Here is a 57671-nt window from a genome sequence, read left to right on the forward strand (position 1 = left end):
GGGCTCGGGGATGGCGGGGCGGTCAAGGTAGGGCCGCGGCGTGATCGTTGGGTCGAGCGAGCGCCAGACGACCTCGGTGGGCGGCGGCACCGTGGCGCGCTTGCGTGCGGATGTGGGACGGGACGTGGATCGACGCATGGCAAAGCCCTCCTTGACGAGCAGGCCCCGCCGCCGGGTGGCGACGGGATGTCGGGAGGTTAGAAACCGCAGAGAGCCGGCGGGCGTATTTCCCCGAAGGGTGTTGTATTAGCCGCCCTCCCGACGCAGGCATCGCGTCGGTTGCACCCACAGAATCTGCAGGCACAAAAAACCCACCGGTTTGACGGAGGTGGGTACCGCTCTCTGAGGAGTTTCTACGCTCCTTGTGGTAGAGATTGCTGCGGGTTTGTTGGGATGTCAACTGGTTGGGGTAGCAAGCGTCGATCAAAAAAATCCAACACGGCTGTCGCCGTTTCAGATGGGGCATGAAAATGACTCTGACCCCTTATCCGCTTTTCACGACCCCGTTTTTCCCGCGCCGCAAAGCGGCGTCTGCTTAGACGAATCGTCAAGCATCAATCTGCCAGCCTTCCACTATAGTTCGTTCTGTTAGCGTAACGAATGCCGCTGCCGCACCGATCAAATTTTCCATCTCTCGTATAGGTACGCGCTCTTTTGTGGCCAGCTCATGCGCATATAAATGCCTTAATTTGAAGAGCCTTTCGAGGTGAGCCATGTCTTTATCAAATACTTGGCCAATTGGGTCTTGGTTCCACTTGCTTAGCGGCTGAGCTAAATAATGCTTCAGGTAATCGATGTCGAGCAGGGCAGAAAGGTGGGAGTTGATATCGGAGACCCCGTTGACCGGAAGTAGATGCGCTATGAAGTTTCCGAGACTGACCTGCTTCTTATGTATGGCGACTACAGACTCAGGCGTAAACCTAATGTCCTTCAGATTGGTAATGCGGGAAACGTACGGTTCCCCTGTGTCGATGATGGCCGCGATCAGTAGCCGGAAATATCCTTCGACGCAGGCGATATATCCGATAGCCCCATACTTTAGCCACTCCGCTCGATAGGTCGTTTCTGCGGGAGCGGCTAATATCGCTCTAAAACCCTTTACAAGAGGGTGTACGCGGCGGCGAAAGAGATCTACGCGCGTTCCTCGCCTATGAAGTCGGGACTGCTTAGAAATGATCTCTTCAATGAGGTTACGCTTGGACATTGATGTCTGACTACTGTTGGACCGCCTAAGTGTGGCATAACGTGATCCTGGCCGACTCCCTTGCCTCGGTCAATCGCTACGAAATTTTGAAGCAAACCGCTTTTCAGTTATGCACCTGCCCTAACGCTAGGTGTCAGGCCGCACCCTTGCTGGCTCATCGTGTTGCTTCGAGTCACTTTCGGCATAACGTCCGAGACCTAACGTAGCTTGTTTTTCTTGCGTGGACTAGCGACTGAATTCGTCTATGCGCACTAACACCTGAATTAAGCCGCTCAGCGAAGCGGCGTCGGCTTGAATGAATTGTTAGGGGGCACGCATGCTTTCTAGGGCATTTGCCATGCCAAGGTTGTTCATGACGTGCAAGTAGCAATTTTTCATGCGCTCGAAAAGTGTTGCATCAAAGTGCATGATGTCATTTGGGAAGCCACGAGCAGCTACAAACGATCTCTGGCTTGCACTCCACTCAGCGTGGATATAAGCGTTTTGGATGTATTTAATCGCTAGATAGTCTTGGAATGCTTCGGAGTCAACTGGCAGTCCCCGAAACTTAAATGCGTTCTCTAGCCTTTCAAGTCGTTTGTCATTCGATCCATCTTGGAAGTACGCATAGATGTCCGAAAGGCTCGGACGGCTCGCTGTCCATTCTTTGATCATGCACTCCACGCCACCCACCATCATCACCGCCCATAAGCGTGAAAACGAAGAGTATTTGATGCTGTCGGGGACACTCGCTTCGATAGGGTGTGCGTTCACCAAGCCCTCAAGCATGTTCAGATAAATCTGATCGTCAGAGTACGCGTCTATAAACTCGCTGGTCACTTTAATTCCCCCTAGCGCTTGAGTTAAGCCGGACCGCTTTGCCGCCTTGGGCAAGTGAAATTAGCAGAGCTTGCACGAGGCCGCGAAGCGGTCTCGGTTTGAACGGGTTGTTAGCCTGCGGTCGGCGCGGGGACATGCTTCACCCACTGCTTCGAGATGTCATAGAGATCCCCTGCTCGCGAAGCCACTGTGGAATACTCGGCGAAATCAATGCATGCACGATCCGGTGCCAACCACTTAAGAAGGCCCGTAGGATCAGAGATTGCGCCGCTTTTGGAATAGATGCCCCCTTCTTGGCGCCTAGATGCAAGATCAGCTGCGAAGGAACCTTGCCGCGAAGGCGTATGGTGGCGAAGTGTTCACCAAGAAAAAAGCTAGATGCGTTCCATTTCATTTCTTCACCAATACCGACTGCGACGCCGAGAATGACTACACGCAGTTGTTGTACCTCGGACTGCAGAGGCTTGGCAAGGTTATTGATGTAGTCCGGGACTGAAAACTTGGTAGCTAGCGTGCGAGTTGCCATGAGAAATCCTGGACGAGCTAACCTCTGAATTAAGTCGGCCCGCGAAGCGGGTTCGGCTTGAATGAATTGTTATAGCCCCACCTTTGCTACTTTTTCTTACTCGGTCGCTGCGTCAACGCTGAACCAGCTGAAGTTTTTGATGACTTGCTTGTTGATGAGTCTCTAAGCGTCTTTGACGCTGCAGACGCTGCAGATGAGGAAGTGACTTTGTTGCTACGAGACTGAGATAGAGCAGAGCCAGCTGCTGATTTTGAAGACTTGCTGCCACTACCGTCACTTAGGACCTTAGATGCTGCTAATGCTGCGCGACGGGAAGTCTTTTCACTTGCCATTGGGTGACTCCTGCAGTTGGCGGATCAAGGCAACGGGCGATGGATCTTTAAGAACGATAACAGCCAGAATGACAAGAACCACTGAGAAAATAAGAGTGCTTAGGAGCCCGGCGGCAACGTTAGCGCCAAATTGCGGCCAAAATCTGTTATGTGACCGAATCTCTCGGATAAGAGTGCTTTGTTGTATCTCCTGACGGTAGTCCTCCTCCAGCGTCGAAGCAACTTCCTGTGCGTAAAGTTGCAAAGCGCTTTCAGCTGTACCGCTTGCTCTCAATAGTACGCCGCTCGGCTGCTGCAGGTACCAGTCGTGGACTAACTGATCTGAGGGCAGTGCGCCATTTTGAGTTTCGTAATGTCGCATCCACTCGATGCGCTGCTCTTCGATCGTTGCAAATGCTAATAGACCCAGCAGCCAGCTCTTTTCGGACTGTTCAACCAACTGTCTGTATGTGTCTTCCGGCCCATTCAAGTTAATCATGCTGTCTCCGTATGGGCGCTAAAGCTTGGGTTAATCCGCGTCGCGACGTGGCATCGGCTTAAATGAACTGTTAGATATTGGCTAGCTGACGCTACGATGGATCGGCACAAAGGTACTTGCGGCCTGAGAAATTGCATGCGCCTTCTTGACAAACTCGTTGTCCAATTTTTCCCAATTGCATCGCTCCACTGGATCCTCCTGTGGAGATATATCCAACTCATATTCCTCTGAAAAGAGCGGGAACGCTGGACCTCCTGTTACGACGGAAGATTTAATTTTAATTACAGAAGCAGCCGTGGGAAAAAATTGGTTCTTATGTGTAATGAGAACTGTGTGCTTAACAAGCATGTCGTTGGACTCAGAAATAGGCGCCTCGTAGATATAACAGGCTCGCCTTGTAAGTCCAGCTTGATGCTCTTTTAGCCATAGCTTTGGATCAGAGGAAAGAAATGCCGAAAGAATTTCATCGCCCTTTACGACTTGTGCCATAGTTGTCTCCAAGCTCTAACTCCAGAGTTAAGCCTCGCCACGAAGCGGTGTCGGCTTGGACGAATTATTGGCCCGCGCTCTTCTCTTTAAAAATCCTAGACAGCTGCTCTGAAAAATTCTTGGCAACTCGTGCGGAAATTCTCTCACGTTCAATCTCTACCGTCGTCTGACCCTTTTCTAGGATGAAATTTCTCTCGGTCTTTGCAAGCTCTCCGACAACCTGAGTGCGCACTTCGAGATTATCATCACGGAGTGTAACCTGCAGCGCTAAATTTATTGCTTCTATGTTTGTCAGTTCGTTCTGAAAGTACTTAATTTCACTCAAACTCTGCTTATAAAGCCGCAAGAAGAAATAGGCGAACACTTCAATCAGCAAAACTAGGGAAACGCGAGGAATAAAATAAGATAAGAGTTTAGTGACAGATTCGGTCGAGGGTGGGGTAAACACGGCATATCCCAAAATGCCAAGACCAAATACGGTAGTTAGGATGCCCAAAATTAAATTTAGATTTCCTCTCTTCGCAAGATCTTGGACTTCTTGACCAAGCCGGCGTCGAGTCTGTTGGAACCTCTCATCAAATGTTTCCTCGCGGACTCGCGCAAGGGCGATGTCCTTGATTCCGGCTACATAGCCTTGTAGCGCGTCTGACTCAAGTTTTGCCTGAATGCCTGCAAGAATGGCTGTTTTATCCTGCTCCGAGAAATCTAGTGCTTCTCTATTGCCGTGCTTTGATTTATTGAGTGCTCGCTCAATTTCATAGTCTATGTAGGCTCTGGTATTAAACGACCTGATTTCATCGATATTGGGTTCTCGGACCACTTGGCTCGGGCGCAGGTAGAAGAGCGCCAGGCCTGCGAAAACGCCGCCTAGCGCAATGACCAAGGTAATCTTGAGCGAGTCATTTGCGCCGCCGGCAAGGGTGTAAACCGTTGCCCCTAGCGTGGTGATAGCTAGGATGAGTGCAACCATCATTCGACTCCTATCACGCGAGCGTCGAACTGAAGCCTCTCGAAATTTTGCATACTCCAGGTCGCGCAGCTGACGTTGAAGCTCCTCATGCAGGTAATCGGTTTCGTCTATATCGGACATTGAGCTTCCTGATGGGCTAACGCCTGAATTAAGCCGACCCGCGAAGCGGGTTCGGCTTGACTGAATTGTTAGGCGCGCGACCTAGGTCTTCGGGTATTCGGTGGGGATGCCGAGTTTGCATGCAAAATCTGTAGCATCGTTTTCAGAAAGAATGATGCAGTTTTTCCCTAGTTTTATAGTTTTTCTCGCTTGGACAATCACCTTCTCGTCTTGTGGGATTGACCATGTTGCAAGCGGGCGATGTGCATCAGGACTCCCATAAAGCTGGAAGGACCACATGCGCTGCGGCGCGGGCGTTGTTGGGATTTCAAGGACTTCGCCCGTTAAGTGCATCGAGCTATTAATTTGCAGCCTTTCTTGCCCATTGCTAGTGGTGCTCATGTTCGCGTCTCCTGTCGGTTTCGGAGGATCTCGTGGTTGTTGACCAAGCGCGCCTAACGCCTGAATTAAGCCGCGCCGCGAAGCGGCGTCGGCTTGAATGAATTGTTAGGCTGCGAGGCGCCACTCCCCGCGCCTTGAAACCTCAGCTGCTTGAACAATTTTGCGCTCCCGTAAGCGGGTGCATGCCCAACGCATATCGTACTGCCACGTAAAGAAGAGCTCGCCAGATGCGCGGAGCGCCTTCTCATGGTGTGTCCAGATGTGTTCAGCAACCTGTACAATGCTGGCCGAGCCAGCATGAGCTTTCAGCGCCGCAACAACCAAGTCTTGTAGGTCTTCGCGCTTTGCCATCAGTCCCCCTGATTTTGATTTGCAGCCTAACTACTATTGGACCGCCTAAGCGCGGCATAATACGATCCTCGCCGCCCCCCTGATCGCGGTCAATCGCTATAAGCATTTGAGGCCCATGGCCCTTTCGCTATGTCCCTGACTCTGCCGCCAGTTGGTAGGCAGCGTCTTTACGGGCCAATCCTGTTACGCCGGCTTCCTTGCGGCCTAACGACCATATTTAGGAAATCCAACACTTGAGCTTGTTGCCTAATTTCACGGCACAGCCAGCATGTTGTTGCGTTGAGTCACCTCAGCAACCTCGCTTCCCGTCACCAGACGCAACCGCGCGCGCCTCCCCACGCTACCACTCGGCAAAGCCAACCGCACAACCGCCGTCCTAGGCGTCAAATCGCGTGGTGCCGCGAGTGCCGGAAACCCCGCCCGCGCCAACTCCTTGCCACGCGCATCCTCCAGCACCACAACCCCGGCCGGTGCATCGGCGTGGCCCAGGCTGTGCACGGTGACCTCGATGGCATCGGCAGTCACGCGTACATCGCCGTGGCCGATGCCCAGGTCCGGGCGTAGTTCGACCGGGGTGGTGGCTGCAATGCGCTCGAGCTGCAGGACGGTGGTGCGGCCTGCGGGGAAGTTGATGTCAATGGCCGCGCTTTTTTCGAAAGCGAACTCTTGCGTCTTGGCGTTGCTGTCGAGCTTGCCGTCGTTGTCTTTGCTTACGCCCTGGGTGATACGCCATTGGCCCGGGGCGACGTTCCAGCCGGTCATGCTGGCGCGCTGCGCTTTATTGGAGGTGTTGTAGGCGATGACGGTGAAGCGGTCTTGCTGGGGTGCGGGGATGGCGATGGCCACTTGGGTGGCGGCCTCTGGATCGGCAAAGCGCCAGCTCACAATGTGGCCGGGGTAGGTTTGATTGCGCTTGAGGGCCACGCCGCCCAGGCGGGCGCGTTGCAGGTTGACCGTGGGGGATTCCACGCGGTCGCTCCACCAGTGGCCTTCGGTGTTCATGTAGAAGTTCTGCAGTTTCTCGCGTGCCTCGCTGCGGTAAATGGCGGCGAGATACTCGAGGTTGCCGGTTTGCTCCCAGGCCACATGGTGCGGGAAGTCCGGGGCGCTGCCGTCGTCCTTGTTGGCTGCATCGATGAGCTTGCCGCTCCAGTCGTTGCGCTTGCCCATGACATCGAGGAAGTTTTCGTTGAGCAGCGAGAGGCCGTTGGGGCCGCTGTTGGCGACGCGGTAGTCAATCGGCTTGAGATAGCGCTGCTCGCCGGTGAAGCGGTAGGCGGCCCAGAAGGTGTGCAAGGTGTCGGCGCCGCCGCTGCCTTCGAACAGTTCGCCGCCGCGGGTTTTGCCGGTTTGCCAGTTGATCTCGTTGGGCAGGGCCCAGTTGCCCTTGGCGTTGGTGTAGGCGTGGGCGAGGTAGCCGTCTGCCAGGCCGGTGACGATGCGGCGGCTGTTGGGGTCGGCGTTATAGCCGCCCAGCAGGATGGCCGGGTGCACGATGGGGAAGGAGTACGGCTTTTGCCATTGCCAGTTGGGCTCGCGGTAGACGGTGCGGCCGCCGAACCAGTTGCTGGCGAACAGCAGGTGGCCTTGCGGGTTGACCTGGATGATGGTGTCGAAGGCCTTGACGGTTTCCATCAGGCGCTCGATGGTGCGCGGGTCGCCCCAGTTGAGGTACAGCAGGGCGCTGTTGAGGTTGATGCCCTCCTCGTAGGAATGCAGCTCGTCGGTTTCGATGGTGGACAGGCCGTTGGTGAACATGCCGTTGCGGTAGTTGGCATCGGACAGCGCCAGCATGGAGGCGTTGAGCATGTCCGGGTCCACGCCCATCAGCGCGACGCCGGGCCATTGCTGCACCAGGTCCGAGTCGTCGGAGATGCCGCCGCCGAAATCGCCGTAGGCCACCTGGCGCTGCTCGATCCACCAGCGGATGTAGCGGCGGGTGGCGCTGAGGTCTTGCAGCTGCCAGAACGCCCAGGCGGGCACGCCCTTGGGCACGCTGGGCAGTTCGACAGGCAACGCGCCCTGGTTGGCGTAGCTGATGTCGTTCCAGTATTCGCGCCCAAGCGCGTGGTCCGGGTCGACGCGCAGCAGGTCGGTGATGTCGGCGTCCAGGCGCTTGTAGAGCAACTGGCGCTTGGAGGTGGTGTGCTCTTCGACCAGGAAGCCCCAGTTGTCCTTGACCTGGTTGAAGCGGTCGGCGACGTGCTCTTTGATGGCCTCGGCGCGCGGCTTGAACACCAGTTGCAGCTGGGTGCCGTCGAGTGCGTTGGCATCGAAGCCGGGCGCGGCGGCGGCGATGCTGAGCATCAGGCTGTCGTTGCTGAGGATGCGGTCGCGCAGGTCCAGCCACAGCGTGCGGGCCTGGCCGGGGGCGACCGCGACCGAGACGTCGATCATGTCGCGCGCGGGCCAGATGGGGTCCTTGATGCGGATATTGAGCGGGATGCTGCCGTTGTGGGTGGCCGGCAGGGTGAGCGCCGGCAGGGTGATGGCGATGCCGTCCAGGCCGTCGTGCATGTTCTCCCAGCCGTAGGACCAGCTGCGCATCAGCGCCTGGTCCGGCGGCGGGTTGCCCAGGCTGGACGGCACCAGGATGTGCACGATGGGTTGCTGCGCGCTTGCTGCGGCCTTGTCGCTGGGGCGCTTGCGCGCGGGTGCCTTGGTGGGCAGCGCGATGACGGTCTGGCGCTCGCCCGGCGGGTAGCGGCCGGCGATGACATCGCGCAAGGGGGCGAGGTTGTCGTAGTCGGGCTGGATGTCGCTGCGCACGGTGTAGCTGAGTTGCGCGCTGCCTTTGGGCACGGCGCCCGGCTGCACGTTGTAGGCCCAGATTTCCTGGATGGGGGTTTCCTGCGCGGTATTGGCAAAGCGCAGGGTGCCGCCGCGGCGCTCGGGGAACTGGTCCACGCTGCGCACCACGCCTTGTGCGCGTGCGAACAGCGGTTGCGCCTGCGCAGTGGCGGCACCGGCGGCAGCGGGCGCGGTGTAGCTGGCCTGGCCGTAGGCGGCGCCGCGCAGCTCGATGCGGTTGACCGGCTCGTCCGGCAGGGTGAGGTCCAGCGCCTTGCCGCCTTCGACGTAGGTGTTCCAGTCCGGCAGCTGGAAGTAGTCATTGCGGCCGGGCAGGCGCGAGCGGTTGTAGACGCCGGGCCAGGTGGTTTCGGCGATGCCGTCGGTGGCCTTCCACATCCATTGCTTGAGGTCGCGCGCATCGGCGAACTCCACCTTGCGGATGCGGGTGACCGGTGCGGTGAGTGCAGGCGGTACGTGGCCGTTGTCCCAGCCGTAGCGGTGCAGGAAGGCGGCGTGCTGCGCGTCGCCGGTGGGTGCTTCCGCGGTGGTGGGCTCCTGCAGGCGGGCGAGTGCGGCGGCGCCGCTGGCGTCGAGCATGCGGTCGTAGATGCGGAGTTCGTCGAAATCGCTGCCGCGCAAGAAGTTGTAGCGGCTCTGCACCTGGTGCGGCGACATCACGCGGCCGGCCAGGCCGAACTGGTCGAGCGCGGCGTCGAAGTCGAGCGCGCCGCCGTTGGCGCAGGATGCACCGCAGTCCACGCGTGCGGCTTCCTTGCCGTCCACATACAGGCGCACGCCGCGGGTTTCGTCCCAGGCAAAGGCGATATGGGTCCAGTCGCTGGCAGTGGGGTTCTTGTCGAGCTTGAAGGAGACGCGGGTGCGCGCGAGGTTGGCGTCGGTGACGAAGGCATCGAAGCCGTGGCCATTCCAGTCGATGCGCAGCCAGGCCATGTCCCAGCTGGTGTGGTCGGCGTAGCCGACACGGAAGATCACGAATGGCGCCTCGCCCACTGGGTAGCGCGCGCGCCAGAAGAAGCCGAGCGTGCCGCGCTGGGTGTAGAGGTTGCCGGGGGCATTCCACGACAGCACGCCGTCGTCGGCCCACTCGATGGCGTTGCCGCGCTTGCCGGTGGGCACCAGCGTGATCTTGTCGCGGAAGTTGGGCACGCCGTCGCCGCGGGCGACATCGGCCTGCAGGTCGCGGTCGGCCGAGACCCGGAACAGCAACTCCGGGGCCGTGGGGGTGGCCGCACTTGCCGGCAGCGCGATCAGACACAACAAACCCATCCAAACCTTCAGCACACGCACCTCGTCTGGTTCAAAACCACTTTTCAAAACCACTGCTTCAAAACCACTGCCGCACCGCACGGGCGACAGACACTGCAACGCGCCACCGCAACGCGGCACGCGGCGCACGCTTGGCGGCGGGCACGCGGGCCGGCACGTACGAGCGTACATGCCGTGCCTGCGTGCTGCGCGCGCCAGCATGCGCCGCGTGCGGTGGTGCGATGGCTGCGTCCACTACAGACCGTTGGCGGTACGCCACTTGGGAATGTCGTCCTTCAACAGCTTGTCCGGCCAGGTGCCGTGCCAGGCATACCCGACGCGGCGCTCGTTGGGCACCTGCATGTACTCGGTCAAGGCCTTGCCCTCGCGGTTGGCATACAGCGGGCGTTGATTCTGCAGGTCGTAGAAGCGCGCCCATAGTGACGCACCCGGTTGCGCGATGAGGATCACGTCCTGGCCGGTTTCCTGGGTGGAGTCGTCGATCTTCTTGGTGGCCAGGTCGCGCATGCGGTGGGTGTCGAACCAGCGCGCAGCGGCCTCGACCGCGGTCTTGATCTGCGCGGACGGGGTGGGCTGGCGCATCAGAAAGCGCACGATGCTGACCGACTCGCTGGAGGCCAGCGAGGCCAGCTCATACGCGCGCGCCTTGGCCGGCTTGAGCGTGACCTCGTCGTACTGCGCGCCCCAGATGGTGAGCGTGCCGCCGATCTTGACCTGGGTGGCGAGCACGCATTCCAGGCCCTTGGTCACTGCCTGGCGGGCGCGTGCACCGTGGCTGGCACGCAGCAGCGCGCCAGTGTCGCCCTTGCCCTCGCTGATGTCCTGCAGCAGGTTGAGCACGCGCACCATCGCATCGTCGTTGTAGGTGATCTGGTGATGGTAGGACGACAGGTCCGGATAGAACTGCGGCCAGCCGCCGTTGGCGTATTGCGCAGTGAGCAGGTAATCCACGCCGCGCTTGGCGGCGGCCACGTACTTGGCGTTCTTCTCGGTCTTGTAAATGGTGGAGAGGTAGCCGACCTCGTAGGTGGTGGCCTTGTTGTCGATGGTGGCGTCGTCCTTGCGCCCGGGTTGCTGCAGCTCGGCGATTTCCGCAGCGCTGAAGGTGCGGGTGTAGTCCACGGCCACGCCCTTGTACTGCTTGGACCAGCCGCCGGAGGCAGTCTGCAGCAACAGCATGTTGTCGGCGATCTTGTCGGCCATGGCCGACAGCGGGGCCAGCAGCAAGGCGCCGGCGAAGGCGAGCGTGTGGAAACGGAGCAGGTGCGAACGGATCATCAGAACGGCCTCCAGGTGCCGAGGATGGTGTTGCGATCCAGCGCGGCAGCCTGCGCGGCGCTGAGCTGACGCGACCACTTCACGCGGCGCGACGGGTTGGCGCCGGCGCCGCTGCTCTGGTATTCGCTATAGCGGGCGGTGGCCTCGTTGGCGGTGTTGCCCCAGTTGTTCCAGCCCTCGGGCACGATGTGCGCGCCGAGCTGGCTGCTGATGAAGCTCACGCTGGCGTAAGGCCGCCACGGCCGGCCCAGGAACACGCGCGACACGCCGCTGGCAGCGGTGACGCGTGCATTGCGGAATACGAAGCCGTGTGCGCTCTCCTGCGGGGTGGAGGCGGCAGTGAGATAGCCATCGCCCAGCGAGTGCAGCTGCACGTTTTCGAACAGCGCGGTGCCGGCGCCGAACACGAAGTCGACGGTGCCTTCGACATAGCAGTCGAGAAAGTAGGACAGCTTGGCGCCACGCAAATACAGCGTGTCCTGGTAACCGAGAAAGCGCACGTTGCGGAACGCGGCGCGGTCGCCATCCACGCGCACTGCCACCGCCTGCCCCACCGGGCCTGCGTGATTGCCGAAGGCGAGTTTTTCCGCGGTGAAGTCGTTGCCGGCGATGATGACGCTGGACGAGCCGGAGGTGCCGTATTCGGTGCCGGTGGCCGGATTGATGCGCGAGGCGTAGTTGTCGTAGGTGATGATGGTCTGGGTGGCGCCGGCGCCGGTGAGCCTGAGTGCCGGGGCGTTGGCCGGCACCACGATCAGTTCCTGGTAAGTGCCGGCGCCGATGTTGATCTGCGCGCGCTTGCCGCCCTGCACGGCGGCATCGATGGCGGCCTGCACGGTGCGGTAGCCGGCGCTGCCCTGCTTGGCCACGGTGTAGACCGGGTCGGCGGCGATGGCAGCGGTGCTGCCGAGCGACAGCCCGGCCAGCAAGGCGGTGGCGGCGAGAGTACGTAACACGATCCTGCGATGCAGTTGCATGCGTTGCTCCTGTCAGAACTTGTAGCGCGCGCCGATGTAGTACTGGCGCCCGGTGACGGTGTACTTGTCGGGCAGCTCCAGCATGGAATCGACGTAGCGGCGGTCGGGGGTGTCGAGCAGGTTGATGGCCTCAAACGTCAGCGACAGCTGGTCGTTGAGCTTGTAGGACATGTTGAAATCCACGTTTTCCACGCTGTATTTGCCGGTCACGTCGGCGGTGACCAGGCGCTTGCCATCCAGGTCGTAGACGTCTTCCTGGGCCAGGATGTTGTTGATGTAGCCATCGCGATAACTGGTGGACACGCGCGCACTGAAGCGGCCGTCGTCGTAGTAGACGGTGGCGTTGTAGGACTGCGGCGAGAGGTTGAGCAGGTCGCGCTCGGTGGCGGTGGTGGTGATGCTGGTATTGCTGCTGCCGGCGGTACTGAACAGGTAATTGATCTTGGAATCGACCTGGGTGTAGTTGAGCTGGACGCCGAAGTTGCGCCAGAAGCCGGGCAAGAAGTCGAAGGCCTGCTGGTAGGTCAGCTCGAAGCCCTTGAGCGGGCCGCCGGGCGTGTTGAAGTAGCTCTGCACGTTGAAGATGGTGTCCGGCGTGAAGCCTGCGGGGAGCAGGTCCAGCGAGTAGCCCATCGCCTCCCAGGTGCTGAGCACGCGGGTGCGCTGCACGTAGCTGTCGATGTCCTTGTAGAACACCGCCGCCGAGAGCAGCGAGCCTTCGCGGAAATACCACTCGGCGCTGAGGTCGTAGTTGGTGGAGCGGAACGGGTCGAGCTTGGGGTTGCCCAGGTTGATCGAGAAGAAGCGCCCGTCGTCGAAATACTGGGTGGGGCCGCCGCTGACGCTGGGCGACAGATACGCCAGCGTGGGGCGCGCCATGGTCTTGGCCGCGCCGAAGCGCAGCACCACCTCGTCGCTGACATCCCAGGACAGGTTCAACGAGGGCAGGATGTCGCGGTAGTTGTGGTTGACGGTGGTGGGCACCAGCAGGCGCTCGCCGGCCGCGGCGGTGGCGCTGGCCACGCCGAAGAACGACTGGCAGTTGGGCGAAATCGCACCGGCCACGGTGGCCGTGCACGGCGCATAGCCGCTGGCGGCGATCTGCGTCTGCACATAGCGCACGCCCAGGTTGCCGCGCAGCGCGCGGCCCCACAGGTCGGTGTTGAAGTCCAGCTGCAGGTAGGTGCCCAGGCTCTTTTCGTTGACGGCGAAATTGTTGTTGGACGAGCCGAAGTGGCCGACATCGGCCAGGCGGTAGTCGCCGCCGGGCACGCCGGTGTCGCAATCGCAATTGATGTTGAGCAGGTCGGCGACTTTCTGGAAATCCGGAATCACCCAGGTGGTGGGGAAGCTGCCGTTCAAGCTGCGGCCAAAGCCGTCCAGGTTGGTGCTCAAATCGCCCACGCCCACACCGGCTGGCAGTGCCTGCGCCAGTCGCCCGTAGGAGATGTTGCGCGACTCCGACGTGTCCATGTCGTAGTTCTTGTAGGCCAGCCCGGTGCGGAAGGTGAAGGTGGGGCTGATGTTGAATTCCAGATCCACCTTGGCGGTGTCGAAGGTATTGCCCACCGACTGCGGGTTGAGCCGCACCTCGCTGATGTTGGTGCCGCGCGCGGTGCCGTTGCTGTTGACCGGCACTGCGCCGTAGCCCAACCACTGCCAGTTATTCGGGTTGCCCGCATCGAAGGGGAAACTCATGCTGGGGTAATCGCCGCCGCCGCGCCGGTCCAGCACGAAGCCGTCCAGGTTGGTGTTGTCGAAGCTCACCATCGAAAACTCGGGGCGTTCGTAGTCCGAGGTCGAGTGGCCGACCAATGCATTCACGCGCACCTGGTCGTTGAAGCGGTGCTGCAGGTCCAGGCTGAACTGCTTGAACTCGGTGGATTCTTCGATGTTGCTGGATTCGGTGCGGAAGTCGACGTTGTCGAACACGCCGTAGGTGAGGCGGTTCTGGTCGTCCACCTGCGCTTCGCGCACGGCGATCTGGGTCTTGCCGCCGAAGTTGGCGGTGCGGTGCAGGTTGGCGCCGACCGAGTCTTCGCGCTGGTCCTTGTCCAGCTTGGAATACAGCATGTCGAAGTTCAGCAGGGTGTCGTCGCTGACCTTGAACTGCAGCGCGCCGGTGACGCCGAGGCGCTTGATCTCGTGGTCGGTGCGGATATAGCGCGGGTAGCGTGGAATCCAGGCGTTGGTGGCGGTTTCGTAGGCCTGGATGTTCTCCGGCGTGTTGGCCGGGCGCGCGATGCCGGTGCCGCAGTTGGTGGCGCTGATGCCATAGCTGCCCCAGCCGTTGTTGCGGTCCTGGTTGGCCTGCGAGCCGACCCCGGCAGGGGTTTCGTTGGCCAGCGGGTTGCGCGGGGTCTGCGGGTTGTAGCCCACCGGCGAACAGAAACCGTAGGTGCCATTGTTGGTGGCGGTGCTCTGGTTGGAGTTGCGGTAGTTGCCGTGCTCCCAGCGCACCGGGTTGTAGCCTTCCTCGCGCAGGTGGCGCTCGCTGTAGGACACCGACATCAGCGCGCCGACCCGGCCATCGGCCCAGATGTTGCTGATCAGGCCGGAAAAGCGCGGGTCCTTTTCGCGCGAGAGGTCGTTGTAGCCGTATTGCGTGGAGGCGGCCGCTTCGAAGCCGTCGAAGTCGAACGGGCGCGAGCCGCGCAGGTCGACCGTGGCACCCAGTGAGCCTTCGTCCATCTGCGCCGACTGGGTCTTGCTGATGGTGACGCGGCTGAACAGTTCCGAGGCAAAGGTATTGAAGTCGAAACCGCGGCTGCGGTTGACGCCATCGCTGCCGCTGCCGGCAGTGGCCAGCGCTTCCAGCCCGTTGATGCGCACGCGGGTGAAGTCCGAGCCCAGGCCGCGCACGGAGATCTGCTTGCCCTCGCCGCCTTCGCGGTCGATGGAGACGCCGGCGATGCGCTGCATCGATTCGGCCAGGTTCAGATCGGGAAACTTGCCGATGTCTTCGGCGTAGATGGCATCCACCTGCTCCACGCTGTAGCGCTTGGCATCGAGCGATTGCTGCAGGCTTTCGCGGTAGGTGGCCTTGACCTGCACGCGGTCCAGGTCCACCGCATCGGTGGGCGGTGTGGCCGGTGTGGCCGGTGTGGTCTGCGCGACGGCAGCGGCCGCATGCAGTGCCAGGACGATGGCCACCGACAGACGCGCGGTGGGCAGGCGAGCGGCCGCCACGGAGGCGGAACGACGCGAACGGACATGCATGATGCGGCTCTCTCCATGGCACTGGCTGCAATGACGCGCTCAGCCCCCCAAGGCCATGGCGTCGCAATGGGCGACCAACAACACCGCTGCGCAAGCGCGCTGCGTTCTTGCTGGACGTTTCGAACATCACGCCCACCGCGTTGCATGCGCGCACCCGTGCACCGCATCCACGACGGTCAAGCGTTGGAATAAGGGCCCGCTGCGCGTGTGCGCAGCGGGCAGGCAGCGGGTCAGAACTTGTAGCGCAGGCCCAGCAGGTACTGGCGGCCGGTTTCGGCGTACTGCAGCGGCAGCTGGCCGGTGCGTGGCGAGGACACCCACTCGTCGGAGGCCTCGTTGGTGAGGTTGATGCCTTCCAGGCTCAGCTCCAGCTGCTTGCTGATCTTGTAGCGCAGCGAGGCGTCGAGGATGGTGGTGCCGGTCATGCCGTGCACGCCGTCGACGTTGAAGCCGGTTTCCGCACCCGGTGCCTGGGTGAGGTAGTCGTCGCGGTTGGTGGCCGACACGCGCCCTGCGAAGGATTCGCCTTCGTAGAACAACGTGGCATTCCACGACGAGCGCGACAGCCCGAGCAGGTCGTTCTTCATCACCGGCGCGCCGCTGCTGGCCAGGTACTGGATCTTCGAATCGACCCAGGTGTAGTTGAGCTGCACGCCCAGGTTGGCCCACTTGCCCGGCAGGAAGGTGAAGGGCTGGGTGTAGTTGGCTTCCACGCCCTTCAATTCGCCGCCCGGGGTGTTGAGCGGGATGCTGAAGGCGAAGTCGTCGTTGACGGTGGCGCCAGTGCCTTCCAGCAGCGAGGCCGGCAGGCCGCTGCTGGAATACGGGCGCACTTCGCGCGCGGTCTGGATGAAGCTCTCGATGTCCTTGTAGAACAGGCCGACACCGAGCATGGCGCCTTCGTTGAAGTACCACTCCAGGCCGAGGTCGACGTTGGTGGCCTCGATCGGGTCCAGGTCCGGATTGCCGCCGGCCACGGTACGCGCACCGCCGGCCACCGCCACGGTCACGCCGGGGGTGAGGCTGCCCAGGCCGGGACGGCTCATGACCTTGGCCGCGCCAAGACGCAGCAGCAGGTCAGGCGCCAGCTCGGCGACCAGGTTGAACGAGGGCAGCGTGTTGCTGTACTTGCGGCCCACGGTGGTCAGCGCCGGTGCATTGTTGATCAACGCATAGCCGGTGGATTCCTGCTCGGTCTCCACATAGCGCACGCCGAAGTTACCGGAGAACGGAATCGACCCCAGGTCGGTGGAGAACTCGCCCATCAACCACACGCCGCGGTCCTTTTCCTCGACGCTGCGGCTGTTGTTGACGCGCGGGGCCACGGCGAAGCTGCCGCTGTTGCTGTAGATGCCGAACAGGTCGGCCACCGCATCCAGGTTGGGCACCACCCAGTTGGAGGGGCTGCCGTTGATGCCCTTGAGCCCGGCCTGTTCGGTGAGATCGGCCGGCACGATGCGCGTGCCATTGGCGAAGGTGGGCACGGCCAGTTCGTTGGCGCGGCGCAGCTCCACGGTGCTGAAGGTGTAGTTCTTGGCCAGCACGCCGCCCTTGAGGCGGAAGCCGGGGCTGATGTTCCAGTTGAAGTCGATCTGGCCGGTGTCGAAGTCGTTGTCCACCGTCTGCGGACGCAGGCGGATTTCGGCCAGTTCCCAGCCGGTGGGATCGGTCGGGTTGATGCCGTAGTTCAGCACCGGCGCGCGGCTGTTGCCACGGTAGTCGTAGCTGTAGCCGTCGACGTCGTACTTGTCCATGATGATGGTGGTCTGCACCGGGTTCTCGTGCGCCGAGCGCGAGGTACCGACCCGGGCATTGATGCTGAAGTCGTCGTTGAAACGATGCTCCAGGTCCAGGCTGACCTGCCTGAACTCGGTGTTCCACTCGTCGTGGCGGTTTTCGGTACGGATATCGACATTGTCGAATTCGCCGTACACCAGGGCGTTGTTGCGGACCTCGCCGTTACGCACGACCGTGGCCGGCTTGCCGACCAGCACCGGGCGTGCATTGCCGCCGCGGCTGAAGGAAATCGCTTCGATGTAACGCTCGTCGCGCTTGGCGTCGATCTTGGAATACAGCATGTCCAGCGACAGCGTGGTGCGGTCGGTCGGCTTCCACTGCAACGCGCCGGTGACGCCCAGGCGCTGCTGGTCGTGGATCTGCTGGGTATAGCGCGGGAAGCGCGGGTGGTAGACATCGGCCGAGCGCGCCGCGGCGAACGGCGAGGTGGCGCTGAAGCCGCCGTTGCTCGGACCATTGGCCCAGCGGCCGGTGTTGGAGCCCTCTTCCAGCACCTCGCGCTCGGTGTAGGCCACCGACAGCAGGGCGCCGAAGGTGTTGTCGGCCCAGGTGTTGGCGATCAGCGCGGCCACGCGCGGGTTGGCCTTCTCGGCCATGGCGTTGTAGGCGGCCTGGCCGCTGGCGGCGAAGGTGAAGCCGTTGTAATCGAACGGACGCGCGGTGCGCAGGTCGACGGTGGCGCCGAGCGAGCCTTCTTCCACATCGGCCGAGGCCGTCTTGCGCGCGATCAGCTGCGAGAACAGGTCCGAGGCGAACACGTTGAAGTCGAAGCCGCGGCCGCGGTTGGTGCCGCCGCTCTGGTCGCCGGCACCGACGGTGGTGAGCGCTTCCATGCCGTTGATGCGCACGCGGGTGAACTCCGGGCCCAGGCCACGCACCGAGATGGCGCGGCCTTCGCCGGCCTCACGGGTGATCACCACGCCGGGGATGCGCTGCAGCGATTCGGCCAGGTTGAGGTCGGGGAACTTGCCGATGTCCTCGGCGACAATCGCATCGACCACGCCGACTTCGCCGCGCTTGATGTCCAGGGCCTTTTCCACCGAGGCGCGATAGCCGGTCACCGTGACGGTGTCCAGGTCGACGGCCGGTTCTGCGGGCGCTTGGGTGGTGTCTTGTGCTGCCAGGTGGCCGCTCAGCGCAAGGCCGATCGACAACGCCAGCAAGGTAACCGGTGTCTTCCGGCTGGTGGTCCGAAATTGCATGTCCTCCCCTCCCAAGGGTCCATGAACAACATGAAAGTCTGGTTGTGAGCGGCAATGACACCGCTGGTCAAAACGACGTTACCAGCTGAATCCTCCCGTAACATCTTGCAGCGCAGCAGAAAACGTCACCAAATTTGCCCAAAAGGGGTGCAAGCGGTCACTGCGCGTCGCATCATGGGCCTCGCCCGGCGCGTTTGGCGCCGGCTAGAATGACACCGATGGTCATCCTGACGCGCAGCGGTTCCCCCACACCGTGACGCACCACACAGCCGAGGTAATTGCCGCATGAGTCGTGCCCGTATCCTGTGCTTTGGAGAGTTGTTGCTGCGCCTGGGGGCGCCTGGTCACGAGCTGCTGCTGCAGCAGCCGCGGCTGGACGTGCATTGCGGCGGGGCCGAGGCCAATGTCGGCGTATCGCTGGCGCATTTCGGCCATGACGTGGCCATGGTCAGCACGGTGGCCGACAACCCGCTGGGCGCGGCGGTGCTGGGGGAATTGCGCCGCCACGACGTGGACACGCGCCACGTACGGCGGGTGGACGGCCGCATGGGGCTGTACTTCCTGACCACCGGCGCGATCCACCGCCCCAGCGAGGTGGTCTACGACCGCGCCGATTCGGCGTTTGCGCTGGCCCCGGCCGATGCCTACGACTGGCCGGCCCTGCTGGAGGGCGTGCAGTGGCTGCACCTGTCCGGGGTCAGCCCGGCGCTGGGCGCGGACGTGGCGCAGGCCACGCTGGCGGCGGCACGCGCGGCGCGTGCGGCCGGGGTCAAGGTCTCGTTCGACGGCAACTACCGGCCCAAGCTATGGCAACGCTGGCAGGGCGATGCGCGCGGCATCCTGCACCAGCTGTTCGCCTGTGCGGACGTGGTGTTTGCCGACTACCGCGACATCGGCGTGGTGCTGGGCGGCGAATTCCCGCAGGACACGCTGGAAGCGCGGGTGGAAGCGGCAGCGCAGCAGGCGTTTGCCGCGTTCCCGCAGCTGCAGTTGATGGCCTGCACCCAGCGCGTGACGCACAACGTGGACCACCACAGCCTGGGCGCGCTGCTGGTGCCGCGCCGTGGTGCAGTGGCGCGCGCGCCGAGTGAGGAACTGAGCCCGATCATCGACCGCATCGGCGGCGGCGACGCCTTCGCGGCCGGCGTGCTGCACGGCCTGATCGCAGGCTGGTCACTGGACGACACGGTGCGCTTCGGCCTGGCAGCAGGCTGCCTGAAGCACTCGATCCCCGGCGATTTCAATCCGCTCTCGGTGGGCGAGGTGCAGGCCTGCGTGGGGGATGCGCGGTTTGATGTGAGGCGCTGACGCGCCGGGATTGGGGAGTCGGGAGTGGGGATTCGTAACAGCAAGGACAACCGGCATTACATGTCGGTCGTCCGTGATACACCCCGTTCGGGTCCGGCAAGGATCAGCGACGCGTAGCGCACCGCTCTTGCGAATCCCCAATCCCTAATCCCTAATCCCGGCAATCAAGCCAACTCGATGCAGTCGAAGGTCACGTCCGTCTCCACATCGGCGTCGTAATCCACATCGTCACGCTCGAAGCCGAACAGCTTGAGGAACTCGTGCTTGTAGCCGGCGTAGTCGGTGAGCTGGAACAGGTTCTCGGTGGTGACCTGCGGCCACAGCGCCTTGCAGGCGTCCTGCACGTCGTCGCGCAGTTCCCAGTCGTCCAGGCGCAGGCGGTTTTCGGCGTCCACCTCGGCGGGCTGGCCGTCGTCGCGGTACAGGCGCTCGCGGAACAGGCGGTCGAGCTGCTCGATGGTGCCTTCGTGCAGGCCCTTTTCCTTCATGATCTTGTAGACCATGGAGATGTACAGCGGCATCACCGGGATCGCGGCGCTGGCCTGGGTCACCACCGACTTGAGTACCGCCACGTTGGCGCTGCCGCCGCGCTTGGCCAGGCGCGCGTTCAAGCGCTGCGCGGTGTGGTCCAGGTCGACCTTGGCCTTGCCCAGCGCGCCGTGCCAGTAGATCGGCCAGGTGATCTCGGTGCCGATATAGCTGAAGGCCACGCTGCGTGCGCCATCGGCAAGCACGCCGGCGCCGTCCAGCGCATCGATCCACAGCTCCCAGTCCTGCCCGCCCATCACGGTGACGGTGTCGTCGATCTCCTGCGCGCTGGCCGGCTCGATCGAGGCCTGGATGATGGTGTCCTTGTTGGTGTCGATGGCGGTGGCGGTATAGGTCTGGCCGATCGGCTTGAGCGCCGAGCGCTTCACTTCGCCGCTGCCGGGCAGCTTGCGCACCGGCGAGGCCAGCGAATACACCACCAGGTCGACCTGGCCGCCCATCTCGGTCTTGATCAGCTCGATGACCTTTTCGCGCGCGGCATCGGAAAACGCATCGCCGTTGATCGACTTGCTGTACAGGCCCGCGGACTTGGCATGCTCGTCGAACGCGGCCGAGTTGTACCAGCCGGCGGTGCCGGCCTTGCTGGCGCTGCCGGGTTTTTCGAAGAACACGCCCAGCGTGTCGGCGCCGAAGCCGAACGCAGCGGTGATGCGCGAGGCCAGGCCGTAACCGCTGGATGCGCCGATCACCAGCACCTTCTTCGGGCCGTCATTGCGCACGCCGCGCGCACGCGTGGCGGCGATCTGCTCGAGCACATTGCGCTCGCAGCCAAGCGGATGCGTGGTGGTGCAGATGAAGCCGCGCACTTTGGGATGGATGATCAACGTGGACTCCTGGTCAGCAAGATGCTGGCGGCATTTTAGTGCGTGTGACGGACTTTGGGGCGAGCGGCGTTGGCCACCGGCGGTGCGGAGCGGGTGCTGCGTGGCACCGGCATGGTGAGGCCAAGGCACCGAACACGCGCACATCGTCGGCCTGCCGGCGAGACAGCCCGCGGCGCGCCACACGCGGCTGCATCGCCATGCGTGAAGACGCCCGTCATCGCCCGGCACGCCGCGTTGCCGGGCCGGCATCGTCCATACACGGGCGCGAACGAACCACGATCACCCTCGATTTCCTGCCCGAGCGCCTGTGCTACGTTTGCGCCTGCCGTGCCGTGCCTGGCCGCGCCTGATGGCGATCGTCGAGGCTCCTCCCACCGTGCGACCGGTATCCGAGCGAATGTCTCTTCGAAGCGAGCGCGTCACGCAGCTGGGCTCTGTCCCGCGATTTCGGCTTGGGCCATTGCTGGTCGCGCCGGAACGGCTGGTGCTGATCGACGACGGCCAGGCCATCGCGCTGGAACCGCGCATGATGGAAGTGCTGATCGCGCTCGCCGAGCGGGCCGGCGAAGTGGTCAGCGCCGAGCAGCTGCTGATCGAGGTGTGGCACGGCAGCTTTTACGGCGACAACCCGGTGCACAAGACCATCGCCCAACTGCGCCGCAAGCTGGGCGACGACAGCCGCCAACCGCGCTATATCGAAACCATCCGCAAGCGCGGTTACCGGCTGCTGCCCAAGGTGGTGTTCCCCGACGATTATCGCGGTGCGGTACTGGGCGCGCAGGTGTGGGGACACGGCAACCCGTATGTGGGGCTGCAGGCCTTCGATCCCGCGCATGCGGAGGTCTTCTTCGGGCGTAGCCATGCCATTGCGCAGGTGCTGGGCGCGCTGCGCGCGCAATTGCACAGCCAGCGCGGGCTGGTGCTGGTGAGCGGTGCCAGCGGTTGCGGCAAGACCTCGTTGCTGCGCGCCGGCGTGGTGCCGTTGCTGGCGCAGCCCGGCGGGCTGGATGGCCTGCAAGCCCTCGCGGTGGCGTATTGCAACCTGGCCCAATGCCGTGGCGGCGATGTGCTCGACACGCTGGCGCGCGCGCTCGGCGAGTGGGCACCGGGCGGGCGCGCGGTGTTTTCGCCGGCGCAGATGGCGGCGTTGCCCGAGTGGCTGCAGCGCCCTGCACCGCTGCATGCGGCCATTGCCGAAGCGATGCGTCAAGGCACGCCAGCGCGCGACAGCGCACAGACCCAGCGCCATCTGCTGCTGGTGATCGATCACGCAGAAGCGCTGGTGGCCACGCCGGGAATCACCAATGCCGACCGCGCCGCACTGGCCGCCGCCTTGCAGGCGCTGTGCGACAGCGCGCAGGTGGCGGTGCTGATGCTCACCCGCAGCGATTTCTACCCGCGCCTGATCGACGCCTTGCCGCAGATCGTGGAGCTCAAGCGCGGCGACGGACACGTGGATCTGCTGGCGCCACGCGACGGCGAGATCGGCCAGATCATCCGCGTGCCGGCGGCGATGGCCGGGCTGCGCTTCGAAGAAGAGCGCGACAGCGCCAGCCGGCTGGACGATGTGCTGCGCGATGCCACCGCGCGCCAGCCCGATGCCTTGCCGTTGCTGCAGCACCTGTTGCATGCCTTGCATGCGCAGCGCAGCGACGACGGGCTGCTGACCTTCGCCGCCTACCGCGCATTGGGCGGGCTGGAAGGCGCCTTGGCGCACCATGCCGAGCACACCTTCCGCGCCTTGCCGGCTGCCGCGCAGGCGGCATTGGGCCAGGTGCTGAGCGTGCTGAGCGTGATCCACCCCGACAGCGATGCGGTGACCGCGCGGCGGGCGCTGTGGTCGGCCCTGCCGGCGCACGGCGCAGCGCGCGTGCTGGTGGAGGCCTTCGTGCATGCGCGCCTGTTCGTCAGCGAGCTGGTGGCCGGCGAGCCAGGCTTTGCGGTCGCGCACGAGGCCTTGCTGCGGCAATGGCCGCGTGCAGCCGAGTGGATCCATGAAAACCGCCGCCTGCTGCAGGCGCGCAAGCGGCTGCAACTGGCCGCGCAACGCTGGGCCGCCGAAGGCCGGCGCAGCGATCACCTGCTCAACAGCGGGCGCCCGTTGAGCGAGGCGCGCGAGGCGGCGCGGCGCATGCCGCAGGACCTGGACGCGCTGGATCACGCGTTCCTGCATGCCTGCGAGCGCTCGCAGCGCCGCCGCCGTGGCCTGTATGCGGCGGCGGCAAGCATGCTGGTGGTGCTGGCAAGCGCCTCGCTGCTGCTGGGCTGGCAGGCGCGCCAAGCGCAGCAGGTGGCTGAAGAACGGCGCGACCAGGCCCAGCAACTGGTGAGCTACATGCTGGGCGACCTGGCCGAGCAATTGCGCACGGTGGGCAATCTGAAACTGCTCGACAGCGTGGGCAGCCGCGCGCTGCGCTACCTGGAAGACCTGCCCAGCACGAGCATGCAGCCAGGCGATCTGATCAACCACGCCCGCGCGCTGCGCACCACCGGCGAAGTGCTGATGAACCAGGGCAAGCTGGACCAGGCGCAGGCGGCATTCACGCGTGCGGCCGCCACTGCCGAGCAGGCACGCATGCGAGCGCCAGATACCTTGGAGGCGCGCGCGGAAATGGGCCAGGCGGCGTATTGGCTGGGAAACATGGCCTACCGCAGCAAGCAGTTCCCGTTGGCGCAGACTTACTGGTCGCAGTATCTGGCGGCCAGTGAATGGCTGGTGCGCACGGCGCCGGATGACCAACGCTGGCAGCTGGAGCTGTCGTACGCGCTCAACAATCTCGGCACGCTGGCCACCACACGCGGCGATACCACGACGGCGATCGGTTTTTTCGCGCGCGACATCTCGCTCAAGCGCATGCTGATCGCGCGTGCTCCGGACAACCCGTCGTTGCGCTACGAGTTGATCGACAGTTTGTCATGGCTCAGCTTGGCACAGGAGAACCAGGGCCTGCTGGCGCCTGCCGAGCAGGGCTACCGCGATCAAATCGCGATGTTGCGCGTGCTGGTCGAGAACGACCCCGATGCCAATGCCTGGCGACGGCGTCTGGCGGGTTCGTTGATCCGCACCTCCAACCTGGCGGTGGCGCGGGGTCACCTGGCACAGGCGCAGACCGATGCGCAGGACAGCGTGCGGATGTTGCAACCGCTGGTGGCGCTGCAGCCGGACAACCACACATGGCAACGCGATCTGGCGCATGCCTACGCGCAGGCTGGCTGGGTGGCCGCGTTGGATGGGCGTCCCGGTCAAGCCGAACAGCAACTTGGCCAGGCCCGTCAGACCATGGCTGGCCTACTGCAACAGGCCCAGCCGCTGCCCGAATGGCAATGGCTGGATGCCATCATTGCGCTGCGCCTGCACCGCGTACAGACCGGACGCGCAGGCGCACACGCAGGCGACCTTGATCAGATCGTTGCGCGGCTGGATGCCCTGCATCGCGCCAGACCCGACGATCTGCTTGGCATCTCCGCCTTGTCGCAAGCGCTGGTGTGGCATGGCGAACAACGCGCCGCCATCGGCGACGACGACGGTGCACGCACGGCATGGCAGCGCGCGGTGGCGGTGCTGGGCAAGGACATCGGCAACAGCCGCGACAAGACCCTGCTGGACCCCTGGATTCGCGCGCAGGTGCATCTGGGCCAGCGCAGTGCCGTTACGCAACAGCTCGGATGGCTGTATCAGGCGGGCTACCGCCACCCGGGGTTCGTCTCCCTCTATGCCCCGCTTTTCAAGGAACAGGACAGCTCATGACGGATTTCAAGATCAAACTCACCGTGGCACGGGTGGGATTCGGCGGCAACACCGGTGCCGGCGAATATTTCTACAGCTTCGCCCCGGACCTGCTGATCGTGGATAAGCACGACAAGGCATCGACCCTGCTGTATTACTTCGATGAAGACGTCGTCCCCAGGCATTTCAAGATCAAGAGCCTGTTGAGTTCCGATGCCTTGAAACAGATCGGAGAACCCACGATCAGCCCCGACGGCCGCAGCGTGCAGGTCAGCAATGCCAATAGCGTGCCGACACTGATCTTCCTGACCATCATCGTCGAAGACGAAAGCCGCAAGGACAAGAAGACCTGGTTCAGCTGCGATCCCCAGGTTGGCAACGATCCGCAGATCAACCCGCAGGAAACCCCGCCCCTGCAGTAAGCCCTGCCTGGCCACCGGCCTGGCGGTTCGCCACCAGGCGGTGTGTTGCCGCAATGCGTGGGCAGGGCCACAGCGTGCGCACGCCCAGGGGCCGGGGCCGGTGGTGGATACACCACGGCCGCTGGCTCCTGATGTCGACTTGCGCACGCACCCGTTGCCACGGGAGGAACCTGCTGGCGGTCCCGATGGCGCTCGCTGCGCCCTGGCTGGCGGGCGTATTGCCGGGTGCTCCGGCCAGCCGTGGATGGCGACAGCCAGCCTGCCGCGCTGAAGCCAGGAGCGCCTGGCGAGGGCGTCTCATCCCACGCAGTCCCGCGGGCGCGGTTGGGTGTCGGCCGGGGCATCCGCCAGGCGCGCGGCGCAGTGGCTCGCCACCGCCTGCTGCCGGTCATCCCGCTCGGTTCCGTTGCTGAAGGCCACCTTGAGCTGGCCGCGGATGGACCACGCGCCGGGCATGCCTGCGCGGAGGTCGCCAGCACCACGCCCTGCCCATGGCCGACAGCCCAGGCCCGGGCCGCACCCGTGGGCATCGATGCGGGCCGACCAGCCGTCGCAGGTGCGGGCCACTGCGCCCCGCACCGCCCCGGCGCAGGCCGCCACGCTGACCCGCAGGTCGCGCTCGGTTGGCGGCTGGACATGCAGCGCGGCCTGGGCCCAGGCGACCGACAAGTCGGCCTGGGTGGGCGCCGCCCAGGCGCTGGTGGACAGCACGACGCTCAACACCCACAGGTACCGGACCAGGCGCATAACGGACTCCGCAGCGGACCGGAGCGCGGCGCGTCCCCGGGCGACCTCGGTGGCCGCCGGACGACCTTGGTGCTTGGCCGCCCACACGACCTGACGGCAACCTTACGGTTGCTGCCCCATCCTGCCGAATCCTGGAAATCCCCTATAAAACAACGCCATGCAACCTGGCGAAACAGCGTCGTGCGGCGGGAGGTGGTGTGCCCGCGCGTCGAACCAGTTCCCGCGCGCGGCGGCGGCAGCGCTGCAGAGCCCGCTCTTACGATTCCCCAATCCCCATTCCCGATTCCCGATTCCCCGCCCTCAAATCACCCGCAACGTAATCGCCTTCAACACCGCCCTTGTGCGGTCGCGGGTGCCGAGCTTTTCCAGGATGGTGGAGACGTAGTTCTTCACCGTGCCCTCGGCCAGGAACAGGGTGCGGGCGATCTCCTTGTTGGAATAGCCGCCGGCGAGCAGGCGCAGGATCGCCACCTCGCGCTCGCTGAAGGTCTCGCGCGGGGGCTGCTGGTCGCGGAACTGGTAACGCGCGCGCACCGGGTCGGTGCTGACCGGCTGCAGCAGGGTCTCGCCATTGGCGACCCGCTCGATCGCCTCGCGCAGGTCTTCCGGGGCGGCGTCCTTGAGCAGGAAGCCCTGCGCGCCGGCCTCGGTGGCACGCAGCAGCAGGTCGCTGTCGTCGAAGGTGGTCAGCAGCAGCACCGGGGTGCGGTCGCCGCGGGCGCGCAGTTGCTGCAGCGCCTGGATGCCGTCCAGGCCGGGCATGCGGATGTCGCTGAGCACCACGTCCACGGTGGTGCTGGCGAGCGCGTCCAGCAGGCCCTGGCCGTCGTCGGCCTCGCAGGCCACCTCCACGCCCTGCTGCTGCAACAGCGCGCGCAGGCCGGCGCGGACCAGGACCTGGTCATCGGCCAGCGCGATGCGACGTGGACTCATGCCGGCAGCCTCGCCATCAGGTGCATGCCGCCCTGGGCGGTGCGGCCGAGCTCAAGCCGCCCGTGCAGGGCGGCCAGGCGTTCGCGCATGCCGGTGATGCCGTTGCCTTCGCGGATGCGCTCGGCGCGGCGGCCATCGTCGCGGATGTCCACGTGCAGCTGCGCGCTCTCGCAGTGCAGGTGCACGGCCACCTCGTTGGCGTCGGCATGCCGGACGGCGTTGGTCAGCGCCTCCTGCACCAGCCGCAACAGCAGCTCGGCCACGCGGGCATCGGTGATGCGCACGGCCGGGTCGATCTGCAGGCGCAGCGCCGGGCGCGGGAACGGTGCAGCCAGCGCGCGCAAGGCGGTCTGCAGATCCAGGCCCTGGTCGTCGCGCAGCGACTGCACCACGTTGCGGATGTCCGCCAGCAGGTCGGCCGACAACCGCTCCACCACCGCGATCTCCTCGCGCCGTGCCAGTGCCGGGTCGGCGCCGAGCAGGCGCAGGTTGATGCGCATGGCGGTGAGCTTGTGCCCGGCCACGTCGTGCAGCTCGCGCGCCAGGCGCAGGCGCTCGGCATCGCGCGCGCTGTCGGCCAGCAGCGCGCGGGTGGCCAGCAGGTCGGCATTGACGTAGGCCAGCGCGTCGCGGGTGCGCTCGGCAGTACGCGCGTAATGCGCGGTCAGCGCGGCGAAGGCCTGGAAACCGGCGTAGATGCCGACGATCAACCACGGGCGCTCGAACCCGGCCTGCACCAGCAGCGCATACATGCCCGCGTTCAACGCCAGCGCCAGCAGCAGCACGCGCGCCGGCGGCCAGGTCATGCCCGCCTGCGCCACCAGCATGACCAGCAACACCGGGGCGGTGCCGGCACGCGGCTCCATCCAGACCAGCAGCAGGGCCATGGCCGCCTGCAGCAGCGTGGCGACAGTGCGCAGCGCATGCAGCGGCGGCAACACGGTATGCAGCAGAAACAAGGCGGTGAAGCCGGCCAGCACGCCCCAGCGCCAGGCGCCCTGCGGTGAGGCGTCCGGCACGAACGACAAGGCCACCGCGGCAATGGTGAACGCGCCGGCCAGACGCAGCGGTTGCAAGCAATGAAACAGGGACGAGGTCATGCGGCGATGCTGACGGCCGCGCGGCCGCGCGGCAATGGCACGGAGGCAGAAAGTGACTTCCGGCAGGTGGGCGCGCTGCCCTGTCGCCGCTGTCGTCGCTGTCGTCGCTGTCGTCGCTGCGGCGCGGCCGCACCTTGCCACGCCGCCCCATCGTCACGGAAGCACGCCCTGCCCGCTTGCAGCCGGCCGGGCGCGCAGCCGTCCACCCGCCCCACCGATGGTCTTACACTCAGCGGCTACCCGCAGCTGCCGTGCGTCTTCGATGATCATTTCCGCCGCTTCCGACTACCGTGCCGCTGCGCAGGCGCGCCTGCCGCCCTTCCTGTTCCACTACATCGATGGCGGCGCGTACGCCGAGCACACCTTGCGGCGCAACGTCACCGATCTGGCCGATATCGCGCTGCGCCAGCGGGTGCTGCGCAACATGTCGGACCTGAGCCTGGGCACCGAATTGTTCGGCGAGACGCTGGCGATGCCGGTGGCACTGGCACCGGTCGGGCTGACCGGCATGTACGCGCGCCGTGGCGAAGTGCAGGCCGCACGCGCGGCGGCGGCGCGCGGGATCCCGTTCACGCTGTCCACGGTGTCGGTGTGCCCGATCGAGGAAGTGGCGCCGGCGATTACGCGCCCGATGTGGTTCCAGCTGTACGTGCTCAAGGACCGCGGCTTCATGCGCAACGCGCTGGAGCGCGCCAAGGCCGCCGGGGTGACCACGCTGGTGTTCACCGTGGACATGCCCACGCCCGGCGCGCGCTACCGCGATGCGCACTCGAGCATGAGCGGGCCCAATGCGGGGCTGCGGCGCATGCTGCAGGCCGTCACCCATCCGCGCTGGGCCTGGGACGTGGGCCTGCTCGGCAAGCCGCATGATCTGGGCAACATCTCGACCTACCGCGGCAGCCCGACCGGCCTGCAGGACTACATCGGCTGGCTGGGCGCCAACTTCGACCCATCCATCGCATGGAAGGACCTGGAATGGATCCGCGAGTTCTGGACCGGGCCGATGGTGATCAAGGGCATCCTGGACCCGGACGACGCGCGCGATGCGGTGCGCTTCGGCGCCGACGGCATCGTGGTGTCCAATCACGGCGGGCGCCAGCTCGACGGCGTGCTGTCCAGCGCGCGTGCGTTGCCGGCCATTGCCGATGCGGTGAAGGGACAGCTGAAGATCCTGGCCGATTCGGGCATCCGCAGCGGGCTGGACGTGGTGCGCATGCTGGCGCTGGGCGCCGATGCGGTGCTGCTGGGGCGGGCGTTCGTCTACGCGCTGGCCGCTGGCGGGCAGGCCGGCGTGGAGAACCTGCTGAGCCTGATCGAAAAGGAAATGCGCGTGGCGATGACCTTGACCGGCACCCATTCGATTGCCGAGATCAGCAGCGATGCGTTGAGCCGGGTGACGCGGGAGCGTGCGGTTTCGCCTTGACGGGAATCGGGAATCGGGAATCGAGATGCTTAGCAGAGCGGATGATCTGCGGCTTGGCTGCAGGGCCCTCTAGCTGGCTGCAGGGCCCTTGCCCGCCCACCATCGCGGGACACGCCGCAAGTACGTCCTTGTAGGCTCTTACGCGGCATCCATGCCGCGTAAGGTTCCGCGACGGTGGGCGGGCAAGGGCCAGTCAAGATGGTCGGTACGCATGGTCAAGCTCGGGGTGTGATGCGCACCTATTGGATAATTCGAATAACGACGCGTTGCAAGCGATCGTCATGCACGCGTGGACGCCGCACTCAGAATCTGAAGCTGCGAGTACTCCATGCCGATTCCGAGCACAGGCCGAGCCCGCCTCGCGGCTAGGCAGCAGGTTTGTTAGACACGCTTAGTTCTCATCGCCGCCGGTGGGCAAGGATTGCCGCAACGCCAGCACCGAGGCCCAGGGATCTACGCGTTGGCGCCTGGCGCGTTCCAGCGCCTTGTCCATCGGGAAGGCGTCCGGGCCGCTGATCTTGCCGAGTTCTTCCCAGCGTAGCGGGACGGCGACGGTGGCTTTTTCGCGCGCGCGCAGCGACCACGAACAAACGCTGGTGTTGCCGCGCCCGTTGCGCAGCCAGTCGACGAAGATCACGCCGTGGCGCTTGGCCTTGCTCATGGTGGCCACGTAGCGGTCAGGCGCATGCGTTGCCAGCGCCTGGGCGAATGCCTCGCAGAAATCGCGCGCCTGCTCCCAGTCCGCTTCCGGCACGATCGGCACCACCACGTGCAGGCCCTTGCCGCCGGACAGGCGCACCGCGCTTTCCAGCCCCGCGCTGCGAAGCTTGGCGCGGATGTCACGCGCGGCAGCCACCACGTCGGCCCAGGACACCGCCTCGCCGGGGTCCAGGTCGAACACCAGCCGATCCGGATGCTCCGGATCGTCGACCTGCGCGCCCCAGGGATGCAGCTCCAGCGTGTTCATCTGCACCAGCTCGAGCAGGCCGGCGGCATCTTCGACGTAGATGTAATCCTCGGTGCCGCTTTTTTGCTGCAGCGGAATCGCCTTGATGTGCGTGCCCAGGTGGCGGCCTTCGTGCTTCTGGAAGAAGCAATCGCCACCGGCGCCATCGGGGCAGCGCAGCAGCGACAGGGGCCGGCGTGCGATCTCCGCCAGCACCAGCGGCGCCACTGCCCGGTAGTAGTCGGCCACCTCGCCCTTGCTGATGCCCGCTGCAGGGAACACCACCCGCTCTGGATGGGTGATGGTGATGCCGTCTGTCGACATGGACGTGGACGTAGATTTGGATTTGGATGTTGTGGACTTGGACGCCATGGATTTGGAAGCCGTGGACGTGGCCGCCGCCGCCTTTTTGGATGTCGTGGTCGCGGTCGTCTTCGATGCCGTTGAACGCGCGCGCTTGCTGGTGGTGCTGGTGGATGCGTCGACTGTCGTTCTGGATGTTTTCATGGTCGCCGTCGTGCGCGCCGGCGCAGCGGCCGTTGCCGCACCACGTTTGCCCGCAGCACGCGCCTTGCCCGGCGTGGCGCGGTCGCCGCCCAACTCGCTCATGGGTTTGTCCTCACGTAGACGCTTGAACGCGGCCTGCCGCAACAGACCTTCCTTCGCCCAGCCGCGGAAGGCGACCTCGGCGATCAGCACCGGCCGGACCCAATGCACATCGCGTGGCCGCCCCGGGATGTGCGTGGGCAATTCCAGCGTGGCGGTGTCGCTGTGCAGCGCCTGCAGCAGCGCGGTGATCTTGCCGAGCAAGGCATCGTCGAATCCGGTGCCCACACGCCCGACATAACGCAGCGTCTTGCCGTCGCGCTGCGCCATCAGCAAGGCGCCAAAGCCGCTGCGTGCGCCCTTGGGATCGGTGTAACCCACCACCACGAACTCGTCGCTGTCCTCGTGCTTGGTCTTGACCCAATCGGCGCTGCGTCCTGCACGGTAGGGCGCATCGGCGAGCTTGCTGACGATGCCTTCCCAGCCGGTGCCGGCGCTGGCCGCGAAGACCTCCGGGCCATGGCCGATCACATGGTCGCTAAACGCCAGCGTGCCCGGCGCATCGCCCAGCAACTCGCGCAGCAACTGCTTGCGTTGCAGCAACGGGGTATCGCGCAGGTCCACCCCGGCCACGCCCAGCAGGTCGAACACGATGTAGCGCAGCGGCTGCACGGCGCTGCCATCGAGCGCACGCTGCAGCGCCGAGAAATCGGTGCGCCCCTTGGCATCCAGCACCACCAGCTCGCCATCCAGGCGCGCATCGCGCACCGGCAAGGCCTGCACTGCGCGCACCACCTCCGGGAAGCGCTGCGTCCAGGCCTGGTCGTTGCGCGAGCGCAGCTGCACCTCGCCATCGACCAGATCGGCCAGCAGGCGGTAGCCGTCCCACTTGATCTCGTGCAACCAGCGCTCGCCATCGGGCGCCTGCTCGCGCAGCAAGGTCAGTTGCGCGCGCAGCTCGGTGGGGCATGGCGCGTCGCGGGCGCCGTCCAGCGCCAGGGCGCGGGTATGCCATTGCGCGGAACGTGCACGCGCTGGGCGTGCACGTTTGCTGGCCGCAGGCGACGTTGCGGCGCTCGTTTTTGCCGCTGGTGCACGCCGCGCCCGGCTGGCCTTGGCACGCGTCGCCGGGGCGGCCGCTGCCGATGCGCCGGCCGCCTGCTGCGCCACCAGCGCATCGGCATCCAGATCGGCCGCATACGCATCGGTGCGCTTGAACAGCAGCCACTGCGGTTTGCCGCCGCGCATCTGCGTGCGCACCAATGCAAAACCGCCGCGCAGCAGCGTGCCCTGCAGTTCGAATTCCAGCTTGCCGGCGTCCAGCGCCGCCAACGCGTCGCCCTCGCACTGCCAATGCCCGTGGTCGAACACCTCCACATGCCCGGCGCCGTAATGGCCTTGCGGGATATCGCCGGCGAAGCTGGCGTACGACAGCGGGTGGTCTTCCACCTCCACCGCCAGGCGTTTTTCGCCCACGCGCAACGAGGGCCCCTTGGGCACGGCCCAGCTCTTGAGCACGCCGTCGAGTTCCAGACGGAAGTCGTAATGACGCGAGCTGGCGTGATGCAGCTGCACCACGAAGATCGGCTGCTTGCTGGCGCGTGCGGGCGTGTCGCCGGCCGGCTCCGGGGTCTGGTCGAAGCGGCGCTTGGCGTTGTAGTCGCGCAGTGACATGGACTGGGCCTACCCGGCCTTGCGGCGCGGCGCTGCCTTGCTGGCCGTGGCCTTGGTGGCCTTGCCCGCGGTCTTCTTGGCGGCCTTCTTGGCCACTTTCTTGGCGGCGGTCTTGGCGGTCTTCTTGGCCGGCGCGGTTGCCGGCGCGCTGCTCTTCTTGGCCGGCGTGCGCGTGTTGGCCTGCAGGCTCTTTTGCAGCAGCGACATGAAATCGACCACGTTGGTGGTGGCGTCCTCGTGCTGCGGCGGCTCGACATCCGCGGTGGTGGTGCCGCCCTTGGCCTGGATGCGCTTGCGCAGGATCTGCTCGAGCTTGCCGCGGAATTCGTCGTGGTAGTCCTCCGGCTGCCAGGTGCCGGACATCGACTCGATCAGCTGTTTGGCCATCTCCTGTTCCTTGGGCGTGATGCGGTACTCGCCCACCGCGCCGGCCGGCAACTTGAAGTCCTGCGGGTCCACCACTTCCTGCTGGTAGCGCAGCAGCAGCAGGATCAAGGCATCGCCCTGCGGCATCACCGCGGCAAGGTATTCGCGCGTGCGGATCACCACCTTGGCGATGCCCACCTTGCCGGTGTCGCGCAGCGTCTCGCGCAGCAGCACGTAGCCCTTTTCGGCCTTCTTGCCGGGCACCAGGATGTAGGGCTTTTCGAAATAGCGCGGGTCGATGTCGGCGGCATCGACGAAGGTTTCCACCTCCACCGTCTCGTGGCTCTCGGGGGAGGCCGAGCGGATGTCCTGCTCCTCGACGATGACATAGCTGCCCTTGTCGTACTCGAAGGCCTTGACGATCTCCTTCCACGGCACTTCATCGCCGGTGTCGGCGTTGACGCGCTCGAAGCGGATCGGCTTCTTGTCGCGCGAGTCGAGCATGCGGAAATGCAGGTCCACCTTGCGCTCGCCCGACATCAACGACACCGGCACATTGAGCAAGCCGAACGACAGGGTTCCGGTCCAGATCGGTCGTGCCATCGGCGTGTGACTCCCGGTGCTGTTTGGGGTAGCCCATAGCTGTAGCGCGGCCACCGTGATCCATGCGTGAGCCATGTGTCTGCAGCTGCCACTGCGCCCCCTTCACCCGGTACGCGGTGAACTGCGCATCCCTCTCGACTTCCAGGAGAACCGCATGTCCCGTGACCTGCTACGCGAGCAACCGGCCCAGCCGGGCGAACAGCACGGCAAGCGCGATGCCGAGCACTACGAAGACCGCGGTGCCGGCGATGCGCCCGACACGCTGATTCCGGCCAATGGCGACACCCCGGCCAAGAAGCCGGGCACCGCGCCGTCGACCGTGGCAGACCGCTGACGACCGCCGGCTGAACACCCGCCCGGCCGCAGCAGCCGGGCGGGTGCGGGTTACGCCCGCCCTGCCTGCTGCAGCCGGGCAAATTCCTCATCGGCAAACAGGCGCGAGCGCACCAGAAAGCGCACGCCCTCGCCGTTTTCCAGCGAGAACATGCCGCCGCGGCCCGGCACCACGTCGATGATCAGCTGGGTGTGCTTCCAGTAGTCGAACTGCGAGGGGCTGATGTAGAACGGCGCGCCGCCGATCTCGCCCAGCAGCACGTCGCGGTCGCCGACGATGAAATCGCCCACCGGAAAACACATCGGCGAGGAGCCGTCGCAGCAGCCGCCGGATTGATGGAACAGCACATCGCCGTGGCGCGCGCGCAGCGTGTCGATCAGCTGCAACGCCGCCAGCGTGGCCATCACCTGCAACGGCGGGTCTGTCTGCGTGGTGGTGCCCTGCATCGTCTGCCTCCTGCGGCGCGGTCAGGCCGCCATGTCGAGCACGATACGCCCCTCGATCGTTCCGGCGTGCATGCGCGCGAACACGTCGTTGATGTTGTCCAGGGTGTCGGTGGCCACGGTCGCCGCGACCTTGCCCTGCTCGGCGAAGGCAAGCGACTCCTGCAGGTCCAGCCGGGTTCCGACGATCGAGCCGCGCACGGTCACGCCATTGAGCACCATGCCGAAGATGTCCAGCGGGAACTGGCCCGGTGGCAGGCCGTTGAGCGACACCGTGCCGCCACGCCGCACCATGCCGATCGCCTGCTCGAACGCCTTGGGCGATACCGCGGTGACCAACGCGCCGTGTGCGCCGCCGATTTCCTTCTTGAGGTACGCCACCGGATCGGTGGTGCGCGCATTGACCGTCACCGTTGCGCCCAGGCGCCTGGCCAGTGCCAGCTTGGTGTCGTCCACATCCACTGCGGCCACGTTCATTCCCATCGCCTTGGCATATTGCACTGCCATGTGGCCGAGCCCGCCGATGCCGGAAATCACGACCCACTGACCCGGCTTGGTCTCGGTGACCTTCAGGCCCTTGTAGACGGTGACGCCCGCGCAAAGGATCGGCGCGACCTCGACGAAGCCGATGCCCTTGGGCAGGAGGCCCACGTAGTCGGCATTGGCCAGCGCGTACTGCGCGAAGCCGCCGTTGACCGAGTAGCCGCTGTTCTGCTGCGCCTCGCACAGGGTTTCCCAGCCACCCAGGCAGTGCTCGCAATGCCCGCAAGCCGAGTACAGCCACGGGATGCCGACGCGGTCGCCTTCCTTGATGTGCTTGACGCCTTCGCCGACCGCCACCACGTTGCCAACACCTTCGTGGCCGGGAATGAATGGCGGGTTCGGCTTGACCGGCCAGTCGCCTTCGGCGGCGTGCAGGTCGGTGTGGCAGACGCCACAGGCTTCGATCTTGACCAGGATGTCGCCGGCGGCCGGACGCGGCACCTGCACCTCCTCGATCACCAGAGGCTTGCCGAACTCGCGTACCACTGCAGCTTTCATCGTCTTGTCCACATTGCACTCCTGTCGCTGTCGTTGAGGAACCTTAGCCCCGGGCCGCAACCGGGGCCTTGATCGAGGTCAACGCCGCGGTGCGGACGCGCGGCGCCAGCCGATCGTCGCCGCGCACAAGCGCGACCGGCATGGGTGTCAGAAGAGGCCCAGCGCCTTGGGCGAATAGCTCACCAGCAGGTTCTTGGTCTGCTGGTAATGGTCGAGCATCATCTTGTGATTCTCGCGGCCGATACCCGACTGCTTGTAACCGCCGAACGCAGCATGCGCCGGATAGGCGTGGTAGCAGTTGGTCCACACGCGCCCGGCCTGGATCGCGCGGCCCATGCGATACAGCCGGGAGGCATCGCGGCTCCACACGCCGGCACCCAGGCCGTACAGGGTGTCGTTGGCGATCGCCAGGGCCTCGGCCTCGTCCTTGAAGATGGTCACCGACACCACCGGGCCGAAGATCTCTTCCTGGAACACGCGCATCTTGTTATGGCCCTTGAACACCGTCGGCTTGACGTAGAAGCCGCCGGACAGCTCGCCGTCGAGCGTGTTGCGCTCGCCACCGATCAGCACCTGCGCGCCCTCCTGCTTGCCGATGTCGATGTAGGACAGGATCTTTTCCAGCTGCTCGCTGGAGGCCTGCGCGCCGACCATGGTGTTGGGATCCAGCGGGTTGCCCTGCTTGATCGCGGCCACGCGCGCCAGCGCCTTCTCCATGAATTTGTCGTAGATCGATTCCTGGATCAGCGCGCGCGAGGGGCAGGTGCACACCTCGCCCTGGTTGAAGGCGAACAGCACGAAGCCTTCCACCGCCTTGTCGAGAAAGTCGTCGTCTTCGGCCATGACATCGGCAAAGAAGATGTTCGGCGATTTGCCGCCCAGCTCCAGCGTCACCGGGATCAGGTTCTGGCTGGCGTACTGCATGATCAGCCGGCCGGTGGTGGTTTCGCCGGTGAAGGCGATCTTGGCGATGCGCGGGTTGCTGGCCAGCGGCTTGCCCGCCTCCAGGCCAAAGCCGTTGACCACGTTGAGCACACCGGGCGGCAACAGGTCGCCGATGACGTCCATCAGCACCAGGATCGAGGCCGGGGTCTGCTCGGCCGGCTTCATCACCACGCAGTTGCCGGCGGCCAGCGCCGGTGCGAGTTTCCAGCACGCCATCAGCAGCGGAAAATTCCACGGGATGATCTGCCCGACCACGCCGAGCGGTTCGTGGAAGTGATAGGCGATGGTGTCGCTGTCGATCTCGGAGATGCCGCCTTCCTGCGCGCGGATGGCGCCGGCGAAATAGCGGAAGTGATCCACGCACAGCGGCACGTCGGCATTGAGCGTCTCGCGCACCGGCTTGCCGTTGTCCCAGGTCTCGGCATGGGCGAGCAGTTCCAGATTCTGCTCGATGCGGTCGGCGATCCTGAGCAGCACGTTGGCGCGGTCGGTGGTGGAGGTCTTGCCCCAGGCGTCCTTGGCCGCATGCGCCGCATCCAGCGCCGCTTCGATGTCCTGCGCGTTGGAGCGCGCGATCGCGGTGAACACCTTGCCGTTGATCGGCGTGGTGTTGTCGAAGTACTGGCCACTGTGCGGCGCCACCCACTTGCCGCCGATGAAGTTGTCGTAGCGCGGCTTGAAGATGGACTGCGGGTCGGTGTTCAGCGGCTTGGCGGATGTGACGGCGTTCATCGGTGTCTCCTGCGGTACATGGGAAGAAGCCCGTGACGGGCGTCTCCGCTGTCACGCAAGGGTGATGCCAGGTTTTTCCTGCTGCATTGCGTCACGCCCGATCGCGCTGCGGGTGCAACAGATAGTGGAGGTCTTCGCTGCGGCGCATCACGCGCGGCGCTTGCGCTGTGTCCGCAAACATGGTGTTTATCGCGACAGTGATCTTCTGGACTGTCGCAAATTGCGACACGAGGTGGCGGATGGCGATGTCGACGGAGCAGCAGCTGGGCCGCGCGCGGCGCTCGTTCTTCGAGCACGGCGCGATGCCGGCCGGGCAAGTACCGGACGCGATCCTGCAGTCGTGGCGACGCTGCCAGCGCCAGGGCCTGGCCGCCGAGGCGACCCCGGCGATCGAACCGGTCAGCGCCGCACGCCTGCGCGAGATGCGCGAACGCCACGAGACCCTGTGGCGGCGCGCGCGCGCCGAGCTGGAAGGGCTGTCGGCCGACGCAGCGGCCACCGGCAGCGTCGTGCTGCTCACCGACGAGGCTGGCTGGATCCTCGATGCCGAGGGCAGCACCGGCTTCCTTGAGCGCGCCGGGCGGGTGGCGCTGATGCCCGGCGCCTGTTGGAGCGAGAGCGTGCTCGGCACCAATGCCATCGGCACCGCGATCGTGGAGAGCCGCTCGATCGAGGTCCGCGGCGGCGAGCACTATCTCGCCCCGCACGGCATCCTCAGCTGTGCCGCGGCGCCGATCTTCGACCCTTACGGGCAGTTGGTGGGCGTGCTCGACATCTCCGGCGACGCGCGTCTGCAGCACATCCACGCGCTGGGACTGGCGCGGCGCGCGGTCGCCAGCATCGAGCACCGCTACTTCGACGACGGCATCGCCGATTGCGAACTGCTGCGCGTACACCACGACCCGGCCCTGCTCGGCACCGCGCACGAGGGCCTGCTGGCATTCCGCGGCGGGCGCCTGGTGGCAGCCAACCGCGCCGGCCTGCAGCTGTTCGGGCTGGAGCGCCACGAACTGGGGCGCGCGTGCTACGACGCGCTGTTCGAGGAGCCGCTGACCCGGCTGCGCCACGACGGCGCCCTGTTCGATCGCCAGGGCCGCGCCCTGTACGGACGCGTGGACGAGCGCGGCGACGCGCGGCCGCGCCGGCGCGCCACGCAGCCACCGATCACGGTCTCGGCCGCCCGCCAGGACGGTGACCGCGACGCACCGCTGTTCGAGGCCGAGATCGCGCGCCTGCTCGGGCGCGCCTGCCGGGTGCTGGATGCCGAGCTCCCAGTGCTGGTGCAGGGCGAGACCGGCACCGGCAAGGAGGTGTTCGCGCGCGAGCTGCACCGCCGCTGCACGCGCGCCGCCCGCCCGTTCGTCGCGGTGAACTGCGCCGCGCTGCCCGAGGGTCTGATCGAGGCCGAGCTGTTCGGCTACGAGGACGGCGCCTTCACCGGAGCGCGCAAGCACGGCAGCCCGGGGCTGCTGCGCCAGGCCGAGGGCGGGGTGCTGTTTCTCGACGAGATCGGCGACATGCCGCTGGCGCTGCAACCGCGGCTGCTGCGCGTGCTGCAGGAGCGCGAACTGTCGCCGCTGGGTGGCGGCAAGCCGGTGCGGCTGGATTTCGCGCTGGTCTGCGCCACCCACCAGGACCTGCAAGCGGCAATCGCCGACGGCCGCTTCCGCGCCGACCTGTACTACCGCATCGCCCATCATGTCGTGGCGCTGCCGGCGCTGCGCGCGCACGCCGACCGCCCGCTGCTGGTGCAAGAGCTGTGGCAGCGCCTGGGCCAGGGCCGCCGGCTCAGCAGCGACGCCCTGCGGGTCCTGGCCGACTACGACTGGCCGGGCAACCTGCGCCAGCTCTCGGCCTGCCTGCGCACGCTGGTGGCGCTGAGCGAACCCGGCGAGCGCATCGACCGCGACGCGCTGCCGGGCTACCTCGCCACCCGGACCGCAGTGTCGGCGCTAGCCGCTGCCGCACCGGCACCGACCGATAGCCTGGAGCAGCTGGCACAGGCGGCGATGCGGCAGGCGCTGGACGCCTGTGGCGGCAACGTCGCGCAGGCGGCACGCCGGCTCGGCATCAGCCGCAGCACGCTGTATCGCCGGCTCGGCCCGCAACGGGCCTGACACCGGGCGCGCCCACCGACCCGGCCCGGGAGCGCGCGGATGCGCATGCCCACCACCAAGACCCCCCGCCGCCGCCATCACTGCCGGCATGCGTCATGCTGTATTCCTCGACGCAACGGCGGCGTGTGGGCAACGGGAAACGCCGACGCGAGCCAGCTCGGCGCATTGCCGCCGCTGACGCCGTCTCACGTTGCGCATCAAGTGGGGCGTCCTGCGGGTACGAAACCTTACCCGCCATGCCTCTCAACGTGCCTGGACCTCCGCCCGCCATCGCGATCGCTGCAGGCCGCGACTACAGTGCCGCCGTGGATCGCCACGGGTGACTCGCACACCGTGCGCACGCACCTCAGCCGCGCGGTGCAGTCGGCTTGAAGACGTCGGGATCGGCCATGGCAGCAGCGCAATCCTGCACCTTCCTCAGGTGATAGGACTGCAACTGCCAACCCGCTGCGCCCGATGCCGCAGTCCACCGATACGTCCAGTGGTAGCGCATCCCCGCGCCACATGCGTCGATGGCGACCGCATCCCCAGGCTGACCATGCTCCGGGAAGGCCACCTCGGGACTGGTCAGGTCTGCACGCCCGCCGGCAGCTGGCGCGTGCGTGCGGTAACTGGTGCGTAGCTGGCCTAGCTCGGCGGCGCTTGCCGGCCGCTGTTGCCTGGACGGCTGCGCCAGCAACCAGCGATGCACCTGCGCCACGGCTGGGCTATCGGCCGGAAAGGTCCGCGTTACCTGCAGCGTGCCTTGTTCCGAGGGTGCAGCGGCACTGGCGATGGTGCCGCTCAACAGACTGGTCGCGCCGAGCGCCGCAACCGACACCACTTGCAGGAATGTCATCCCATGCTCCATGCGCTGTGTGCGGAACACCGAGCCTAGCACGCACCGCACGACCGGCTGGCCGCAGGGGCTGCAGCGATGCCGTGCAGGACCAGGTGCGCCATTTCAGCGACTGAAATAACCTGCCACGCAGGGGTGGCTGCGTGGATGCAAACCGATGCCGCCGGCACCCGCGCACCGAGCGCAGCGATCAGATCCAGACGTCGTTGTCTGCGGTGTAGGCGCCGCCCGCATCGCCGGTATTGACCACGCCGCGCGGCTCGACCAGCAGCACGCTGCATTCGTGCTCCGCCGCCGGCCGGTGTTCGACACCCTTGGGCACCACGTGCATCTGCCCGGCCGACAGCGCCACCACGCCATCGCGAAATTCGATGGTCATGCTGCCGTCCAGCACGATGAACACCTCGTCCGTGTCCGCATGCCGGTGCCACACGAACGCACCCTGCAGCTTGACCAGTTTGAACTGGTAGTCGTTCATTTCCGCCACGACACGCGGGGACCAGTGCTGCGACAGCAGGGCGAGCTTGTCGCTGAAATCGATCGGGGCGTAGCGCGTGTTCAACGGAAACATCCTTGCGGCGGAATGCGCGTGCAAGCTTAGTGCATCGCATTGCGCGCAGTCACTGCTGCAGAAACGCGGCGCCCTGCCGTGACGCCCGGCAAGCAATGCGAGCGGCTTGCCGAACGCAGTGCGCGCTTAGGTACCAGCGGTGCGGGTGTCTGCCGCACGCCACGCTTGCACGGCTGCGCTCACCTGCGCCCCGTGGCTGGCGCTGACATCGCGCGCGGCAAAGGCGTGCGGCCGCCATTGCACCTGCGCAGCCAGTCGTGCGCAGGCGGCATGCCCGTCTGCCAGCACATTGGCCTGCTCGGTTGCGTCCAACGCCAGCAGCAGCGAAAAGCCGGTGGCCGAGATCGCGCAGTTGATGTCCAGCCAGTCGCGGTTGTCCTCGCGCAGGAGAAACCAGTCTGCGGGGGCGTGATCGATGACGATCATGGCGGGCCTTGGGCGGTGAGCACAGGTGTGGAGTGTCGATGGCACACCGTGGGTCAGCGGGACGGCTTCGTCGCGCCCGGGTGCGCTCCTACGGTGACGGGCGTGTTGTTGAGCGCGCGCCGCCTGCGGCCGGATTGGCTGCCCAACGCTCATTGCAGGCCGAGCGGTTGTTGGAGAGACATCCGCATGCTGTTGTGCCGCCGCGTGGCGATGCGCGCATTGGCGGGACGGCTTTGTCGCGCCCGGGTGCGCTCCTACGGGTGGCGGGCGCGTTGTTGAGCGCGCGCCGCCTGAGGTAGCTCAGCCGCCGAAATCCCACTGCAGGCCGACCGTGTAGGTGCGGTCCGGGCCCGGTTCGTAATAGCGCCCGTTGCCGTCGTTGACGATGACCGAGCCGACGTAGTGCCGGTCCAGCGCATTGTCGATGCGGGCGAAGGTGCGCAGCCCGCCCAGCGTGGTGGTCCAGCGCCGGGAGGCTTCCAGGTTGACCAGCGCGTAGCCGGGCGCGCGCTCGGTCGCCAGGTCGTTGACCACGGTGGCGTCGGAGGCCACCGTTTCGGCGGCGAACTGCCATTGCGCCGGCTGCCACTGCCAGCGCGCGAACAGCTGCTGGCGCGGCACACCCGGCAGGCGCGCGCCGCTGGCCACCGGTGCGGTGGGCGTGGCGCAGCCGCTGCTGGCGCAGGTGAGGTAGCCATCGCGCACGGTGGCATCGACGAAGGTGTAGGCCAGCTGCAGTTGCTGGGTGGTGCCCACTGGTTGATTCCAGCTCAGCTCCGCGCCCTGGCGGCGGGTGGCACCGATGTTGCGATAGGTGCTGCGCCCGTTGGTGTTGCTGGCCACGGCCAGTTCGTCGTCGGTGTCGGCGCGGAACAGCGCCACTTCCACCGCTGCGCCGCTCTGCGCGCGCCACTTGCTGCCGATCTCATAATTGCGGCTGGTCGCCGCGCCCAGATCAAGCGCCAGGCCGGCGCCGCCATCGCTGCGATAACCCAGCTCGTTGAAGGTGGGCGTTTCGAAACCGCGCCCGACCGAGGCGTAGAAACGCAGGTCTTCGGCGGCACGGAACACGATGCCGGCCACCGGCGTGGCTGCCGAATAATCGCGCTGGCCGCTGTCGTCGGGATTGCGCCCGAGGATGTAGTGATCGTCCGAGTCGAAGCGCACCTGGCTATGCCGCACGCCCAGCAAGGCCGACCAGCGGTCGCTCCACTGCCACCACGCCTGCGCAAACTGGTCCACGTTCTCGACCTGGTCGCGCTGGTTGCGGCGCAGCGCGCCCTTGACGCCCAGCGTATCGCCGACGAAGTTTTCGTAACCGGTGCGGTGCTGGCGCTGGCGATCGACGTTCGCGCCCACGGTCAGCTGCAACGGCCGGCCCAGGGCCTGCCCCTGCCAGGCCCAGCGCGCATCGGCGCCTTCGTAATTGCTGTCCAGATCGATCACCCCGCCCGAATGCAGCGGGTTGCGCTGCACCGCCACCGGGATCGCCAGGAACTGCTCCACGCTGCGCTGCCCGCCGTAGGCCATCAGCCGCAGCGTCTGGCTGTCGAACTGCTGGGTGAAGATGGCGCCGGCCTGCGACTGCCGCACCGATTTGCGGGTGTTGAACTGGGTGGCCACCGACGTGGCCTGCGCCGGATCGGCGTTGAATTGCGCGCGGGTCAGGCCGAGCGGGTCCTGCGCGTCGGGTGCGTCCAGGTAGTTGAGCACCAGATCCAGCCGGCGGCCCTCGGCCAGATCGAAGCCGAGCTTGGCGTTGACCGACTCGCGCCTGGCGCGGCTATGGGCGCGGAAGCCGTCGGTTTCGAAATGATTGGCGGCCAGGTTGTAGTGCACCGCGCCCTGCTGGCCGAGCAATTGCGCACCCACGTTGACGGTGGCGTTGCTGCCGTAGGTGGCGCGCAGCCGCCAGGGGTCGTTTGGGGCGCCGTCGGCGCTCCACAGCTGCAGCACGCCGCCGGAGGAGTTGCCGTACAGCGCCGAGAACGGTCCGCGCAGCACTTCCACCCGCTGCGCGCCCAGCACGTTGAAGTGCGACAGTTGGCCCTGGCCATCGGGCATGCTGGCCGGGATGCCGTCCACCAGCAGCCGCACGCCGCGCACGCCGAAGGTGGAGCGCGCACCAAAGCCGCGGATCGACAGCTGGGTGTCCTGCGCGTAGTTCTGGCGATCGCGCGCCACCAGCCCGGGGATGCCGTCCAGCAGCTCGGACACCTGCGCGCCGCGGCGGTTGTCGGCATCGGCCGCCACCACGGTGAAGGAGGCAGGCAGGTCGAAGTCGTCCACGCCGTGCACGCGCGCGGCGTCCACCTGCACGGTGGGCAAGCGCTGGATCGGTGGGGAGGCGGGCGGCGCCGGATCGGCGGCCAGGACGGGCGACGCGGCGCCCGTGGCGAACAGGCCGCAGGCGGCGGCCAACAAGGTCAGTCTGGGCATGGGCGTAGTGTCCCTCATCCGTACTGTGGGCGCATCGTTGCGTACGGAACGAAGCATGCTACGCCGGCCATGGGCTGCTACGATGAAGTGGTTTGGCCCAGCCGCGGCCGAGCATCCGGAAGTCCCTCACTCTTTCGTCCTTCAGCGAGTCATGCCGTGTCCTTCTTTGCAAACGTGGAACAGGTTCCAGGCGACCCCATCCTGGGCCTGACCGAGGCCTACAACGCCGACAGCCGCCCCAACAAGGTCAACCTGGGCGTGGGCATCTATTACGACGAGAACGGGCGCATCCCGCTGTTGCGCGCCGTGCACAAGATCGAGCAGCAGCTTGCGCTGGACGCCAAACCGCGCGGCTACCTGCCCATCGACGGCCTGGCCGCCTACGACAAGGCCACCCAGGAGCTGCTGTTCGGCACCGAGTCGGCGCTGCTGGCCTCCGGCCGCGTGGCGACCTCGCAGACCGTCGGCGGCAGCGGCGCCCTGCGCGTGGGCGCGGACCTGCTCAAGAAGCTGCTGCCCACGGCCACCATCGCCATCAGCAACCCGAGCTGGGAAAACCATCGCGCCGTGTTCGGCGCGGCCGGCTTCGAGGTCGTGGACTACACCTATTTCGATGCTGCCAGCCATGGGCTGAACTTCGACGGCATGCTCGCCGACCTGGCAAAGCTGGAGCCGGGCACCGTGGTGCTGCTGCACGCCTGCTGCCACAACCCCACCGGCGCCGACCTGACCAAGGAGCAGTGGAAGCAGGTCGCCGGGCTGTTGAAGGAACGCAAGCTGTTCCCGTTCGTCGACATCGCCTACCAGGGCTTCGACAAGGGCATCGAGGCCGATGCCTACGCGGTGCGCCTGCTCGCTGCCGAAGGCATCGACAGCTACGTGGTCGCCAGCTCGTACTCCAAGTCGTTCTCGCTGTACGGCGAGCGCGTGGGCGCGCTGTCGGTGGTCTCGGCCAGCGCGGCCGAAGCCAAGGCCGTGCAGTCGCAGGTCAAGCGCATCATCCGCACCATCTACTCCAGCCCGTCCACGCACGGCGCCGCCCTGGTGGCCGGCGTGCTGACCAGCCCGGAGCTGCGCGATCTGTGGGAGCAGGAGCTCACCGAAATGCGCGAGCGCATCCACGCACTGCGCGCAGGCCTGGTGGCCAAGCTGGCCACGCTGGGCGCGCCGGAGTTCGAGTTCATCCAGCGCCAGGCCGGCATGTTCTCGTACTCGGGCCTGACCCGGACCCAGGTCGACCGCCTGCGCGAGGAGTTCGCGATCTATGCCGTCGGCACCGGCCGCATCTGCGTGGCCGCGCTGAGCCAGCGCAACCTGGACTACGTGGCGCAGGCCGTGGCGACCGTCAGCCGGATGTAAGCAACCGCATCGCAATCGGCCACACCGGCCAATGCCAGCAAACCGGGAGCGCGCCAGCCTCCCGGTTTTTTTGTGCCCGCAAACGCCCCCTTCCCAGCCCTCGCCGCGTCCTTCCCCGCCGGCGGGCGAAGGTGCCCGAAGGGCGGATGGGGCAAGCGCAGCGCGACCATCGCTCCCCCCATTCGCGCATGTTCGATCAACAACGCGGCAAAACGCGCATGCAGTGATCGAAATCTAACGGCGCAATGGCGACAATGGCGGACCACTTCCTACACAGGCTGCCCGCCCCCATGTCGCGTCCCTCGCTGACCCGCTTCCTGATCGAAGAGCAACACGCCGGCCGTATCGACCCGGAATTGCGCCAGCTGATCACCATCGTCTCGCGCGCCTGCAAGCGCATTTCCATCGCCGTGAGCAAGGGCGCCCTGGGTGGCGTGCTCGGCGATGCCGGCACCGGCAACGTGCAGGGCGAGGCGCAGAAGAAGCTCGACGTGCTCAGCAACGACATCCTGCTCGAAGCCAACGCCTGGGGCGGCCACCTGGCCGCGTGCGCGTCGGAAGAAATGGACCACAGCCAGCCGGTACCCGACCAGTACCCCAGCGGCGATTTCCTGCTGCTGTTCGATCCGCTGGACGGCAGCTCCAACATCGACGTCAACGTCTCGGTGGGCACCATCTTCTCGGTGCTGCGCGCGCCCAAGGGCACCGAAAAGCCCGGCGATGAGCACTTCCTGCAGCCGGGCACGCAACAGGTGGCCGCCGGCTATTGCATCTACGGCCCCAGCACGATGCTGGTGCTCACGCTTGGCCACGGCACCCACGCCTTCACCCTGGAGCGCGAGGAAGGCAGCTTCCTGCTGACCCAGGCCAACATGCGCGTACCTGACGACACCGCCGAGTACGCCATCAACATGTCCAACCAGCGCCACTGGGAACCGGCCATGCAGTCCTATGTCAGCGACCTGCTGGCCGGCAAGGACGGCACCCGCGGCAAGGACTTCAACATGCGCTGGATCGCCAGCATGGTCGCCGACGTGCACCGCATCCTCACCCGCGGCGGCATCTTCATCTACCCCTGGGACAAGAAGGACGCCTCCAAGCCGGGCAAGCTGCGCCTGATGTACGAAGCCAACCCGATGAGCATGCTGGTGGAACAGGCCGGCGGCGCGGCCACCACCGGGCGCGAGCGCATCCTGGACCTGCAGCCGACGCAGCTGCATCAGCGCGTGCCGGTGTTCCTGGGTTCGAAGAACGAAGTGAATGAGGCCACGCGCTATCACGTGGAGTTCGACAAGGCGCAGGGCTGAACTTTCGGCGCGAGCCACACGCCGCGTTGACGCCTGCCAGACACCCGCCCCGTGCGGGTGTCTTTGTGTGTGACAACGGCAGCGGCGCCGCAGACGATGGAACCGGGGATTTACCACCCACGCCGGGACGGCTGGCGCTTGCCTGGCCCCTCGACGTCACCGGATGTCGGTCGCCTGGAGCGCCACCAATGCGCGGGGAATGGCGTGTCGTTCTGATGGCTTGTTCAACGGCCGCTTCGATGCAAGAGGTCACTGAACACGTGCGGTCTCCAGCTGGCCAGCATCCTTGAGAAGTGCAAGCGCCCATTCCACACGCTCCGATGCGGTGGCGACCAGGCTGCAGGGATCCTCGCCCAGCAGGGCGCGCAGTTGATGCGGCGCAAAGACCAGATCGACGAAGTGGCTTGCCAGCGCAGCCGGATTGGCCGGTTGATCCGGGCCGTCCAGGATCGCCAGCTGCACGCGCCGCAGCCCGCCTTCCCAGCCGATGCGGTTGACTTCAGCGGCAAGCGCTGGCGCCCGGATGGAGGTGCCGACGACCAGGCGCATCATCGCCACCGTCTGGGGCTGCAACGCATGCGCCAGCATCCCGTGTCCTGCGTGTCTCAGGCGCCCCTCCAGATCCATGGGGACGCTGGCTGCGGCAGGCATGGGCTGGGTGTCGACATCGCGCCGGACCACCGCTTCAAAAATGGCGTCCTTATTGGCGTAGCGCGCGTAAAAGCTTGCCTTGCCCGCACCGGCCAGCCGCGCGATGTCCTCACACGAGGTGTCCTCGACTCCGCGCTCCAGGAAAAGGTGCAGTGCCGCATCGAGTAAGCGCCGTTCCACATCGCCCGCTTTCTCGCGTGGCGGCCTTCCGCCTTTTGACTTTTGCTTGACTGCTTTCATCGACGAAAAGTTACACGTCGCTTGCATTCGCATCAACTGAACGATATCGTTCAGTTGTTCGCTTCGTGGTCTGCGAGCCGGCCGATGGCGCAGGTGTTGAGTGACGCAGAGCTTGCTCGGCTGCTGCAGTTCTCATTGCCGTTGTCGGCGCACAAAGATCCAAACAGGAGGCCTGTGGTGACTACAGATGCGACATCCCGAATCGTTGTTGCAGGCGCCACCGGCGACCTGGGTGGCCGGATCGCCTTTGCGCTGAAGGACCAGGGAGCCGCTGTCGTTGCCCTTGTTCGCCAAGGTGCCGGGAAGGACCGTGTTGCAGCCCTGCAACGCAGGAACATCGAGGTCCACTACGTCGAGATGGAAGACGTCAAATCGTTGCGTGAAGCGGTCGGGAATGCGGCCTGTGTCGTGTCCGCGCTCAACGGTTTGGAAGACGTCATGCTGGATCAGCAGGGAAAGCTGTTGCATGCAGCGGTCAGCGCCGGCGTGCCTCGCTTCATCCCGTCTGATTTCTCGCTGGACTATACGAAGACACGGCCGGGCGACAATCGAAACCTGGATCTGCGGCGCCGGTTCAGAGACCGGCTGGATGCCACGCCGATCGCGGCCACCTGGGTGTTGTGCGGCGGCTTTCTGGAGCTGCTCGAGGGCAGTGCGCGCCTGGTGGTCCCCGGCCGTCGTGTCATGCATTTTGGCGACGCACACCAGCAGCTCGATTTCACCGCCAAAGATGACGTCGCCAGCTACACGGCCGCGGCCGCAAAGGATGCCACGGCCCCGCGGGACCTGCGCATTGCCGGCAACAGCGTTTCACCGAACGACATCGCGCAACTGCTCACCGAACTCACCGGGCAGCGCTATCGCACGCTCAGGCCCGGCGGGCTCGGCACGATGTCGGCAATCATCCGTGCAGTGCGTGCACTCACACCCGCAAGCGATGATCCCTTCCCTCCCTGGCAGGGCATGCAATATCTGCGCGACATGATGAGCGGGCGCGGCAAGTTGGTCCCGCTGGATAACGATCGCTACGGTGCGCGCTCCTGGCAGACAGCACGCCAGACACTGGCCAACACCTATGTACGGGAGTCTTGAGATGCGCGATGGCATTGCAGCGTTCCACATCCAGGTTGCACAAGCGGAGCTGGATGACCTTGCGCACCGGCTGAGGCAAACGCGTTGGCCAAGCAGGGAAACCGTGGCGGACCACAGCCAGGGCCCGCAGAGCGAGCGCATCCGGCGCCTGGTGGACCGCTGGCAGTCCGGTTACGACTGGCGTGCGACAGAGCAGTTGTTGAACGGCTGGAACAGCAGTCTTACGACGATCGATGGACTGGAGATCCAGTTCCTGCATGTACGCTCGCCCGAGCCCGATGCGCTTGCTTTACTGCTGACGCACGGGTGGCCCGGTTCGGTGCTCGAATTCCGCGAGGTGATCGGCCCCTTGAGTGACCCGGTGGCCCATGGCGGGCAGGCGTCGGATGCCTTTCATCTCATCATTCCATCCTTGCCTGGCTTTGGGTTCTCTGCAAAGCCGACCGCCCGTGGCTGGGGAATCGGGCGCACGGCTGCGGCATGGGTCGAACTGATGCGCCGCTTGGGGTATGGCGAGCGCTGGGCCGCACAGGGCGGCGATTGGGGCAGTGCGATCACCACCGCGCTTGGATTCATGCAGCCACCGGGCCTGGTGGGCATCCATCTGAACATGGTGATGTTCGAACCCAGCACGCAGGAAATCGCCGAAGCCACACCGGCCGAGCAGAAGATGCTGGAGGACGCCCAACGCTATTACACGGAATTTTCCGGCTACATGAAGCTGCAAAGCACCCGGCCGCAATCGGTGGGCTTCAGCTTGGCGGACTCTCCGGTGGGCCTGGCTGCATGGATCTATGCACTCTTCCAGGACGTCTCCCAGAGCGGCTTCGAACCGGAGAAGGTGTTCGCGTTGGACCACCTCATCGATGACATCATGCTGTATTGGCTCCCGAACGCAGGGCCCAGCTCGGTGCGTCTGTATTGGGAGGCCGCGCAGGAAGCCAGGGCGCAGATGCCTTCGCATCCAATGCCCACGCCAACTGGCATCAGCATGTTTCCCGGCGAGCAGGTGCGCCTTTCCCGGCGCTGGGCAGAGCGCCGCTTTGCGGATCTCCGCTTTTTTGGGCAAGCGCAGCGGGGTGGACATTTTGCGGCGATGGAGAATCCGCCGGTCTTTGTCGATCATTTGCGAACGACCTTCCAGTCCCTTCGGTGACGGCGACCGCGCCTTGCGTGCCGGCACTGCCTTCGGGCCACGGCCATGCTGACGGCGCCAACGTCTCCGCATTGCAGGCGGAGCTGCCGGGGGCCATGCCGGCATTGCCCTCTTGACCGCCAGCGCCCACACCGGCCAGTCTCGGGGGCTGGCACGGCGGGGAGTCGTGCCGCTGGCCTTCAACGGAGAACCGCCGTGGACCGTCGTACCTTCCTCACCTTGTCCGGCATCGGTGCTGCCGGGCTGCTGCTGCCGCACACGCGCCTGATCGCGGCCGAGCAGTTGCTCGCTCCCAACGATGCCGCGCGCAGCCGTCGCTTGTCCGATACCGCGCTGAGCACGGCCAAGGCGGCCGGTGCCAGTTATTGCGATGTGCGCGTGGGCCGCTATTTGCGCCAGTTCGTGATCACCCGCGAGGCGCAGGTGGAGAACGTGGTCAATGCCGAGTCCAGTGGCGTTGGCGTGCGCGTGCTGGCCGATGGCGCGTGGGGGTTTGCGGCCACCAATACGCTGACCAGCGATGGCGTGGCCACCGCCACGCGCCAGGCGGTGGCGATCGCCAAGGCCAACGCGCGGCTGGGCGGTGCGCCGGTGCAGCTGGCGCCGGTGACGCCGGCCGGACAGGTGCAATGGCGCACGCCGATCCAGAAGAACGCGATGGAAGTGCCGCTGGGCGACAAGGTGGCGCTGCTGATGGACGTCAACGCGGCGGCGTTGAATGCCGGTGCGACCTTCGTGGCCTCGCGCATGTTCGCGATCAACGAGCAGAAGTATTTCGCCAGCAGCGATGGCTCCTACATCGACCAGGACGTGCACCGGTTGTGGCTGCCGTTCACCGTTACCGCGGTGGACAAGGCCAGCGGCAAGTTCCGCACCCGCGACGGGCTGTCGGCGCCGATGGGCATGGGCTACGAATATCTCGACGGCGATGCCAGCCAGAAGCACCAGCTGCCAGGCGGGCTCATCGGTTACGGCCACAGCTACGATGCGCGCGAGGATGCGATCGCCGCCGCCAAGCAGGCGCGCGCCAAACTCACCGCACCATCGGTGAAGGCCGGCAAGTACGATCTGGTGATCGACCCGAGCAACCTGTTCCTCACCATCCACGAGTCGGTGGGCCACCCGCTCGAGCTCGATCGCGTGCTCGGCTACGAGGCCAACTACGCCGGTACCAGCTTCGCCACGCTGGACAAGCGCGATGCCGGCTATCGCTGGGGCAGCGATACGGTGACCTTCGTCGCCGACCGCACCCAGCCCGGCAGCCTGGGCGCGGTGGGGTACGACGACGAGGGCGTCAAGAGCAAGCAATGGGAGCTGGTGAAGGACGGCATCCTGGTCGACTACCAGTGCACGCGCGATCAGGCGCATCTGCTCGGCAAGACCGCGTCCGATGGCTGCAGCTATGCCGACTCGTGGTCCAGCGTGCAGTTCCAGCGCATGCCCAACGTCTCGCTGGCGGCAGGCAAGACGCCGCTGGCGGTTGCCGACATGATCAAGAACGTGGAGCGCGGGTTGTACATCCACGGGCGTGGCTCGTATTCGATCGATCAGCAGCGCTACAACGCGCAGTTCGGCGGGCAGTTGTTCTACGAAATCGAGAATGGCCAGGTCACGCGCCTGGTGGAAGACGGCGCCTACCAGATCCGCACGCCGGAATTCTGGAACGCCTGCAGCGCGGTCTGCGACCAACGCGACTTCCGCCTGGGCGGCTCGTTCTTCGATGGCAAGGGCCAACCCAGCCAGGTATCAGCGGTCTCGCACGGGTCGTCCACGGCGCGCTTCGATGGCATCAACGTGATCAACACCGCGCGCGCATTGGGTTGAGAGAAGCTGGTCGGGCGAGGGCGCGGTGCCCCAGAGATTGAGCTTGCGCACCAGCATCGAACAGCGCGCATCGCGCACTGCTCTTACCGCTCTTAACTGTGCACACCGACCATCGTGACCGGTCCTTGCCCGCCCACCGTCGCGGGACCTTACGCGGCATGGATGCCGCGTAAGAGCCTACATGGACGTACTTGCGGCGTGTCCTGCGATGGTGGGCGGGCAAGGGCCCTGCAGCAAGGGCGCAGATCATCCGCTCTGCAAGCGATCCAGCCGCACTGTCCCTGTCTATCGAGACGAACCACCTAAAGCGATCGGGACTTAGACCGCGGCGGCGTTTAGACGCGATCAGATGCCCAAGTCAAAAGGCCGGGGGGTCGAGGGCGCGGTGCCCTCACCGCTCGCGGGACACCGCACCAGAGAGTGATTCGGTTGCTTTTTTTGAAGCCTCAGGTTGATCGCCTCGCGTTGCGAAGATGATCCGCGGCGTTATTCAACAACGCACGTCATGCTTTGCTCTCACTATGCGTACCGACCCTCTCGACTGGTCCTTGCCCGCCCACCGTCGCGGGACCTTACGCGGCATGGATGCCGCGTAAGAGCCTACAAGGACGCACTTGCGGCGTGTCCTGCGATGGTGGGCGGGCAAGGGCCTCACAGCAAACTCGCAGCGTCGAGGGCGCGGCGCCCTCACCAGACAGTCGGTCGGCGCTCATCTGAAAAGCTGTCTGTCGTACGGTGTGCATCAGACGTGGAGCCAATGCTTCATGATCGAACGAGGCGCATCCAGCACTGCTCTTACCATGCGTACCGACCATCTCGACTGGTCCTTGGCCGCCTACCGTCGCGGGACCTTACGCGGCATGGATGCCGCGTAAGAGCCTACATGGACGTACTTGCGGCGTGTCCTGCGATGGTGGGCGGGCAAGGGCCCTGCAGCCAGGGCGCAGATCAAACGCTTGTCAGCCAGAGCCCCCTGCAGCACCACCGCACCCGATGACCTGCTGATCACACATGCACGATCGCAGACAAACCACGCATGCCTGACATCCAGACCTCTCAACACACGGCCATATCCATCGCAGCCGGTCAGCCGCGCTCGCCACATGTGCAGGCCTGCTGCGCCACCGGGTTCATGCACGTCTTGCGTTTGCATACCTACCCCTGCCGAAAGTCATTTGACGCAGCGTTCATCGCCCGGCAAGAATCGGCGATACCGTGCAGATAGCGATCTGTGCGTCACCACACTACCTGCGCGCCGCGCGGGATCATTGGGGAGTTGCCGTGCAGCGACGTGATTTCCTGGCCCTGACCGGGCTGACCATGGGCGGGCTGGTCGTGCCGGCCTACTTCGGCAAGGCGATCGCCGCCGAGCAGTTGGTGACGCAACTGGATGTGGGCCGCAAGAAGCGCCTGGCCGATGCCGGCCTCAACGCCGCGCGCCAGGCCGGTGCGAGCTATTGCGATGTCCGCATCGGCCGTTATCTGCGCCAGTTCGTCATCACCCGCGAGGACAAGGTGCAGAACGTGGTCAACACCGAATCCATCGGTGCGGGCGTGCGCGTCCTGGTGGCCGGCGCCTGGGGCTTTGCCGCCACCAACGTGCTCACCGAGCAGGGCGTGGCCAAGGCCGCGGCGCAGGCCGCCGCGATCGCCAAGGCCAATGCCAAGGTGCAGGGCACGCCGGTGCAGCTGGCGCCGACGCCGGGCGTGGGCGAGGTCAGCTGGAAGACGCCGATCAGCAAGAACGCGATGGAAGTGCCGATCAAGGACAAGGTGGACCTGCTGCTGGGCGTCAACGCGGCCGCCACCGCGGCCGGCGCCAGCTTCGTCAACTCGATGCTGTTCGTGGTCAACGAACAGAAGTACTTTGCCAGCACCGATGGCTCGTACATCGACCAGGACGTGCACCGCATCTGGGCGCCGCTGAGCGTGACCGCCATCGACAAGGCCAGCGGCAAGTTCCGCACCCGCGACGGCTTGTCCGCGCCGATGGGGCTGGGCTACGAGTATCTGGATGGCGCCGCCTCGGGCAAGTTCGTCTCGCCCAACGGCGTGGTCAATTACGGCCTGTCCTACGACATGAAGGAAGACGCGATTGCCGCGGCCAAACAGGCGCAGGAAAAGCTCAAGGCGCCCTCGGTCAAGCCGGGCAAGTACGACCTGGTGCTGGACCCCTCGCACACCTGGCTGACCATCCACGAGTCGGTCGGCCATCCGCTGGAGCTGGACCGCGTGCTCGGCTACGAGGCCAACTACGCCGGCACCAGCTTCGCCACGCTGGACAAGCTCAAGGCCGGCTTCCAGTACGGCAGCGACAAGGTGCATATCCTGGCCGACAAGCTCCAGCCCGGCAGCCTGGGCGCGGTGGGCTACGACGATGAAGGCGTCAAGACCAAGCAGTGGGACCTGATCCGCGACGGCAAGCTGGTGGACTATCAAGCCATCCGCGACCAGGCGCATATCCTCGGCAAGACCGCCTCCGACGGCTGCTGCTATGCCGACTCGTGGTCCAGCGTGCAGTTCCAGCGCATGGCCAATGTGTCGCTGGCCGCCGGCAAGACACCGCTGAGCGTGAGCGAGTTGATCAAGGACGTGGAAAACGGCATCTACATCATCGGCGACGGCTCGTTCTCCATCGACCAGCAGCGCTACAACGCGCAGTTCGGCGGCCAGCTGTTCTACGAGATCAAGAACGGCGCCATCACCCGCATGCTCGAGGACGTGGCCTACCAGATCCGCACGCCGGAATTCTGGAATGCCTGCAGCGCCGTGGCCGATCAACGCGACTACCGCCTGGGCGGCTCGTTCTTCGACGGCAAGGGCCAGCCGAGCCAGTCCTCGGCGGTCTCGCATGGCTCGTCCACCGCCCGTTTCGACGGCATCAACGTCATCAACACCGCCCGCTCGCTCGGCTGACAGGAGAAACCCACATGAGCATCCTTACCGAAGCGCAGGCCAAGGCCATCCTGGACAAGGTCATCAAGCTGTCCAAGGCCGACGAGTGCACCGCCACGCTCAGCGGCTCGATCGACGGCAACATCCGTTTCGCACTGAATAACGTGTCTACCAGCGGCATCGTCGACAACACCGACCTGCAGGTGCAGGTGGCGTTCGGCAAGCGCGTGGGCGTCGCCACCATCAACGAGTTCGACGACGCCGCGCTGGAGCGCGTGGTGCGGCGCGCCGAAGACCTGGCACGGCTGGCGCCGGAAAACCCGGAGTTCATGCCGGCGGTGGACAAGCAGACCTATAAACCCAGCCCCACCTTCAGCGACTCCACCGCCGCCATCGACCCGGCGTTTCGCGCGCAGGTGGCTGCCGATTCGATCGCGCCGTGCAAGGGCAAGGGATTGATCGCGGCCGGCTTCCTGGAAGATGGCCAGAGCTTTACCGCGTTCGCCAACAGCAAGGGCAACTTCGGCTACCAGCGCGGCGCGCGTTTCGACTACACCTGCACCGTGCGCACCGAAGACGGCCGCGGCTCGGGCTGGGTGGGGCGTAACCTGAAGGATGCCGCCGACTTCAAGGCCGAGCAGGACATCCGCATCGCCATGCGCAAGGCCAGCGATTCGTCCGAAGCCAAGGCGCTGGAGCCGGGCAAGTACACGGTGATCCTGGAGCCGGCGGCGGCGGCAGGCTTGATCTCCTTCATGATGCGCTACTTCGATGCGCGCATGGCCGACGAGGGCCGCAGCTTCCTGTCCAAGAAGGGCGGCGGCAACAAGCTGGGCGAGCAGGTTTACGACCCGCGCGTGAACATCACCGCCGACCCGTGGGATGCGCGTGCCGCGGTGCTGCCGTGGGACGAGGAAGGCCTGCCGCGCGAGAAGATGGCCATCGTGGAAAACGGCAAGATCGCCAACCTGCAGTATTCGCGGTTCTGGGCGCAGAAGAACGGCAAGCGCGCGGTCGGTGAGCCGGGCAACCTGCTGATGGCCGGTGGCGAGAAGAACATCGCCGAGCTGGTGCGCGGCACCGAGAAGGGCATCCTGGTCACGCGCACCTGGTACATCCGCATGGTCGACCCGCAGACCGTACTGCTGACCGGGCTGACCCGCGACGGCACCTTCTACATCGAGAACGGGCAGATCAAGTACCCGGTGAAGAATTTCCGCTTCAACGAATCGCCGATCATCATGCTCAACAACATCGACGAGCTGGGCAGGCCGGTGCGCGTGGCCGGCGATGAATCCAGCTACGTGATGATGATTCCACCGATGCGGCTGCGCGACTTTACGTTTACCTCGTTGTCGGATGCGGTGTGAGGAGGAGCCGGGAATCGGGAGTGGGGATTCGGGAATCGGAAAGCAGAAGCCGCTCTTTGCAGACTGATACTTTGCAGGCGCTCGCGCTTGCGGCTCCCATTCACGGTCTCACGGCTCCCCTTTCGCGACGCCATTTCCTCGGTCTGCTGCTCGGTAGTGCCGCAACGCTGGCACTGCCGCTGCAGGCGCGGGCGGCGGGCAACTACGATTTCTGGTTTACCCGGCTGCGTTACGATTCGGGCGATTGGGATGTGGATGCGCGCATGCCGTCCAACCTGATCACCTCGCTGATCGACTACACCCAGCTGCGCGTGGACCCGCAGGAGCACGTGCTGGACCTGGCCGATCCGCGCATGCTGCAGGCACCGTTCTGCTACCTGTCCGGGCACAAGCTGGTGGAGTTCAATCCGGCCGAGCGGCGCAACTTCGAACGCTATGTGCGCAATGGCGGGTTCGTGTTCGTGGACGATTGCAACCACGATATCGACGGCCTGTTCGCCACCTCGTTCGAGGCGCAGATGGCAACGATCTTCGGCAAGAGCGCATTGCAGAAGCTGCCCAAAAGCCACCGTCTGTACAGCGCATTCTTCAAGTTCCCCGACGGCCCGCCGGCCACCAGTTTCGAGCTCAATGGCTGGGGCGACGATCTGGTGCACGATTATCTCAGGGGCATCAGCATCGATGGCCGGCTCGGCGTGTTGTACAGCAACAAGGACTACGGCTGCGAATGGGATTACGACTGGCGCAACAAGCGGTTTCTGGCCGAAGACAACACCAAGTTCGCAGTGAACATCGTGATGTATGCATTGACCAACTGAAATCGATCCGCAGGAGCGCGCTTGCGCGCGATGAGGCTTTATCGGTAACGCCACATCGCGCCAGCGCGCTCCTGCAGGAATCACGCGAGATTTTTTCCAGGCACGACACCACCGCCAACCGCCCGCCGTCGCATACGCAAGCCGCGCACGCCTTTGTAGGAGCGCGCTTGCGCACGATGAAGATTGACCGGTAACGCATCGCGCGCAGGCGCGCTCCTACGCCAGCAGCCAGACAACGAGACATCCCCCATGACTTCCCCCAGCGACGACATCTTCACCCGGCAGCTCTCCCAACTCGGCGCGCTGCGTGCGGCCCTGGCCCAGGCGGTGGTGGGCCAGGACGCGGTGGTGGAGCAACTGCTGATCGGCCTGCTGGCCGGCGGCCACTGCCTGCTGGAAGGCGCGCCCGGCCTGGGCAAGACGCTGCTGGTGCGCTCGCTGGGGCAGGCGCTGGAGCTGCAGTTCCGCCGCGTGCAGTTCACCCCCGACCTGATGCCCAGCGACATCCTCGGCACCGAGCTGCTGGAAGAGGAGCATGGCACCGGGCATCGGCAGTTCCGGTTCCAGCAGGGGCCGATCTTCACCAACCTGCTGCTGGCCGACGAGCTCAATCGCACCCCGCCCAAGACCCAGGCCGCGCTGCTGGAGGCGATGAGCGAGCGCACGGTGAGTTATGCCGGCACCACCTATGCGTTGCCGGCGCCGTTCTTCGTGCTGGCCACGCAGAACCCGATCGAACAGGCCGGCACCTATCCGTTGCCGGAAGCGCAGCTGGACCGCTTCCTGCTGCATGTGCGGTTGGATTACCCCAGCGAGCAGGAAGAGCGCGACATCCTCAGCCAGACCACCGGCACCACCACTGCGCAGGTGCCCAGGGTGATGGATGCCGACAGCGTGCTGGCGCTGCAGCAACAGGTGCGGCACGTGCATGTGGGCGCGGACCTGCTGACCTGGATCAATCGCCTGGTGCGGGCCAGCCGCCCCGGCCCGCAGGCCAGCGAGGAGGTGCGCCAATGGATCAAATGGGGCGCCGGCCCGCGCGCCGGGCAATCGCTGGTGCTGGCGGCCAAGGCGCGTGCGTTGTTGCACGGCCGCCTTGCCGCCACCCGCGAGGACGTCGTCGCGCTGGCCGCGCCGGTGATGCGCCATCGCCTGTTGCTGTCGTTCGCGGCCGAGGCCGAACAACGCAGCGCCGACGATGTGGTCGCCGCGCTGCTGCGCGCCGTGCCGTTCCCGGCGTGAGGCGCGCGGCAACGTGAGCGAGGACGTGCCGGCACTGCTTCCTGCCGAGCTGCGCAGCCGCCTGCGCGGCCTGCAGCTGCGCGCGCGGCATGCGCAGGGCGCGCAGGGCATCGGCCAGCACGCCAGCCGCAGCCGCGGCGCCGGGCTGGAATTCTCGCAATACCGCGCGTACGAACCCGGCGATGCACTGCGCCAGATCGACTGGAAGCTCTACGCCCGCTCGGACCGCTTCTTCGTGCGCGAAGCAGAGCGCGAGAGTCCGCTGACGCTGTGGGTGTTGCTCGATGCCACCGCCTCCGCCGGCCAGGCCGATCAGGCGCGCCCGCACTACACGCGCCTGCAGGCGATGGCGACCCTGGCCGCGTGCGCTGCCGACGTCGCGCTGCGCCAGGGCGACCAGGTCGGCCTGTTCGCCGTGCATGGCGGTGGCCTGGTCGCCG

42 protein-coding genes (1 of these 42 running past the window's edge) are annotated in these 57671 nt (G+C 65.5%); 16 read left to right on the top strand and 26 right to left on the bottom strand.

What is annotated here, in order from left to right; all coding sequences use genetic code 11:
* Positions 1–547 precede the first annotated feature (547 nt).
* The 12 genes from EO170_RS01140 to EO170_RS01205 all read right to left on the bottom strand — a co-directional run bounded on the left by EO170_RS01140 (position 548) and on the right by EO170_RS01205 (position 18223).
* Entirely contained in the window at positions 548–1204 is a 657-nt protein-coding gene (locus EO170_RS01140; RefSeq protein WP_126941888.1) for a hypothetical protein, read from the bottom strand.
* 303 nt (positions 1205–1507) lie between these two features.
* Positions 1508–2023 (bottom strand): hypothetical protein, encoded by a 516-nt coding sequence (locus EO170_RS01145; protein ID WP_126941890.1) that lies wholly within the window; start codon positions 2021–2023, stop codon positions 1508–1510.
* Positions 2024–2162: 139 nt separating this feature from the next.
* Positions 2163–2549 (bottom strand): hypothetical protein, encoded by a 387-nt coding sequence (locus tag EO170_RS01150; RefSeq protein ID WP_126941892.1) that lies wholly within the window; start codon positions 2547–2549, stop codon positions 2163–2165.
* A gap of 321 nt (positions 2550–2870) precedes the next feature.
* Positions 2871–3359, bottom strand: a complete 489-nt coding sequence (locus EO170_RS01160; protein WP_126941896.1) for a hypothetical protein — start codon at positions 3357–3359, stop codon at positions 2871–2873.
* An 81-nt stretch (positions 3360–3440) separates the two neighbouring features.
* On the bottom strand, positions 3441–3848 hold the full coding sequence (locus EO170_RS01165) for a hypothetical protein (protein WP_126941898.1): 408 nt from the start codon (positions 3846–3848) through the stop codon (positions 3441–3443).
* 64 nt (positions 3849–3912) lie between these two features.
* Positions 3913–4938 (bottom strand): hypothetical protein, encoded by a 1026-nt coding sequence (locus EO170_RS01170; RefSeq protein WP_126941900.1) that lies wholly within the window; start codon positions 4936–4938, stop codon positions 3913–3915.
* 81 nt (positions 4939–5019) lie between these two features.
* The gene (locus EO170_RS01175) at positions 5020–5319 is read right to left on the bottom strand and encodes a hypothetical protein (RefSeq protein WP_126941902.1); all 300 of its coding nucleotides are present in this window, start codon (positions 5317–5319) and stop codon (positions 5020–5022) included.
* A 603-nt stretch (positions 5320–5922) separates the two neighbouring features.
* Positions 5923–9771, bottom strand: coding sequence for a LamG-like jellyroll fold domain-containing protein (locus EO170_RS01185; RefSeq protein WP_126941906.1), 3849 nt, complete (start codon positions 9769–9771; stop codon positions 5923–5925).
* Positions 9772–9984: 213 nt separating this feature from the next.
* The gene (gene pelA, locus EO170_RS01190) at positions 9985–11028 is read right to left on the bottom strand and encodes a pectate lyase (protein ID WP_126941908.1); all 1044 of its coding nucleotides are present in this window, start codon (positions 11026–11028) and stop codon (positions 9985–9987) included.
* Complete coding sequence (locus EO170_RS01195; RefSeq protein WP_126941910.1) at positions 11028–12005, bottom strand: pectinesterase family protein; 978 nt, start codon at positions 12003–12005, stop codon at positions 11028–11030. Before EO170_RS01195 ends, pelA begins: the two co-directional genes overlap by 1 nt.
* Positions 12006–12017: 12 nt before the next feature.
* The gene (locus EO170_RS01200) at positions 12018–15224 is read right to left on the bottom strand and encodes a TonB-dependent receptor (RefSeq protein WP_126941912.1); all 3207 of its coding nucleotides are present in this window, start codon (positions 15222–15224) and stop codon (positions 12018–12020) included.
* A gap of 230 nt (positions 15225–15454) precedes the next feature.
* Positions 15455–18223 (bottom strand): TonB-dependent receptor, encoded by a 2769-nt coding sequence (locus tag EO170_RS01205; RefSeq protein WP_126941914.1) that lies wholly within the window; start codon positions 18221–18223, stop codon positions 15455–15457.
* A 285-nt stretch (positions 18224–18508) separates the two neighbouring features.
* Here EO170_RS01205 and EO170_RS01210 point away from each other — a divergent pair, with 285 nt between their 5' ends.
* Complete coding sequence (locus EO170_RS01210; protein ID WP_126941916.1) at positions 18509–19531, top strand: sugar kinase; 1023 nt, start codon at positions 18509–18511, stop codon at positions 19529–19531.
* A gap of 164 nt (positions 19532–19695) precedes the next feature.
* Here the strand turns inward: EO170_RS01210 and fabV are convergent, their stop codons facing one another.
* Entirely contained in the window at positions 19696–20904 is a 1209-nt protein-coding gene (gene fabV / locus EO170_RS01215) for an enoyl-ACP reductase FabV (protein ID WP_126941918.1), read from the bottom strand.
* A 397-nt stretch (positions 20905–21301) separates the two neighbouring features.
* Between fabV and EO170_RS01220 the strand changes: the two genes are divergently transcribed.
* On the top strand, positions 21302–24652 hold the full coding sequence (locus tag EO170_RS01220; protein WP_126941920.1) for a winged helix-turn-helix domain-containing protein: 3351 nt from the start codon (positions 21302–21304) through the stop codon (positions 24650–24652).
* Complete coding sequence (locus EO170_RS01225; protein ID WP_104584463.1) at positions 24649–25053, top strand: hypothetical protein; 405 nt, start codon at positions 24649–24651, stop codon at positions 25051–25053. The genes EO170_RS01220 and EO170_RS01225 overlap by 4 nt, the downstream gene beginning before the upstream one ends.
* 297 nt (positions 25054–25350) lie before the next feature.
* On the opposite strand, the gene EO170_RS01230 is transcribed toward EO170_RS01225, so the two are convergent.
* From EO170_RS01230 to EO170_RS01240, 3 genes are all read right to left on the bottom strand, one after another.
* Complete coding sequence (locus tag EO170_RS01230) at positions 25351–25800, bottom strand: hypothetical protein (protein ID WP_241239366.1); 450 nt, start codon at positions 25798–25800, stop codon at positions 25351–25353.
* Between the two features lie 300 nt (positions 25801–26100).
* Positions 26101–26733 (bottom strand): response regulator transcription factor, encoded by a 633-nt coding sequence (locus EO170_RS01235; RefSeq protein ID WP_104584465.1) that lies wholly within the window; start codon positions 26731–26733, stop codon positions 26101–26103.
* Complete coding sequence (locus tag EO170_RS01240) at positions 26730–27833, bottom strand: histidine kinase (protein ID WP_241239367.1); 1104 nt, start codon at positions 27831–27833, stop codon at positions 26730–26732. The genes EO170_RS01235 and EO170_RS01240 overlap by 4 nt, the downstream gene beginning before the upstream one ends.
* A gap of 262 nt (positions 27834–28095) precedes the next feature.
* Between EO170_RS01240 and lldD the strand changes: the two genes are divergently transcribed.
* Complete coding sequence (lldD, locus tag EO170_RS01245) at positions 28096–29256, top strand: FMN-dependent L-lactate dehydrogenase LldD (protein ID WP_126941924.1); 1161 nt, start codon at positions 28096–28098, stop codon at positions 29254–29256.
* Positions 29257–29647: 391 nt separating this feature from the next.
* On the opposite strand, the gene ligD is transcribed toward lldD, so the two are convergent.
* Positions 29648–32422: a non-homologous end-joining DNA ligase gene (gene ligD / locus EO170_RS01250; RefSeq protein ID WP_126941926.1), complete on the bottom strand. Its 2775-nt coding sequence runs from the start codon at positions 32420–32422 to the stop codon at positions 29648–29650.
* A 9-nt stretch (positions 32423–32431) separates the two neighbouring features.
* Positions 32432–33391, bottom strand: a complete 960-nt coding sequence (locus EO170_RS01255; RefSeq protein WP_126941928.1) for a Ku protein — start codon at positions 33389–33391, stop codon at positions 32432–32434.
* Between the two features lie 154 nt (positions 33392–33545).
* Between EO170_RS01255 and EO170_RS01260 the strand changes: the two genes are divergently transcribed.
* Entirely contained in the window at positions 33546–33725 is a 180-nt protein-coding gene (locus EO170_RS01260; protein WP_126941930.1) for a hypothetical protein, read from the top strand.
* 50 nt (positions 33726–33775) lie between these two features.
* Here the strand turns inward: EO170_RS01260 and EO170_RS01265 are convergent, their stop codons facing one another.
* From EO170_RS01265 to adh, 3 genes are all read right to left on the bottom strand, one after another.
* A complete protein-coding gene (locus EO170_RS01265) occupies positions 33776–34171 on the bottom strand; it encodes a DUF779 domain-containing protein (protein ID WP_104584477.1) in 396 nt (131 codons plus the stop codon).
* A 21-nt stretch (positions 34172–34192) separates the two neighbouring features.
* Positions 34193–35221: an alcohol dehydrogenase AdhP gene (gene adhP / locus EO170_RS01270; protein ID WP_104650499.1), complete on the bottom strand. Its 1029-nt coding sequence runs from the start codon at positions 35219–35221 to the stop codon at positions 34193–34195.
* Between the two features lie 135 nt (positions 35222–35356).
* Entirely contained in the window at positions 35357–36886 is a 1530-nt protein-coding gene (adh, locus tag EO170_RS01275) for an aldehyde dehydrogenase (RefSeq protein WP_126941932.1), read from the bottom strand.
* 239 nt (positions 36887–37125) lie between these two features.
* On the opposite strand from adh, the gene EO170_RS01280 reads away from it, so the two are divergent.
* Positions 37126–39003: a sigma-54-dependent Fis family transcriptional regulator gene (locus tag EO170_RS01280; RefSeq protein WP_126941934.1), complete on the top strand. Its 1878-nt coding sequence runs from the start codon at positions 37126–37128 to the stop codon at positions 39001–39003.
* A gap of 346 nt (positions 39004–39349) precedes the next feature.
* Here EO170_RS01280 and EO170_RS01285 read toward each other — a convergent pair whose 3' ends face one another.
* From EO170_RS01285 to EO170_RS01300, 4 genes are all read right to left on the bottom strand, one after another.
* Positions 39350–39841 (bottom strand): hypothetical protein, encoded by a 492-nt coding sequence (locus EO170_RS01285; protein ID WP_206513961.1) that lies wholly within the window; start codon positions 39839–39841, stop codon positions 39350–39352.
* A gap of 190 nt (positions 39842–40031) precedes the next feature.
* Entirely contained in the window at positions 40032–40412 is a 381-nt protein-coding gene (locus tag EO170_RS01290; RefSeq protein ID WP_115675556.1) for a cupin domain-containing protein, read from the bottom strand.
* Between the two features lie 126 nt (positions 40413–40538).
* Positions 40539–40838, bottom strand: a complete 300-nt coding sequence (locus EO170_RS01295) for a hypothetical protein (protein ID WP_126941936.1) — start codon at positions 40836–40838, stop codon at positions 40539–40541.
* Positions 40839–41138: 300 nt separating this feature from the next.
* Entirely contained in the window at positions 41139–43277 is a 2139-nt protein-coding gene (locus EO170_RS01300) for a TonB-dependent receptor (RefSeq protein ID WP_164740861.1), read from the bottom strand.
* A gap of 156 nt (positions 43278–43433) precedes the next feature.
* Between EO170_RS01300 and EO170_RS01305 the strand changes: the two genes are divergently transcribed.
* Together EO170_RS01305 and EO170_RS01310 are read left to right on the top strand one after the other, a co-directional pair.
* On the top strand, positions 43434–44636 hold the full coding sequence (locus tag EO170_RS01305) for an amino acid aminotransferase (RefSeq protein WP_126941940.1): 1203 nt from the start codon (positions 43434–43436) through the stop codon (positions 44634–44636).
* A gap of 290 nt (positions 44637–44926) precedes the next feature.
* Complete coding sequence (locus EO170_RS01310) at positions 44927–45943, top strand: class 1 fructose-bisphosphatase (RefSeq protein WP_126941942.1); 1017 nt, start codon at positions 44927–44929, stop codon at positions 45941–45943.
* A gap of 249 nt (positions 45944–46192) precedes the next feature.
* Here EO170_RS01310 and EO170_RS01315 read toward each other — a convergent pair whose 3' ends face one another.
* Positions 46193–46834, bottom strand: a complete 642-nt coding sequence (locus EO170_RS01315) for a TetR/AcrR family transcriptional regulator (RefSeq protein WP_126941944.1) — start codon at positions 46832–46834, stop codon at positions 46193–46195.
* A 177-nt stretch (positions 46835–47011) separates the two neighbouring features.
* Between EO170_RS01315 and EO170_RS01320 the strand changes: the two genes are divergently transcribed.
* From EO170_RS01320 to EO170_RS01355, 8 genes are all read left to right on the top strand, one after another.
* A complete protein-coding gene (locus tag EO170_RS01320; RefSeq protein WP_126942075.1) occupies positions 47012–47926 on the top strand; it encodes an NmrA family NAD(P)-binding protein in 915 nt (304 codons plus the stop codon).
* 1 nt (position 47927) lies between these two features.
* Entirely contained in the window at positions 47928–49082 is a 1155-nt protein-coding gene (locus EO170_RS01325; protein WP_126941946.1) for an epoxide hydrolase family protein, read from the top strand.
* A gap of 195 nt (positions 49083–49277) precedes the next feature.
* Complete coding sequence (locus tag EO170_RS01330) at positions 49278–50906, top strand: TldD/PmbA family protein (RefSeq protein WP_164740862.1); 1629 nt, start codon at positions 49278–49280, stop codon at positions 50904–50906.
* A gap of 1281 nt (positions 50907–52187) precedes the next feature.
* A complete protein-coding gene (locus EO170_RS01335) occupies positions 52188–53822 on the top strand; it encodes a TldD/PmbA family protein (RefSeq protein WP_164740863.1) in 1635 nt (544 codons plus the stop codon).
* 14 nt (positions 53823–53836) lie between these two features.
* On the top strand, positions 53837–55171 hold the full coding sequence (locus EO170_RS01340; protein ID WP_115675549.1) for a TldD/PmbA family protein: 1335 nt from the start codon (positions 53837–53839) through the stop codon (positions 55169–55171).
* Positions 55168–55989 (top strand): DUF4159 domain-containing protein, encoded by an 822-nt coding sequence (locus EO170_RS01345; protein ID WP_126941948.1) that lies wholly within the window; start codon positions 55168–55170, stop codon positions 55987–55989. The genes EO170_RS01340 and EO170_RS01345 overlap by 4 nt, the downstream gene beginning before the upstream one ends.
* A 249-nt stretch (positions 55990–56238) precedes the next feature.
* Positions 56239–57231, top strand: coding sequence for a MoxR family ATPase (locus EO170_RS01350; protein ID WP_126941950.1), 993 nt, complete (start codon positions 56239–56241; stop codon positions 57229–57231).
* 13 nt (positions 57232–57244) lie between these two features.
* Positions 57245–57671, top strand: the 5' end (the start) of a protein-coding gene (locus EO170_RS01355) for a DUF58 domain-containing protein (protein WP_126941952.1). 470 nt of this gene lie beyond the right edge of the window; the window shows 427 of its 897 coding nt (coding positions 1–427); it begins with the start codon at positions 57245–57247; the stop codon falls past the right edge of the window.

The organism is Xanthomonas sp. BRIP62409, assembly GCF_003992965.1.
Classification (GTDB): Bacteria; Pseudomonadota; Gammaproteobacteria; order Xanthomonadales; family Xanthomonadaceae; genus Xanthomonas; species Xanthomonas euroxanthea.

What these genes read in the sequence shown, in the direction of transcription:
- EO170_RS01140 (WP_126941888.1), bottom strand. Translation starts at nt 1,204, where the DNA reads ATGTCCAAGCGTAACCTCATTGAAGAGATCATTTCTAAGCAGTCCCGA.
- EO170_RS01150 (WP_126941892.1), bottom strand. Translation starts at nt 2,549, where the DNA reads ATGGCAACTCGCACGCTAGCTACCAAGTTTTCAGTCCCGGACTACATC.
- EO170_RS01160 (WP_126941896.1), bottom strand. Translation starts at nt 3,359, where the DNA reads ATGATTAACTTGAATGGGCCGGAAGACACATACAGACAGTTGGTTGAA.
- EO170_RS01165 (WP_126941898.1), bottom strand. Translation starts at nt 3,848, where the DNA reads ATGGCACAAGTCGTAAAGGGCGATGAAATTCTTTCGGCATTTCTTTCC.
- EO170_RS01170 (WP_126941900.1), bottom strand. Translation starts at nt 4,938, where the DNA reads ATGTCCGATATAGACGAAACCGATTACCTGCATGAGGAGCTTCAACGT.
- EO170_RS01175 (WP_126941902.1), bottom strand. Translation starts at nt 5,319, where the DNA reads ATGAGCACCACTAGCAATGGGCAAGAAAGGCTGCAAATTAATAGCTCG.
- pelA (WP_126941908.1), bottom strand. Translation starts at nt 11,028, where the DNA reads ATGATCCGTTCGCACCTGCTCCGTTTCCACACGCTCGCCTTCGCCGGC.
- EO170_RS01195 (WP_126941910.1), bottom strand. Translation starts at nt 12,005, where the DNA reads ATGCAACTGCATCGCAGGATCGTGTTACGTACTCTCGCCGCCACCGCC.
- EO170_RS01200 (WP_126941912.1), bottom strand. Translation starts at nt 15,224, where the DNA reads ATGCATGTCCGTTCGCGTCGTTCCGCCTCCGTGGCGGCCGCTCGCCTG.
- EO170_RS01205 (WP_126941914.1), bottom strand. Translation starts at nt 18,223, where the DNA reads ATGCAATTTCGGACCACCAGCCGGAAGACACCGGTTACCTTGCTGGCG.
- EO170_RS01210 (WP_126941916.1), top strand. Translation starts at nt 18,509, where the DNA reads ATGAGTCGTGCCCGTATCCTGTGCTTTGGAGAGTTGTTGCTGCGCCTG.
- EO170_RS01220 (WP_126941920.1), top strand. Translation starts at nt 21,302, where the DNA reads ATGTCTCTTCGAAGCGAGCGCGTCACGCAGCTGGGCTCTGTCCCGCGA.
- EO170_RS01225 (WP_104584463.1), top strand. Translation starts at nt 24,649, where the DNA reads ATGACGGATTTCAAGATCAAACTCACCGTGGCACGGGTGGGATTCGGC.
- EO170_RS01230 (WP_241239366.1), bottom strand. Translation starts at nt 25,800, where the DNA reads ATGCGCCTGGTCCGGTACCTGTGGGTGTTGAGCGTCGTGCTGTCCACC.
- EO170_RS01235 (WP_104584465.1), bottom strand. Translation starts at nt 26,733, where the DNA reads ATGAGTCCACGTCGCATCGCGCTGGCCGATGACCAGGTCCTGGTCCGC.
- EO170_RS01240 (WP_241239367.1), bottom strand. Translation starts at nt 27,833, where the DNA reads ATGACCTCGTCCCTGTTTCATTGCTTGCAACCGCTGCGTCTGGCCGGC.
- lldD (WP_126941924.1), top strand. Translation starts at nt 28,096, where the DNA reads ATGATCATTTCCGCCGCTTCCGACTACCGTGCCGCTGCGCAGGCGCGC.
- ligD (WP_126941926.1), bottom strand. Translation starts at nt 32,422, where the DNA reads ATGTCACTGCGCGACTACAACGCCAAGCGCCGCTTCGACCAGACCCCG.
- EO170_RS01255 (WP_126941928.1), bottom strand. Translation starts at nt 33,391, where the DNA reads ATGGCACGACCGATCTGGACCGGAACCCTGTCGTTCGGCTTGCTCAAT.
- EO170_RS01260 (WP_126941930.1), top strand. Translation starts at nt 33,546, where the DNA reads ATGTCCCGTGACCTGCTACGCGAGCAACCGGCCCAGCCGGGCGAACAG.
- EO170_RS01265 (WP_104584477.1), bottom strand. Translation starts at nt 34,171, where the DNA reads ATGCAGGGCACCACCACGCAGACAGACCCGCCGTTGCAGGTGATGGCC.
- adh (WP_126941932.1), bottom strand. Translation starts at nt 36,886, where the DNA reads ATGAACGCCGTCACATCCGCCAAGCCGCTGAACACCGACCCGCAGTCC.
- EO170_RS01280 (WP_126941934.1), top strand. Translation starts at nt 37,126, where the DNA reads ATGGCGATGTCGACGGAGCAGCAGCTGGGCCGCGCGCGGCGCTCGTTC.
- EO170_RS01285 (WP_206513961.1), bottom strand. Translation starts at nt 39,841, where the DNA reads ATGACATTCCTGCAAGTGGTGTCGGTTGCGGCGCTCGGCGCGACCAGT.
- EO170_RS01290 (WP_115675556.1), bottom strand. Translation starts at nt 40,412, where the DNA reads ATGTTTCCGTTGAACACGCGCTACGCCCCGATCGATTTCAGCGACAAG.
- EO170_RS01295 (WP_126941936.1), bottom strand. Translation starts at nt 40,838, where the DNA reads ATGATCGTCATCGATCACGCCCCCGCAGACTGGTTTCTCCTGCGCGAG.
- EO170_RS01300 (WP_164740861.1), bottom strand. Translation starts at nt 43,277, where the DNA reads ATGCCCAGACTGACCTTGTTGGCCGCCGCCTGCGGCCTGTTCGCCACG.
- EO170_RS01310 (WP_126941942.1), top strand. Translation starts at nt 44,927, where the DNA reads ATGTCGCGTCCCTCGCTGACCCGCTTCCTGATCGAAGAGCAACACGCC.
- EO170_RS01315 (WP_126941944.1), bottom strand. Translation starts at nt 46,834, where the DNA reads ATGAAAGCAGTCAAGCAAAAGTCAAAAGGCGGAAGGCCGCCACGCGAG.
- EO170_RS01325 (WP_126941946.1), top strand. Translation starts at nt 47,928, where the DNA reads ATGCGCGATGGCATTGCAGCGTTCCACATCCAGGTTGCACAAGCGGAG.
- EO170_RS01340 (WP_115675549.1), top strand. Translation starts at nt 53,837, where the DNA reads ATGAGCATCCTTACCGAAGCGCAGGCCAAGGCCATCCTGGACAAGGTC.
- EO170_RS01350 (WP_126941950.1), top strand. Translation starts at nt 56,239, where the DNA reads ATGACTTCCCCCAGCGACGACATCTTCACCCGGCAGCTCTCCCAACTC.